At 70.6% G+C, this 55951-nt stretch carries 50 protein-coding genes and 2 pseudogenes; 27 read left to right on the top strand and 25 right to left on the bottom strand.

The genetic code is table 11. The annotated features are described in order from the left end of the window. Window positions 1-122 precede the first annotated feature (122 nt). Window positions 123-713 carry a hypothetical protein gene (locus FREUN1FDRAFT_RS03200; protein WP_035949127.1) on the top strand — a complete coding sequence of 197 codons (591 nt, stop codon included), beginning with the start codon at window positions 123-125 and terminating at the stop codon, window positions 711-713. A 266-nt stretch (window positions 714-979) separates the two neighbouring features. Next, entirely contained in the window at window positions 980-2356 is a 1377-nt protein-coding gene (locus FREUN1FDRAFT_RS03195; RefSeq protein WP_006538501.1) for an NADP-dependent succinic semialdehyde dehydrogenase, read from the top strand. A 162-nt stretch (window positions 2357-2518) separates the two neighbouring features. Here FREUN1FDRAFT_RS03195 and FREUN1FDRAFT_RS03190 read toward each other — a convergent pair whose 3' ends face one another. Both FREUN1FDRAFT_RS03190 and FREUN1FDRAFT_RS45805 read right to left on the bottom strand, forming a co-directional pair. Next, window positions 2519-4090 carry a TIR domain-containing protein gene (locus FREUN1FDRAFT_RS03190; RefSeq protein ID WP_006538500.1) on the bottom strand — a complete coding sequence of 524 codons (1572 nt, stop codon included), beginning with the start codon at window positions 4088-4090 and terminating at the stop codon, window positions 2519-2521. A 244-nt stretch (window positions 4091-4334) separates the two neighbouring features. Next, a complete protein-coding gene (locus FREUN1FDRAFT_RS45805) occupies window positions 4335-4562 on the bottom strand; it encodes a hypothetical protein (RefSeq protein ID WP_232295021.1) in 228 nt (75 codons plus the stop codon). Here FREUN1FDRAFT_RS45805 and FREUN1FDRAFT_RS03180 point away from each other — a divergent pair. The 3 genes from FREUN1FDRAFT_RS03180 to FREUN1FDRAFT_RS03170 are packed head-to-tail and all read left to right on the top strand — an operon-like array spanning window position 4533 to window position 6548. After that, window positions 4533-5600 (top strand): MFS transporter, encoded by a 1068-nt coding sequence (locus FREUN1FDRAFT_RS03180; protein WP_232295020.1) that lies wholly within the window; start codon window positions 4533-4535, stop codon window positions 5598-5600. The genes FREUN1FDRAFT_RS45805 and FREUN1FDRAFT_RS03180 overlap by 30 nt on opposite strands. 40 nt (window positions 5601-5640) lie before the next feature. Further along, on the top strand, window positions 5641-6084 hold the full coding sequence (locus tag FREUN1FDRAFT_RS03175) for a YidH family protein (RefSeq protein ID WP_006538498.1): 444 nt from the start codon (window positions 5641-5643) through the stop codon (window positions 6082-6084). Next, entirely contained in the window at window positions 6081-6548 is a 468-nt protein-coding gene (locus FREUN1FDRAFT_RS03170; protein WP_006538497.1) for a DUF202 domain-containing protein, read from the top strand. Before FREUN1FDRAFT_RS03175 ends, FREUN1FDRAFT_RS03170 begins: the two co-directional genes overlap by 4 nt. A gap of 45 nt (window positions 6549-6593) precedes the next feature. Here FREUN1FDRAFT_RS03170 and FREUN1FDRAFT_RS03165 read toward each other — a convergent pair whose 3' ends face one another. Then, the gene (locus tag FREUN1FDRAFT_RS03165; RefSeq protein ID WP_085948842.1) at window positions 6594-7277 is read right to left on the bottom strand and encodes an alpha-ketoglutarate-dependent dioxygenase AlkB; all 684 of its coding nucleotides are present in this window, start codon (window positions 7275-7277) and stop codon (window positions 6594-6596) included. Window positions 7278-7376: 99 nt separating this feature from the next. Beyond that, the gene (locus FREUN1FDRAFT_RS03160; RefSeq protein ID WP_050795725.1) at window positions 7377-8543 is read right to left on the bottom strand and encodes an IS110 family transposase; all 1167 of its coding nucleotides are present in this window, start codon (window positions 8541-8543) and stop codon (window positions 7377-7379) included. A gap of 339 nt (window positions 8544-8882) precedes the next feature. Here FREUN1FDRAFT_RS03160 and FREUN1FDRAFT_RS03155 point away from each other — a divergent pair, with 339 nt between their 5' ends. Next, window positions 8883-9320, top strand: a complete 438-nt coding sequence (locus tag FREUN1FDRAFT_RS03155; protein ID WP_006538494.1) for an NUDIX hydrolase — start codon at window positions 8883-8885, stop codon at window positions 9318-9320. A 34-nt stretch (window positions 9321-9354) separates the two neighbouring features. On the opposite strand, the gene FREUN1FDRAFT_RS03150 is transcribed toward FREUN1FDRAFT_RS03155, so the two are convergent. From FREUN1FDRAFT_RS03150 to FREUN1FDRAFT_RS43410, 4 genes are read right to left on the bottom strand one after another with little or no spacing between them, the layout of a single operon-like run. Then, window positions 9355-10323: an ABC transporter permease gene (locus FREUN1FDRAFT_RS03150; protein ID WP_232295022.1), complete on the bottom strand. Its 969-nt coding sequence runs from the start codon at window positions 10321-10323 to the stop codon at window positions 9355-9357. Between the two features lie 5 nt (window positions 10324-10328). Next, entirely contained in the window at window positions 10329-10535 is a 207-nt protein-coding gene (locus FREUN1FDRAFT_RS44915; RefSeq protein ID WP_006538492.1) for a hypothetical protein, read from the bottom strand. 21 nt (window positions 10536-10556) lie between these two features. Next, window positions 10557-11150 carry an ABC transporter ATP-binding protein gene (locus FREUN1FDRAFT_RS03145; protein ID WP_006538491.1) on the bottom strand — a complete coding sequence of 198 codons (594 nt, stop codon included), beginning with the start codon at window positions 11148-11150 and terminating at the stop codon, window positions 10557-10559. Between the two features lie 60 nt (window positions 11151-11210). Further along, window positions 11211-11567: an ABC transporter permease subunit gene (locus FREUN1FDRAFT_RS43410; protein WP_157474243.1), complete on the bottom strand. Its 357-nt coding sequence runs from the start codon at window positions 11565-11567 to the stop codon at window positions 11211-11213. On the opposite strand from FREUN1FDRAFT_RS43410, the gene FREUN1FDRAFT_RS03135 reads away from it, so the two are divergent. Next, entirely contained in the window at window positions 11457-12254 is a 798-nt protein-coding gene (locus FREUN1FDRAFT_RS03135; RefSeq protein WP_006538489.1) for a GntR family transcriptional regulator, read from the top strand. The two genes, FREUN1FDRAFT_RS43410 and FREUN1FDRAFT_RS03135, sit on opposite strands and share 111 nt — an antisense overlap. A 101-nt stretch (window positions 12255-12355) precedes the next feature. On the opposite strand, the gene FREUN1FDRAFT_RS03130 is transcribed toward FREUN1FDRAFT_RS03135, so the two are convergent. Beyond that, window positions 12356-13354 carry an intradiol ring-cleavage dioxygenase gene (locus FREUN1FDRAFT_RS03130; RefSeq protein WP_006538488.1) on the bottom strand — a complete coding sequence of 333 codons (999 nt, stop codon included), beginning with the start codon at window positions 13352-13354 and terminating at the stop codon, window positions 12356-12358. A 446-nt stretch (window positions 13355-13800) separates the two neighbouring features. Here FREUN1FDRAFT_RS03130 and FREUN1FDRAFT_RS03125 point away from each other — a divergent pair, with 446 nt between their 5' ends. Continuing rightward, on the top strand, window positions 13801-14157 hold the full coding sequence (locus FREUN1FDRAFT_RS03125) for a DUF4333 domain-containing protein (RefSeq protein ID WP_006538487.1): 357 nt from the start codon (window positions 13801-13803) through the stop codon (window positions 14155-14157). Between the two features lie 105 nt (window positions 14158-14262). On the opposite strand, the gene FREUN1FDRAFT_RS03120 is transcribed toward FREUN1FDRAFT_RS03125, so the two are convergent. Continuing rightward, entirely contained in the window at window positions 14263-15234 is a 972-nt protein-coding gene (locus FREUN1FDRAFT_RS03120; RefSeq protein WP_035949121.1) for a phospholipid scramblase-related protein, read from the bottom strand. Window positions 15235-15411: 177 nt separating this feature from the next. Between FREUN1FDRAFT_RS03120 and FREUN1FDRAFT_RS03115 the strand changes: the two genes are divergently transcribed. The 7 genes from FREUN1FDRAFT_RS03115 (at window position 15412) to FREUN1FDRAFT_RS03085 (ending at window position 24938) form a co-directional block, all read left to right on the top strand. Next, window positions 15412-16290: a carbon-nitrogen family hydrolase gene (locus tag FREUN1FDRAFT_RS03115; protein WP_006538485.1), complete on the top strand. Its 879-nt coding sequence runs from the start codon at window positions 15412-15414 to the stop codon at window positions 16288-16290. Window positions 16291-17118: 828 nt separating this feature from the next. After that, complete coding sequence (locus FREUN1FDRAFT_RS03110; protein WP_006538484.1) at window positions 17119-18513, top strand: ABC transporter substrate-binding protein; 1395 nt, start codon at window positions 17119-17121, stop codon at window positions 18511-18513. Between the two features lie 3 nt (window positions 18514-18516). Further along, window positions 18517-20640 carry an ABC transporter permease gene (locus tag FREUN1FDRAFT_RS03105; protein WP_006538483.1) on the top strand — a complete coding sequence of 708 codons (2124 nt, stop codon included), beginning with the start codon at window positions 18517-18519 and terminating at the stop codon, window positions 20638-20640. Next, entirely contained in the window at window positions 20621-21334 is a 714-nt protein-coding gene (locus FREUN1FDRAFT_RS03100; protein ID WP_006538482.1) for an ABC transporter ATP-binding protein, read from the top strand. Before FREUN1FDRAFT_RS03105 ends, FREUN1FDRAFT_RS03100 begins: the two co-directional genes overlap by 20 nt. Continuing rightward, window positions 21331-22086, top strand: coding sequence for an ABC transporter ATP-binding protein (locus FREUN1FDRAFT_RS03095; RefSeq protein ID WP_006538481.1), 756 nt, complete (start codon window positions 21331-21333; stop codon window positions 22084-22086). Before FREUN1FDRAFT_RS03100 ends, FREUN1FDRAFT_RS03095 begins: the two co-directional genes overlap by 4 nt. Then, the gene (locus FREUN1FDRAFT_RS03090) at window positions 22083-22556 is read left to right on the top strand and encodes a hypothetical protein (RefSeq protein WP_006538480.1); all 474 of its coding nucleotides are present in this window, start codon (window positions 22083-22085) and stop codon (window positions 22554-22556) included. Before FREUN1FDRAFT_RS03095 ends, FREUN1FDRAFT_RS03090 begins: the two co-directional genes overlap by 4 nt. 333 nt (window positions 22557-22889) lie before the next feature. After that, window positions 22890-24938 carry an anthranilate synthase family protein gene (locus FREUN1FDRAFT_RS03085; RefSeq protein WP_006538479.1) on the top strand — a complete coding sequence of 683 codons (2049 nt, stop codon included), beginning with the start codon at window positions 22890-22892 and terminating at the stop codon, window positions 24936-24938. Between the two features lie 7 nt (window positions 24939-24945). On the opposite strand, the gene FREUN1FDRAFT_RS03080 is transcribed toward FREUN1FDRAFT_RS03085, so the two are convergent. Beyond that, window positions 24946-26913 carry a hypothetical protein gene (locus FREUN1FDRAFT_RS03080; RefSeq protein ID WP_006538478.1) on the bottom strand — a complete coding sequence of 656 codons (1968 nt, stop codon included), beginning with the start codon at window positions 26911-26913 and terminating at the stop codon, window positions 24946-24948. A 160-nt stretch (window positions 26914-27073) separates the two neighbouring features. After that, the gene (locus FREUN1FDRAFT_RS03075; protein WP_006538477.1) at window positions 27074-27931 is read right to left on the bottom strand and encodes an ABC transporter permease; all 858 of its coding nucleotides are present in this window, start codon (window positions 27929-27931) and stop codon (window positions 27074-27076) included. Window positions 27932-28197: 266 nt separating this feature from the next. Between FREUN1FDRAFT_RS03075 and FREUN1FDRAFT_RS03070 the strand changes: the two genes are divergently transcribed. The 4 genes from FREUN1FDRAFT_RS03070 to FREUN1FDRAFT_RS03055 all read left to right on the top strand — a co-directional run bounded on the left by FREUN1FDRAFT_RS03070 (window position 28198) and on the right by FREUN1FDRAFT_RS03055 (window position 32644). After that, window positions 28198-29361 (top strand): hypothetical protein, encoded by a 1164-nt coding sequence (locus tag FREUN1FDRAFT_RS03070; protein WP_006538476.1) that lies wholly within the window; start codon window positions 28198-28200, stop codon window positions 29359-29361. A 159-nt stretch (window positions 29362-29520) separates the two neighbouring features. Then, entirely contained in the window at window positions 29521-30345 is an 825-nt protein-coding gene (locus tag FREUN1FDRAFT_RS03065) for an SAM-dependent methyltransferase (protein ID WP_006538475.1), read from the top strand. A gap of 107 nt (window positions 30346-30452) precedes the next feature. Further along, window positions 30453-31124, top strand: a complete 672-nt coding sequence (locus tag FREUN1FDRAFT_RS03060) for a TetR/AcrR family transcriptional regulator (protein WP_006538474.1) — start codon at window positions 30453-30455, stop codon at window positions 31122-31124. 281 nt (window positions 31125-31405) lie between these two features. Continuing rightward, window positions 31406-32644: an LmeA family phospholipid-binding protein gene (locus FREUN1FDRAFT_RS03055; protein ID WP_157474257.1), complete on the top strand. Its 1239-nt coding sequence runs from the start codon at window positions 31406-31408 to the stop codon at window positions 32642-32644. A 57-nt stretch (window positions 32645-32701) separates the two neighbouring features. Here FREUN1FDRAFT_RS03055 and FREUN1FDRAFT_RS03050 read toward each other — a convergent pair whose 3' ends face one another. From FREUN1FDRAFT_RS03050 to FREUN1FDRAFT_RS03030, 5 genes and pseudogenes are all read right to left on the bottom strand, one after another. Beyond that, complete coding sequence (locus tag FREUN1FDRAFT_RS03050) at window positions 32702-33244, bottom strand: DUF664 domain-containing protein (protein ID WP_006538472.1); 543 nt, start codon at window positions 33242-33244, stop codon at window positions 32702-32704. Window positions 33245-33380: 136 nt separating this feature from the next. Next, window positions 33381-35012: a GMC oxidoreductase gene (locus FREUN1FDRAFT_RS03045; protein WP_006538471.1), complete on the bottom strand. Its 1632-nt coding sequence runs from the start codon at window positions 35010-35012 to the stop codon at window positions 33381-33383. A 586-nt stretch (window positions 35013-35598) separates the two neighbouring features. Continuing rightward, complete coding sequence (locus FREUN1FDRAFT_RS03040) at window positions 35599-36090, bottom strand: carbonic anhydrase (RefSeq protein ID WP_006538470.1); 492 nt, start codon at window positions 36088-36090, stop codon at window positions 35599-35601. A gap of 289 nt (window positions 36091-36379) precedes the next feature. Beyond that, window positions 36380-36949 carry a heme-binding beta-barrel domain-containing protein gene (locus FREUN1FDRAFT_RS03035; RefSeq protein WP_006538469.1) on the bottom strand — a complete coding sequence of 190 codons (570 nt, stop codon included), beginning with the start codon at window positions 36947-36949 and terminating at the stop codon, window positions 36380-36382. 155 nt (window positions 36950-37104) lie between these two features. Continuing rightward, window positions 37105-37497 (bottom strand): annotated as a pseudogene (locus FREUN1FDRAFT_RS03030) (alpha/beta hydrolase); the annotation flags it as partial. Window positions 37498-38020: 523 nt separating this feature from the next. Between FREUN1FDRAFT_RS03030 and FREUN1FDRAFT_RS03025 the strand changes: the two are divergent. Together FREUN1FDRAFT_RS03025 and FREUN1FDRAFT_RS03020 are read left to right on the top strand one after the other, a co-directional pair. Continuing rightward, window positions 38021-38452 carry a Zn-ribbon domain-containing OB-fold protein gene (locus FREUN1FDRAFT_RS03025; RefSeq protein WP_006538467.1) on the top strand — a complete coding sequence of 144 codons (432 nt, stop codon included), beginning with the start codon at window positions 38021-38023 and terminating at the stop codon, window positions 38450-38452. Between the two features lies 1 nt (window position 38453). Beyond that, on the top strand, window positions 38454-39599 hold the full coding sequence (locus FREUN1FDRAFT_RS03020) for a thiolase family protein (protein WP_006538466.1): 1146 nt from the start codon (window positions 38454-38456) through the stop codon (window positions 39597-39599). 69 nt (window positions 39600-39668) lie between these two features. Here FREUN1FDRAFT_RS03020 and FREUN1FDRAFT_RS03015 read toward each other — a convergent pair whose 3' ends face one another. Then, complete coding sequence (locus FREUN1FDRAFT_RS03015) at window positions 39669-40298, bottom strand: cyclopropane-fatty-acyl-phospholipid synthase family protein (protein WP_006538465.1); 630 nt, start codon at window positions 40296-40298, stop codon at window positions 39669-39671. 404 nt (window positions 40299-40702) lie between these two features. Here FREUN1FDRAFT_RS03015 and FREUN1FDRAFT_RS03010 point away from each other — a divergent pair, with 404 nt between their 5' ends. Both FREUN1FDRAFT_RS03010 and FREUN1FDRAFT_RS03005 read left to right on the top strand, forming a co-directional pair. Further along, on the top strand, window positions 40703-41197 hold the full coding sequence (locus tag FREUN1FDRAFT_RS03010) for a MaoC family dehydratase (protein WP_006538464.1): 495 nt from the start codon (window positions 40703-40705) through the stop codon (window positions 41195-41197). A gap of 50 nt (window positions 41198-41247) precedes the next feature. Next, window positions 41248-42054 carry a CoA ester lyase gene (locus tag FREUN1FDRAFT_RS03005; RefSeq protein WP_006538463.1) on the top strand — a complete coding sequence of 269 codons (807 nt, stop codon included), beginning with the start codon at window positions 41248-41250 and terminating at the stop codon, window positions 42052-42054. Between the two features lie 132 nt (window positions 42055-42186). Here the strand turns inward: FREUN1FDRAFT_RS03005 and FREUN1FDRAFT_RS03000 are convergent, their stop codons facing one another. Both FREUN1FDRAFT_RS03000 and FREUN1FDRAFT_RS02995 read right to left on the bottom strand, forming a co-directional pair. Next, entirely contained in the window at window positions 42187-43677 is a 1491-nt protein-coding gene (locus tag FREUN1FDRAFT_RS03000) for a CoA-acylating methylmalonate-semialdehyde dehydrogenase (protein WP_006538462.1), read from the bottom strand. A 109-nt stretch (window positions 43678-43786) separates the two neighbouring features. Further along, window positions 43787-44962: an amidohydrolase family protein gene (locus tag FREUN1FDRAFT_RS02995; protein WP_006538461.1), complete on the bottom strand. Its 1176-nt coding sequence runs from the start codon at window positions 44960-44962 to the stop codon at window positions 43787-43789. Window positions 44963-44987: 25 nt separating this feature from the next. Here FREUN1FDRAFT_RS02995 and FREUN1FDRAFT_RS02990 point away from each other — a divergent pair, with 25 nt between their 5' ends. The 4 genes and pseudogenes from FREUN1FDRAFT_RS02990 to FREUN1FDRAFT_RS02975 all read left to right on the top strand — a co-directional run bounded on the left by FREUN1FDRAFT_RS02990 (window position 44988) and on the right by FREUN1FDRAFT_RS02975 (window position 48848). Continuing rightward, entirely contained in the window at window positions 44988-45851 is an 864-nt protein-coding gene (locus FREUN1FDRAFT_RS02990) for an alpha/beta fold hydrolase (RefSeq protein WP_006538460.1), read from the top strand. Window positions 45852-45955: 104 nt separating this feature from the next. Then, window positions 45956-46618 carry a nitroreductase family protein gene (locus FREUN1FDRAFT_RS02985; RefSeq protein ID WP_006538459.1) on the top strand — a complete coding sequence of 221 codons (663 nt, stop codon included), beginning with the start codon at window positions 45956-45958 and terminating at the stop codon, window positions 46616-46618. Between the two features lie 297 nt (window positions 46619-46915). Continuing rightward, a pseudogene (locus FREUN1FDRAFT_RS45795) lies at window positions 46916-47830 on the top strand (RNA-guided endonuclease InsQ/TnpB family protein). Window positions 47831-47849: 19 nt separating this feature from the next. Continuing rightward, a complete protein-coding gene (locus FREUN1FDRAFT_RS02975; protein ID WP_006538456.1) occupies window positions 47850-48848 on the top strand; it encodes a PaaI family thioesterase in 999 nt (332 codons plus the stop codon). 82 nt (window positions 48849-48930) lie between these two features. Here the strand turns inward: FREUN1FDRAFT_RS02975 and FREUN1FDRAFT_RS02970 are convergent, their stop codons facing one another. The 5 genes from FREUN1FDRAFT_RS02970 to FREUN1FDRAFT_RS02950 all read right to left on the bottom strand — a co-directional run bounded on the left by FREUN1FDRAFT_RS02970 (window position 48931) and on the right by FREUN1FDRAFT_RS02950 (window position 55038). Beyond that, window positions 48931-50106, bottom strand: coding sequence for an oligopeptide/dipeptide ABC transporter ATP-binding protein (locus FREUN1FDRAFT_RS02970; protein ID WP_369809768.1), 1176 nt, complete (start codon window positions 50104-50106; stop codon window positions 48931-48933). Beyond that, the gene (locus tag FREUN1FDRAFT_RS02965; RefSeq protein WP_006538454.1) at window positions 50087-51154 is read right to left on the bottom strand and encodes an ABC transporter ATP-binding protein; all 1068 of its coding nucleotides are present in this window, start codon (window positions 51152-51154) and stop codon (window positions 50087-50089) included. Before FREUN1FDRAFT_RS02965 ends, FREUN1FDRAFT_RS02970 begins: the two co-directional genes overlap by 20 nt. A gap of 38 nt (window positions 51155-51192) precedes the next feature. After that, window positions 51193-52764, bottom strand: a complete 1572-nt coding sequence (locus FREUN1FDRAFT_RS02960; RefSeq protein ID WP_006538453.1) for an ABC transporter substrate-binding protein — start codon at window positions 52762-52764, stop codon at window positions 51193-51195. Window positions 52765-53110: 346 nt separating this feature from the next. Continuing rightward, a complete protein-coding gene (locus FREUN1FDRAFT_RS02955) occupies window positions 53111-54088 on the bottom strand; it encodes an ABC transporter permease (protein WP_006538452.1) in 978 nt (325 codons plus the stop codon). Continuing rightward, on the bottom strand, window positions 54085-55038 hold the full coding sequence (locus FREUN1FDRAFT_RS02950; protein WP_006538451.1) for an ABC transporter permease: 954 nt from the start codon (window positions 55036-55038) through the stop codon (window positions 54085-54087). Before FREUN1FDRAFT_RS02950 ends, FREUN1FDRAFT_RS02955 begins: the two co-directional genes overlap by 4 nt. Window positions 55039-55951: the final 913 nt, after the last annotated feature.

The following is a 55951-nucleotide window of genomic DNA, read 5'->3' as shown; positions in this document are numbered from 1 at the left end:
CAGCATCCGAGCCGACGCCAGGGGCCGCGCTCGGCCTGGCTGGCGTCGTGCTGTATCCGACGCACTCGTTAGCATCCGGCTCGTTCACGTCCGGGTGGAACACGGCGGCGAGATCCCGGCTGGTGCGATGGTACCTGATCGCCGTGCTCGACGGCCTGATCGTGACCGGAGCCGTCGCGCTGCTCGCCTGGATCGCCGTGCTGGAGAAGGCCACGGAGGCCGGTCCACCCACCGAGGGCCCGCTGTCCTCGGCGGTCCTCGCCGCGGCCAGCCTGATCGTGTCCGTGGTGGTGATCCTGACCGGCGCGTCCCCGCGGGGGCGTGCCGAGCTCGCGCTGGGCCTGCTGGTGGCCGGTCTGCTCATGGTGACGACCAGCTTCACGTGGTATGCGTCATCGGTCGTCCGTGGTCTGGCGGACGTCCCGCGACTGTTTGACCTGTTCCTGATCCCCGAGCAGCGGGTGGACGACCCGGCGGTGGCCGGTCTCCTGCACGCCCGCGGCTGCCATCTGGCGGCCGGCAGCGCTGTCACCCGGGCCATTCCACCGGCTCCACCTGCGGGCCGGGAGCGGGCCGGCGCCCCGGTACGCAGCCCGCCGGACGCAGGCCCGCCGCCGCGGCCGGCGAGATTCATCAGCCCGCCGGCAGCTGGGACGCACCCACCGAATGGGCATTCCGACCTGCTCTCCGGACACTCGCGGGGTACTCCTTGAGACCATCCCACCGGGGCTCGGAAACCATACCGATAATCGTCGTCTCTGCTAGGGTTCGACACGTGGCAGGGCTTTGGGAGAACCAGGCCACGCATCGGCTTTCGCGGCGACGTTTCAGCGGGCGGCACCGGGTGTCTCGAGCACACAATGCGTGAAGGTGTCATCGGCATCTGAAAAGCGCCGGCGGCACGTGCGGTGCACATCACAGGCGGTGGTTGCCCGCGGACCCACAAGCAGAGCAGAAGCACAGAAACAGAAGGAGTGACATGGCGATTCGGTCGGTCAATCCGGCGACCGGTGCGGTGGTGCGCGCATTCGAGCCGCTCGACCCTGCCCAGATCGAGGAGCGTCTGTCCCGCGCCAGCGCCACCTTCGCCACCTACCGCCGGACGACGTTCGCGCAGCGGGCCGAGTGGCTGCGCCGCGCCGCGGACCTGCTCGACGCCGAGCTGCACGACATCGCCGTCACGATGACCACCGAGATGGGCAAGACCCTGCGCTCCGCCGAGGCCGAGGCGGCGAAGTGCGCGAAGGGGATGCGCTTCTACGCCGAGCACGCCGAGGGCTTCCTCGCCGACGAGCGGCTGAGCGATCCCGGCGTCGTCGGCGCGAAGCGGGCGTTCGGCCGTTACCAGCCGCTTGGCGTCGTCCTGGCTGTCATGCCGTGGAACTTCCCGCTCTGGCAGGTCGTCCGCTTCGCCGCGCCCGCGCTGATGGCCGGCAACGTCGGCCTGCTCAAGCACGCGTCGAACGTCCCGCAGTGCGCGCTCTACCTGGAGGACCTGTTCCTGCGGGCCGGCTTCCCCGCCGGTGCGTTCCAGACCCTGCTGATCGGCGCCGGCCAGGTCGAAGGCGTGCTGCGCGACCCGCGGGTCGCCGCCGCCACCGTCACCGGCAGTGAGCCCGCCGGCCAGTCCGTCGCGTCGATCTGCGGGCACGAGATCAAGAAGACGGTCCTGGAGCTCGGCGGTAGCGACGCCTTCGTCGTCATGCCGTCGGCGGACGTGGAACGCGCCGCGTCCGTCGCCGTCACCGCACGCTGCCAGAACAACGGCCAGTCCTGCATCGCGGCGAAGCGCTTCATCGTCCACGAGGACGTCTACGACCAGTTCTCGCAGCTGTTCGTCGACGGTATGCGGGCGCTGAAGGTCGGTGACCCGATGGACCCCGGCACCGACGTCGGGCCGCTCGCCACCGAAGGCGGCCGCCACGACATCGAGGAGCTTCTCGCCGACGCGGTGAAGCACGGCGCCAGCGTGCTGTGCGGGGGGACGGCCCCGGCCGGGCCGGGCTGGTTCTTCCCGCCGACCGTCGTCGGCGACATCACCCCGGACATGCGCCTGCACCTCGAGGAGGCGTTCGGGCCGCTCGCGACCATCTACCGGGTGCCCGACATCGACACCGCGGTCGAGATCGCCAACGCCACGACCTTCGGCCTCGGCTCCAACGCCTGGACGACCGACCCGGCCGAGCAGGAGCGGTTCATCACCGACCTCGACGCCGGCGCCGTCTTCATCAACGGCATGGTCACCTCCCACCCGGAGCTGCCCTTCGGCGGCGTGCGCCGCTCCGGCTACGGCCGGGAGCTCAGCGCCGTGGGCATCCGCGAGTTCTGCAACCTCAAGACCATCTGGGCCGCCTGAGCAGGCTGGCACCTGACCCGGCTGTCGCTGCTCCAGACAGCCGCCTGATTGTCCGCACCGCAGGGCGCGAACGGAAGCCGTTCGCGCCCTGCGGTCCGCCAGGGGTTCCGTGCGCGCCGAAGCCGACTCGGCAGGCGACATTGCGCCCGCCATCGCGGCTTGTCAGCCGATCGACCACAGTCGGGCCGTGCGGTCGGCGGAAACCGTGGCGAGTATCGCTCCGTCGGAGCTGAAGGTGGTACCCCAGGACACGGGCTCCTCGTGGCCTCTGAGGACCAGCCGTTCACTGCCGCTGGCGACATCCCACAGGCGCACGGTCGTGTCCTTGGACGTGGTGGCGAGCAGTGTTCCGTCCGGGGAGAATCTTCCGTGCCAGACGGTGTCGTCGTGGCCCGTGAGAACAGCCCGTTCGCTACCGGTGGCGACGTCCCACAGCCTCGCGGTCTTGTCTCTGGATGCCGTGGCGAACACCGTGCCGTCCGGTGAGAAGGATCCCCAGGGCACCGGGTCGCTGTGGCGGTCGAGAACGGCGTGCGTCCGGCCGGTGGCGACATCCCAGAGCCGAGCCGTCTTGTCCTTGGACGTGGTGGCGAAAAGACTGCCGTCCGGGGAGAACTCCCCTGCCCAGACAGGGTCGGTGTGGCCGGTGAGAACGGCCCGCTGGCGACCGGTGGTGGCGTCCCATAAGCACGCGGTCGTGTCCTTGGACGTGGTCGCAAGCAATGTCCCGTCTGGCGAGAATGATCCCCAGTACACAGTATTCTTGTGACCGGCAAGAACAGCCTGTTGTCGGCCGGTGGCCGAGTCCCACAGCCGCGCGGTTCCGTCGGCGGAGGTGCTGGCGATCCGCGTTCCGTCCGGGGAGAACGTCACGAACCAGGCAGGTCCCAGATGACCGGTGAGAACGGCCACCTGGCGGCCGGTGGTGATGTCCCACAGCCGAATGGTCCGGTCCCACGAGGCGGTGGCGAAATGCTCTCCGTTCGGGGAGATGGCGACTGACCACACAGGCTCCGTGTGGCCTTTCAGAACGGCTCGCTGCTGACCGCTGGCGACGTCCCAGAGCCGGGTGGTCCGATCTCTGGAAATGGTGACCAGAACAGAGTTGTCCCGGGAGAACGCCGCGCTGTTCAACTCATGGGTGTGCCCTCGCAGGGTCGCCAGCGGCGTGCCGAACGGACGGCGGGGTGCAGCGTCGGCCGCTTCTCCCAAGGGGGCGGTCCCTGCTCCCGGCGGGGCCTGGCGAGGCAGCTCGGGAAAGCTGGGTGGGCTGCTGGGCTTGGCCCGGCCGGCCAGGCTGTGACCAACCTGGGCGAGCAGGTGGCCCCTGGCCGATTCGGCATCCATGCCGAACAGGTCGAATCCGACGACGCCACGCAGCAGGCCTGGCCGGTCGCAGTCCTCGAATCGGATCGGTAGCAGACTGCGGGCGAACCCGTCGGGGTCGGCCGCGAGCGCGCTCTGCCACTCGGCTCCGCCGTAGACCGAGGCCAGATAGGCCTTGGAAAGTACGACAATTATTCTCCGGGCTCGGGTGACTCCATGCTGGATCCCGGAAATCCAGTTCGACCCGGGGACGAAGTCCCAGGCCTGTATGAGCACCCGGTAGCCGGCCTCTTCCAGGTGCCAGGCAACCCACTCGGCCGCCTGCTGATCGACGGCCGTGTAGGAGATGAAGAAATCGTACGCCGGTATCCCGTTCTCCGGGCTGCAGCGACCCGAGCTCCGGACCATCTCACCAGACCCTGTGAACGTTCGAGCTGTCCATGGTCGACGTAGGTTACCGGCATGCCCGGATGCCCGCGCAGGCGGTCACGTCAACGCCCCGAAACGGGCGAGACGTTCTGGGACTTCTGTGTCACCTGCGCTCGATGTCGATGTGGACTTCGACGTCACCTTTCCTTCTCAGGCGTCTGGTAGAGGCGCGCGTGGCCGGGCCAATCCGAGGGCGACCAGGCCAGGAACTGCCAACATGCGCCTACTGCATATTGCGGGTGGCGGGTCTCGACACGAGTTCGATGAAGGTGCCCCAGGGGAGCAGGACGTAGATCCATTCCCGGCCGGCGAGCGGGTGGTTCGCTCCCAGCGTCTGGGGTTCGCCGAGCACTTTGACTCCCGGTTCGGCCGCGAAGGCCGCGGCGGTGGCGGCGACGTCGGCGACCTCGAACGCCAGGTGGTGACCGCCCGGGTCGCAGACGCGGGGCACGGCGCCCGTCAGGTACCCGTCGGGGTCCTGTTCGCGCTGATGGGCCTGCAGGCGGCGCTGTCGGCGATCGACGCGCCGGCCCGCCAGACGTTCGCGGCCCGGCTGCTGCCCGCCGACCAGCTCCCCGCCGTCGGCGCGCTCGAAGGCGTGACCACGACCGTGGCGATGACCGGCGGACCACTGCTCGCCGGCGTCCTCGTCGCAGGCGCGGGCTACGGGACGTCCTGCGCGGTGGTCGTCGTCTCCTATGTCGCGATCTTCGCCGCCACCTGGCTGTTGCCCCCGATGCGGCCCGAAGGCGGTGGCACCCAGGCGGGGCCGCGCAGCGTCGTCGACGGGCTGCGCTTCCTGCGGGGACGTCCCGTGCTCGCGATGACCTTCCTGGTCGGCATCAACGCCATGCTGTTCGGAATGCCCCGAGTGCTGTTCGCGGTGCTCGCCGTCGAACAGTTCCACGGTGGCCCGCGGACCACCGGCCTGCTCTACGCGGCGATGGCCATCGGCGGCACGATCGTCGCGGTGACCGGCGGCTGGCTGTCCCGGGTGAGCCGCCAGGGCCTGGTGGTGGCCGTGTCCATCGCCGTCTGGGGTGCGGCCATCGCCCTGTCCGGCCTGGTCGGGACGCTGCCGCTGGCCCTGCTGCTGCTCGCCGTCGCGGGTGGCGCCGACACGGTCTCCGCGGTGCTGCGCACGACGATCCTGCGGGTCGCCGCCCCGGACGCCGTCCGTGGCCGGATGGCGGGCCTGTTCATGGTGACGGTAACCGCCGGGCCCAGCCTCGGTGACCTGGAGTCCGGCCTGGTCGCCGGGTTCACCTCGGCCCAGTTCAGGGTCGTCGCCGGAGGCGTGGCCTGCCTGGTCGGCCTCGCCGTGCTGCTCGCGGCGATGCCGTCCTTCCTGCGGTACCGCGGCACCGAGCCCGCCGGGGCGGCCGGGCCCGCCGAGACCACCGAGCCCGCCGGGATAACGGTCGACATGTCGGCGGACACTCCCGTGGAGGTGGTCACCGGCGCGGGAACGGCTCAGACGGGTGGGTGACCGGTCGGGCCGCTCACCTGGCGGACAGTACGGTGGGCCGGTGGGCGGCGGCGACGATGACGCGGATGCCCACCGCCAGCGAAATCGCTGGGTGTCGGCCGTGCGCGACTGGTGGCGCCGCCCGGCGGACATCGGTCAGGTCGGGCAGGATCCGGATGTGCGTTTCAGCCTCGCGAACGAGCGGACGTTCCTCGCCTGGCTGCGAACCTCGCTCGCCCTGCTGGCCGGCGGCATCGCTGTGGTGCAGGTCGTGCCCGACTTCAGCTTCTCCGGCGCCCGGCACGTTCTGGGCGTGCCGCTCATCCTGCTCAGCATCGCCGTCGCCGCAACCAGCTACCGCCGGTGGGCGCTCGTCGAGAAGGCGATGCGTGAACGGAGATCGCTGCCCGTCTCGGGGCTGCCGCGCGTGCTCGCGGCCGGCGTGGCGCTGCTCAGCCTGGTCGCGCTGATCTTCGTGCTGGTGGCCGGCAAAGGCCCCCAGTGAACGCGGATGCCGCGGATGGCCCGGGTACCGCCGGCGGTGCGGGTGCCGCGGGTGCTCCGAGCAGCGTGGATCGTTCGGGTGGCGCGGGGCCGGCGGGCACCTCGGGAGGCGGTTCCGCGGAACCGGGCCGCGGCGGCCTCCCTACGGCACCGGATCTGCTTGCGGGGGAGACCCAGCCGGAACGGACCTACCTTGCCTGGCGGCGGACCGGGCTGGCCTTCCTCGGACTGGCCGCGCTGCTCATGCACAACCCCCAGGACTACGGCGGCGGCCCGCTGGGCTGGGCAGCCGCGGCGGCGGCGACCGCCGGCGGTGTGACGGCGTGGCTGACCGCCTCACGGCGCTACCACCAGGGAATGGTCGACCCCACGGGCCGCTGGGTGCATCCGGGACGGGCTCTTCCGCTTCTCACGGTCGCCGCGGTCGTGTGCGGCCTGCTGGCCCTCGCACTCATCCTCAGCTGAGCCGGTGCGGGTGGTTGAGCCGTTGGCAACTACCGCGCCGGCGCGTCAGCGCACGTTGCGTGGGCGGAACTGGACGCTCAGCCGGGGGCCGACGGGGCGCGTGGTCTTCGGCACGGCGTGATCCCAGGTGCGCTGGCAGCTGCCGCCCATGACGAGCAGGTCGCCGTGCCCAAGTGTGAGCCGGATCGTCGCGCTCGTGGCCGTGGCCGTGGCTGTTCTCGTGGCCGCCGGCCCACCGGGGCGCGGCCGTAGCAGCAGGGCGCGGGGAGCGCCGAGAACGAGGATCGCCACCATCGTGTCGTGGCTGGAGCCGCGGCCGATCCGGTCGCCGTGCCACGCGACGCTGTCGCGACCATCCCGGTAGAGAGCCAGGCCGAGCGTCGCGAACGGCTCACCCAACTCCGGGGCGTAGTGCGCGTCGAGCGCACGTCTGGCCGCGACGAGCGCCGGGTCGGGCAGGGGCTGACCCTCCTCGTAGAAGGACAGCAGCCGGGGGATGTCGACCGTCCGGTCGTACATCGGGCGGCGTTCGGCGCGCCAGGGAACCTGGGCGCACAGGCGCTCGAACAGCGAGTCGGCGCCGGTGACCCAGCGGCGGCGCAGGTCGACCCACGCGCCGGCGGCCAGATCGTGGCGGCGCAGGCCCTCGCGCAGCGGCTCCACGACGGCATCGGCCTGCCCGTCGAGCAGCACGTCGAGCAGCGACGCCTGGAACGGAGCTGCCCTCACCCTCCCGACGATACCAAACACATGTTCGATCGCGGCCTCGGTCGCCGGCGCGGAATGCTCCCGAGCGCGCGCATGAAAGACATCCCAGGAGCTGACATGTCAAGCCGCGATCTGTTCGGCGGAGGGCCAGGCGGTCGTCTCGTCGTAGGGGCTGCCGGTCTTGATGCAGCCGTGGAGGATGCCGACGAGGCGGTTGGCGAGCTGGCGCAGGGCGGCGTTGTGGCTGGCTCCGCGGGCTCGTTGCCGGTCGTAGTAGGCGCGGGCGCCCGGGGATGCCTGGAGGCTGGAGAACGCCTGGGTCATGAGGGCGTCGACGAGCCGGTCGTTGTGGACATAGCGGGCCGCGACGGTTCTCTTCTTGCCGGAGGCGCGGGTGATCGGGCTGGTGCCGGCGTAGTTCTTGCGGGCCTTGGCGGTGGTGTAGCGGTCGGGGTCGTCGCCGAACTCCGCGAGCACCCGGGCACCGAGAACCGGTCCGAGCCCGGGCTGGGACCGGATGATCTCAGCGGCCGGGTGCCGGCCAAAATGCTCCTCCACCTGCCCTTGCAGGGCCTTGACCTGCCCGTCGAGCACGGTCAGGACCGCGACCAGGGCGCGGACCGAGACCGCGTAGGCGCCGGTCACGACGTCGGGCTGGCCGAGATGCTCCGCGCGCAGCACGGCCTGGATCGCGGCCGCCTTCGCCGGGATGTCGCGGCGGCGGGCACGGCGCAGCGCGGCACTGATCTGGCTGATCGTCAGCCGGGTGGCCTGCGCGGGGGTGGGCGCCTTGGCCAGCAGCTCCAGAGTGTCGGCGGCGTCGAGGTCGTCGAAGGCGACCAGCGCGGCGGGGAAGTAGTCCCGCAGCGCGTGCCGCAGCCGCTGGGTATGACGGGTCCGTTCCCAGATCAGCGTCTTGTGAGTGCGGGTCACGACCTTGACCGCCTCGGCGGTGGCCGTGTCCCCGGCCACCGGGCGCAGCTGGTGGGCGTCGGTGCGGACCATGTCCGCGAGCATGTGCGCGTCGGCGGCGTCGCTCTTGGCGCCCGACACCGCGTGCCGGGCCCGGAACCGGGACGCCTGCAGCGGGTTGATCGCGAACACCGTGTACCCGGCGGCGACCAGCGCCGCCACCCACGGGCCGCGGTCGGTCTCGATCCCGACCAGCACCTCGATGCCGTCGGGATCGTCCCCGGAATGCTCGCCGATCATGGCGTGCAGGCGGGCGATCCCGTCCACGCCTTCGGGCAGCCGTGCCTTGACCAGCCGACGGCCCGAGGCGTCCATCACCTCCACATCATGGTGATCTTCCGCCCAGTCGTCTCCCACGAACAGTCGCAACACGTCTCCCGCCCTCTGTGTCGATCACCGTGAGCAGCCCGCGGGAGAACAGTCAGCGACCTAATGAACACAGTGCTCACGCCGTAGGGGCGGGCACGACATCCCATCAGCGATCAACTCTCCCGGCCAACCGGCAGGGGCACGGTCTTTCAACAGGACTCGAAGTCCAGGACCCACGAGTGCTCACCTGCCAGCGGCTACCGATCGGGAGTCTGCCGGACGGCTGGCTCCCACGACATCATTAGGATCCGCGGGGGCCGGGACCGGCCGGACGAAGGAGCGATGATGGGCAACGAGCCGGAGCCGGACGAACCTCTGGTGCGCGCCGCCGGGGGAGTGGTGTGGCGCGCCGCGCCCGGCGGGGTGGAGATCGTGGTCGTCCACCGGCCGCGGCACGAGGACTGGTCGCTGCCGAAGGGGAAGCTCGACGACGGGGAGACCTGGCTCGCGGCAGCCGTCCGCGAGGTCGCGGAGGAGACCGGTCTGGCGGTGGAGGTCGGTGAGTCCCTTGGCGACGTGACTTACGAGGTCGAGCGGCACGGCACCAGGAGTCCCAAGATCGTGCGCTACTGGGCGCTACGGGCGACCGGCGGCACGTTCGTCCCCAACGAGGAGGTGGACGAGCTGCGCTGGCTACCGCTCGAGGCGGCGGTCGGGCTGCTCAGCTACGGTCTGGACCGCGAGGTGGTGGACCGGTTCCGCAGCCGACAGGCCGCCGGCTGACCGCTCGCCGGCCCGCGCTGCCCGGCGTGGTGGGTCAGCCGCGGCGGGCCCGGGACGGGTGCCAGCGCAGCAGCAGCCGGTCGGCGAGCGCGACCAGGGCGAACAGTGCGACGGCGAAGAGGAAGGCGGTCATCGCCGCGCCCCACAGGTCGGCGACCTTGGACTGCACCGCTGCCGTCTTGATGTAGGTGCCGAGCGTGTTGCGCTCGCCGCCGAAGTACTCGCCGATGATGGCGACGGAGAACGCGCTGGGCAGCGCGACCCGGACGCCGCTGATGAAGTACGGCAGCGCGGAGGGCAGGAACAGCGAGAGCACCGACCGCCAGCGCGGCATCGCGCACGCGCGGAACATCTCCGCGAGCCCGGCGTCGGTCGCCTTCAGCCCGGTCAGCGTGTATGTGAGCATGATCGGTGTGGTGCCCACGGCGACGACGAACACCCGTGACGCCGGCTGCAGCCCGAAGAAGACGTTCGACAGTGGGATCACGGCGACGACCGGCAGGGCGAGCAGGGCCGCGCTGTAGGCCCGCGCCAGCTCGGAGAGCAGCTTCGACCGGAAGGTCGCCACGGCGACGGCGACGCCGACGGCGACGCCGAAGGCCAGTCCCTGCACGGCCTCGCGCAGCGTGTTGAAGCCGTATTCGATGTAGACGTCGGGCTTCTCGGCGAATGCGTCCCAGATCGCGGACGGCTTGGCCAGCACGAACGGCCTGACGTCGAACGCCTCGATCGCGAGCTCCCACAGCACGAGCAGCACCGCGATCACAGCCGCCGGAACGGCGACGGCGACCGCCGCGCTCAGGACCCGTCGGCCCGCGGACCGCCCGCGACCGGTGCGAGCCGGGAGCGGGGCCTCGCCCGTTCCGGCGACCGTGCCGTCGGTGCCGGTCTGCGCGGTGCCGGTCTGCGCGGTGCCGGTCTGCGCGGTGCCGGTCTGCGCGGTGCCGGTCTGCGCGGTGGCGGTGGCGGCGGGGTGGGTGCCGGTGGGGTGGGGGCCGGTCACGGTGCTCAAAGGTCACGCCCCATCACGTCGAACAGTGCGTCGCGGACCTCGGTGACGGCCTCGAAGAACTCCGGTGTCCGGGAGGTCTCGGCGGTGCGCTCGTCGGGCAGCGTGATGTCGATCGTGCGGTCGATTCGTCCCGGGCGGCGGCCCATCACCACGACCTGGGTGGAGAGCAGGACGGCCTCGGGGATGCTGTGGGTGACGAACACGATCGTCTTCGCGGTGCGCCGCTACAGTTCGTGCAGGTCGAGGTTGAGCCGGTCGCGGGTGATCTCGTCGAGGGCGCCGAACGGCTCGTCCATCAGCACGATCGGTGGCTCGGTGACGAGCGAGCGGGCGATCGCGACGCGCTGCGCCATGCCGCCGGAGAGCTCGGCCGGGTACTGGTTCACCGCCGCCGCCAGGCCGACGCGGTCGAGTTCGGCCAGTGCCCGCTCACGGCGCTCGGCCCGCCCGACCTTCATCGCCTCTAGCGGCAGCTCGACGTTGCGCCGCACCGACCGCCAGGCGCACAGGTTCGCGGCCTGGAACACGAAGCCGATCTCGTGGGCCTGCCGGGCCTGCGAGACCGGATGCCCGCCGGTGAGGACCTCGCCGCGGCTGGGCTGGGCGAGGTCGCCCATCATCCGCAGCATCGTCGACTTCCCGCAGCCGGACGCACCGATCACCGAGACGAACGAGCCGGCCGGGATCCGGAACGAGATTTCCCGCAGCACGGGTGCCGACGGATCGCCGAACCACTTCCAGATTCCGCGCAGCTCGATGGCGCCGCGCTCGTCACCGGCTGTGCCCGTGGGGGCCGGGTGTGGGTGCGGGTGTGGCAAGGGCGGCGTGTCCCGGTGCGGGTGCGGGTGCGGCCGGTGCGGCGGTGGTGGTCCTCGGCATCAGTGGTCTCCGGTCGGCAGGCTGGATGTCCGCAGGGCGAGCTTCGCCAGGCGGGTGAAGATCGCCTGGGCGAGGTAGACCGTGACGAGACCGCCGATCGCGGTGGTGATCGCGGCGCACCACAGGGCGGCGGGCTCGAAGTTGTAGAACTGCGCCGAGGAGAGCACCAGGACGGCCATGCCCTCGGTGGACCCGGCGGGCAGCTCGGCGACGACGGCGCCGACCACCGCGAGCGCGGCGGCGGTATGCACGGCGGCGTTGGCCTGGGTGAGCGCGCTGGGCAGCTCCAGGCTGCGGAAGACCTGCCAGCGGCCGGCACCGAAGCTGGCGAAGACCCGGCCGCCCGGACCACGCACCGGGACGTCATCGACCGGCTGCGGCGTGCGATCCTCATCGGCGCGCTGCCGGCCGGCACCCGGCTCGTCCAGGCGGACCTGGCGAGGCGGCTGCGGGTCAGCGTGACGCCGGTACGAGAGGCGCTGCGGGACCTCGTCGGGGAGGGGCTCGTCGACTTCGACCCCTACCGGGGCGCCACGGTGCATTCACCGACGCTCGCCGAGCTCGAGGAGATCTACGAGATCCGCACCCGCCTGACCCCGCCGGCGGTTCAGGGCTCGGTCGACCGCACCACGAACAGCGATCTCGCCGAGGCCGAGGCGCTGGGCGCCGCGATGGAGGCCACCAGCGACCCGGCCGAGTGGGTGGACCTCAACCGCAGGTTCCACGCGGTGCTGATCGCGCCGTGCCGGCGCGCCCACCTGCTGGAGATCCTCACCCGGATGTCCGATCTGTCGACCCTCTACGTCGGCGTCTCGCTCGGGGGCGACAGCGGGCGGCGGGAACGTGGGGACCATGACCATCACGAGCTGGTGAGCGCCTACCGGGCGCGTGATGTGGGCCGAGCGGTGACCGTTTCGCTCAAGCATGTGGCCGACACGCTGGACGACGCTCGCGCCGCGCTGCTGCGCGGGCCCGCGCCCGCGCTCACGGGTGGCGCGCTGGACGGCGACGCCGGCGACCGGTCGTCAGGCCCCGATCTCTGACCGGCCGCCCGACCCCCTGACCCCGACCTCCCCGGCTGACCGTCCGACGTCCGACCTGCCGGTTGGGGCGATCCGGAGGACCGCCCAAGGGCCATGCGGCCTCAGACGCTCGGGGGCTGTCCGCCGGGCGCGTCCGACGGCGGCTGTCCGCCGGGCGCGCCGTAGCCACCCGGCTGGCCGCCTCCTGCTCCGCCTTCTGAGCCGCCGCCCGCGGGGGCCTGGCCTCCCCCGCCCGCGGTCGTCGTCGTGTCGACGCCGGCGGTGAGCGAGACCTGGTAGCCCGCGGTGGCGCTGCCGGTCACGGTCCCGAGCTGGCGTGCAGCGGAGTCGTCGCCGAAGACGTTGTCGTTGTCGAGGGTGACCTGGGCCAGGTTGGTCACCGACTGCTCGTACCCGGTCTCGGCGTAGGCCGCGTCGCAGATCTTCTTCGGCAGCGCGATCTGTGAGGTGGCGATCGCCTTGGTGGAGTCCGTGATGGAGGACTGGTCGGGATACACCTCGAAGTGGATGTGCGGCCAGCGCCCGGAATAGCAGGCCGGGAAGATACTCGTGAAGCGGACCACACCGTTCTCGTCCGCCACCTGGACGCCGCGCAGATAGTTCTCGCCGGTGATTCCCTCGCTGTACAGCGAATACTTTCCGTCGCGGTCACAGTGCCATACGTACACCGCCACTCCCGTGAACGGCGCGGCACTCCTGGCGAGGTCCGTGATCGTCAGCTCCAGCGTCATCGGGATTCCCTGCGCGGTCCCGCTGGCGTCACCGAAGCTGCTCCTGATGTCACTGCGGATGATGCCGTCCTGCTCCAGGACGTCGGGCCCGTTGGACCCGTCACCTGGATAGGGGCCGGCGGTCTCCTCCGGGATCTCCGCGCTGTTGGAACTCGCCGCGGCGGCGCCGCCGGTGCTGGACGAGTCGGTCGATCCTCCGCAGGCGGCGAGTCCCGCTGTCGCGGCCCCCATACCCAGGAAGGTCAGCATTCGGCGCCGGTTCACCAGAACGCCGAGGCCGGCGGTGGGATCCTGGTCGACAGCCTCCGCGGCGGGGCGCTGCGCCAGCCCCGGCAGTATCGGCCTTCTGGCGGGGTCGCGCTCGTGCATCGTCGCTCCACTTCGGATGTCGTCCGTCAGGTCGGGTCGTACGTGTCCCGTTACCGGTGTCTCCCCTCGAAGGGTGCCGGGCGCATCCGAGGTCGCGCTGTGCGCAGGCTGTGCAGTCGCTGTGAGCCTCGGTGACCGCACGGTGGCCGCGTGGCGGGCGCCGGGCGGCCCGCGCGGCTGTCCATCCGGCAGCCGACAGCGAGGATGTCGGCTGCCGGTTTCCTTTTGCTGTTGTCGCAGTAGTGACATTGTTTTACCGGCTGAACCGCTCGTATCTCCTGCTACCTTGACGACGGGGCGCCGCGTGGGGGTCGCGGTCAAAAGGCCGCCCCGTTGGCAGGGAATTCTTCGACGGTTCGGGCCGGCGCATTCCGCGCGGGTTGCGGACCCGATTATGCCGAAATGCTTCCCGGCGGGAGTTTCGGCTGACTGGGAAGGGGACTGGAATGACTGGGAACATCCGGACCACACGGCGTGGCGGGCGGTTCACGCTGATCGGTGGCGGCCTGCTGGCCGCGCTGCTGCTGGTGGGCTGTGAGGGCTCGGTCTCCCTGGGCGGGCGCGAGGTGGCCTCGGAGGACGTCGAGCAGGAGATCGCCGCGAAGTTCGGCAGCCAGTTCGACCGCACCGACCTCGCCGTCGACTGCCCCGGTGCGTTGCGGGCCGAGACGGGAGCGACCCTGCAGTGCACGCTCACCGATCCGACCGACTCCACCAGCTACCCGGTGAACGTCACGGTCGACGGCGTCGACGGTGACACCGCGAGCTTCAGCTTCGAGCTCGGCGACGCGAAGACCACCTGACGGCGGCCGGTGGTTCAGCGCGCCGTGCTGGCGCGCTGAACCACCGTGGGCGGCGAGGGCCCCCGGATCAGTTCGGGGTGAACCTGCAGATCGGGATGGACCTGCTCAGTTGAAGCCTCGGGAATCCTGCTTGAGCGCGGTGTCGATGGTCAGCGCGGAGGCTACGACCAGACTGAGCATCGGCTGGGGCAGTGGGCGGTGCAGCTGGACGACGTAGTTGTCCGCCGAGGTGAACAGGGTGCGGGCCAGGCCTTCCCAGGTCTTGGTCACCCGGGCGACCTCGGTGTCGGTCTGGTCGACGATGGAGAAGTTCCACGCCCGCCAGTTCTCGGCCTTGATCATGCCGACGCTCACGCCGTCGGCCTCCAGGCTGAACCGGATCTTGCCGAAGACGTTCTGCTGGGCGATGCGGCCGATCTCGCGGCCGTCCGGCAGCGCCACGATGACCTTTGACTTGAGCAGCTTCCTCGGCCGGGTGAGCACCAGCTGCGGAACTCCGGCGGTGTCGCGCACCTCCAGCCGGTGCGTGAAGTACTGGTCGATCGACCCGACGAGGCGCACGGCCTTCTTCAGCGCGCTCTGGCCGACCTCCACGACCGAGCCGATCTGGGTTCCCTGCTGGTTGAAGACGGCGTACTCGTTGGTCAGTTCGATGATCTTCGTCTTCTGGTTGACGACCAGGACGGGCTCACTGAACAACGTGCCGCCGCCCTGCGCGGGCACGTGCACACCGGCACGCTCATGGACCTGCCGCTGGATCCGGTCCGGTGTGGCGCTGGTCTGGACGGGCGGAGGCTGGTAGCCCTGCGGCCCACCCCAGCCACCCGGCGGCTGCTGCGCCGGAACCTGCTGGGCCGGCGGCTGCCCGTACGGCTGCTGCCCATACTGCTGCTGGTACTGCTGCTGGGCCGGCGTCTGGCCCGCCGGTGCGGTCCCCGGCCCGAGCGGTGCCGGTGCGGTGGCCTGCTGCTGCGGAGGCGACGCGGGCTGTGTGTGGCTGGTCCACGCGTTGCCGTCCCACCAGCGGGTGCCGGGTTCCCCTGATGGATCGTCGTACCAGCCGGGTGGTGTTGACATAGGCCCCACTTTGCCATCTCCGGGGTTTCCACCGGAACCGCCGGTCCTGTCCGACTGATGACCGCAGGTCTCGCCGGGCCGGTCCGGGTCGCGCGGTGCACGGCACTGGCGCGCTGCCCGTCGGCTGGGGCCTCAACATAGGGTGTCGGCCGCGGAACGTGAGCGAACGGAGCCGATGTGGTCAGCACGGATCAGGCGAGCCCGCCGCCCCTGCGGGCCGTGCTCCTGCAGGTCGCCTCGCCGGACGAGGAGAGCGCGCCAGCCAGGACGGAACGAGTGCTGGCCGCGCTGGAGGCCGTCGATCCGGACGAGACGGATCTGGTCGTGCTGCCCGAGCTGTGGGCGACCGGGTACTTCCACTTCGACCGGTACGAGGCGGACGCCCAGGGGCTGGCCGGTCCCGCCGTCTCGGCGTTGCGTGCGATGGCCGCGCGGCGCGGCTTCCATCTCGTCGCCGGCAGCCTGGTCGAACGTGGCGAGAGCGGAGCGCTGCACAACACCACCGCTGTGATCGGGCCCGACGGCGGCCTCCGTGGCCGCTACCGGAAGATCCACCTGTTCGGCTACCAGTCGGCGGAGGCGCGACTGCTCACCGCCGGCGACGAGGTACTGGTGGCGAGCACGCCCTGGGGCGGCCTGGGCGTGGCCACCTGCTACGACCTTCGGTTTCCGGAGCTGTTCCGACTGCTCGTCGACGGCGGCGCCGAACTGGTCGTGGTCGTGTCGGCCTGGCCGATGGCCCGCCTGGAGCACTGGGAGCTGCTGGTGCGGGCCAGGGCCGTCGAGAACCAGGTCTTCGTGGTCGCCTGCAACGCAGCCGGCAGCCATTCCGGTGTAGAGCTGGCCGGCACGAGCCTGGTCGTCGATCCGTGGGGTGTGGTCCTCGCCCGCGGTGACACCGCGGCGGGGATGCTGCGGGCGGAGCTCGACCCGGCACGGCTCGCGGCGGTCCGTGCAGAGTTCCCCGTCCTCACTCATCGTCGGCTTGCGGCCGTGCCCACGGGACACGCGACCGCGCCTGCGGGCCAGCAGGCCGTGCAGATATTGGAAACGTAGTTCTCGTACACGAGAGCATTGATTCGGCGGCTGGTGTGAGCTTCATCACCGCTGGTTGGTGCCACGGTTGGCCGGCATGAGTTGCGCCGACTTCGCCTTGAGTAGCCGTTGACGCCGCCGGCCTCGGGTGCATCTCCCGCGACGGGCATCCGGTCGATGGGCGCCGAGGGTGGCCGTCGGCGTAGCCTCGCGGACGATTCCCCCGGAGCTCGCGCCGTCCGTGGAGGGGTGCGGACTCGCAGGTAGGCGGCTGGAATCCCAGCGGGGGCAGTCAAGATTCCCGCGTTGTCGCCGGCAGTCGGCGAATCGGCCGGCGGCGTGGGTGATCGATGCCGCATCGGCGAGGAGTGGCTTGCCGAACGGCTAGCCCTCGGGTTGGTCGCGGCGGCCGATGTGCGGGTGTGGTGGTGTGGGCACCTGCCGGCCGACCGGCAGGTGGCTATCCGGATTCATATGCATGCATAGGGTGTCCATTGCCTGGGCGCTGCCCTGTCGGCACTACACGAATGGGGTTTGATTCTCGTGATGGGAGCCGATAGTTTCCTCACACCGAGAAGATCCCTTCCGGAAACCGCGAGTGATGCTCACGCCATGATCGAACCGCGTGGGCTGTCGTCGGACCTGCCCTGACCGACGACGCGAGACGGCGCGCTCGTGTGTCCCCGGTGCTGCTCGGCGGCTCGACCATGCCCAGCTCGACCGGACCTGACCGGACCCGACCAGACCTGACCGTCACCGCCGCCATGCCGTGCCGCGCCCTGACGCGGCCTGGCCTGGCGCGGTGCGGCGGTCTGTGGCCGTATCGGGATAGCAAGGAGGAGGAACTCCGTGAAACCGCGTAGAACTGTCGCGGCCATCGCCGCCGTTGCGGCGGTATCCGTGTTCGCTGCCGGGTGCGGCCGGAGCGGGGGCGGCGAGTTAGGCGCCGAGGACGCGCCGGCCACCGAGGCCGCCTCCACCGCGGCTGGCGACTTCGGCTCCCTGAAGGACGTCTGCGGGGCTGGCGACGCGAAGACCGCGTCCGCGCAGGGCGTCACGGCGAGCGAGATCAACGTCGGTGTCTTCAGCGACGTCGGTTTCACCAAGAACTCCGAGTTCGACGACGCCGCGAAGGTCTTCACCTCGTGGTGCAACGACGCGGGTGGCATCAACGGTCGCAAGATCGTCTACAACCTGCGTGACACGAAGATGCTCGAGGTCCGCCAGCGGATGATCGAGGCGTGTCGCGACGACTTCGCCCTTGTGGGCGGCGGCGCCGCACTCGACTCCGGCGGTGTGGAGGAGCGGCTGAAGTGCCTGCTCCCGGACATTCCGGCGCAGACCAGCATGGTCGATAACATCGGTTCGGACCTACAGATCGACGCGATCGGTGCCGGCCACTCGTATGCCCGCTACGTGGGCTACTACAAGTGGCTGATCACGGAGGCCCACCCGGACTCGGCGGGTGCCGTCGGCTTCATCTCCGGTGACTCGCCGGTCACCAAGACCATCGGGGCCCAGAACGTCGAGGGGATGAAGGCGGTGGGCGGCACGGTCGTCTACGACGACCTGTACCCGGCCGTCGGCGTCTCCGACTGGACTCCCTACGCCCAGGCGATCAAGAGCAAGGGTGTCAAGGGCCTGGTCTTCCTGGGTGACTTCCGCAGCCTGGCGAAGCTGGAGCAGGTGCTGAAGTCGATCGACTACAAGCTCGACTGGATCGACGCGAACAGCAACGCCTACGGCTCGTCGTTCCAGGAGCTCGGCGGCGACGCGATCACCTTCCAGAACAACTACGCCGACCTCAGTGGCGTGGCGCCGCTGGAGGCGGCGGACGACGTTCCCGCTCTCCAGCAGGTCGAGGATCTGTACAAGAAGTACGCGCCGAAGGCCGACATCAGCTTCCCGGCGCTGCGTGCCTTCTCCGCGTGGCTGCTGTTCGCCACGTCGGCGACGGAGTGCGGTGACGACCTCACCCGCAAGTGCCTCTACGACACCGCGCGCGAGCAGACGGACTGGACGGCCGGCGGTCTGCAGACCGTTGTCGACATCTCCGAGACGGACGCCCCGGTGAAGTGCTTCAACGTCGTGCAGGCGAAGGGCGAGGGCTGGGAGATCGCCGACTTCAAGCCCGACACCGATGACCTCTACCGATGCGACGCACCCGAGATCAAGTTCACGGGCGACTACGGGAAACCACTCACTCTGGCCAGCGTCGGCAAGAGCCTGAGCGACTTCCAGTAGATTATGGAACAGTTCCTCACCTTCGGGATTGTGGGTCTGAGCACCGCCGCCATCTATGCCGTCATCGGCAGCGGTCTGGTGCTCACCTACACCACCACCGGCGTGTTCAACTTCGCGCACGGTGCGGCCGGCATGATGGCGGCGTTCGCGTACTGGCAGCTCACCGAGGGCTGGGGGCTGCCGGTACCGCTCGCGCTGATCCTTGTCCTGGCGGTGCTCGCGCCCGGCTTCGGCCTGCTGGTCGAACGCCTGGTGCTGCGCCCGGTGCAGGGCATGGGCGACGCCGAACGGCTGGTGATGACCGTCGCGATGCTCAGCGGTCTGATCGCCATCTCACGGTGGGTCTGGGACCCGAACGAGGCCCGGTCGCTGCCGAAGTTCTTCGAGAACGCGGACTCGATCGACATCGGCCCCGCCACGATCACCTGGCATCAGGCGATCACCATGATCGTGGCGGTGGTGGTGGCCATCGGCCTGCGGGTCCTGCTCTACGGGACCCGCGTCGGTGCCGAGATGCGGGCGAGTGTCGACGACCGGGCCCTGGTCGGGCTCACCGGGGCCAATCCGGTGCGCGCGAACAAGGTCGCCTGGATCCTCGGCACCCAGCTGGCGGCCATCGGGGGCATTCTCATCGCCCCGGCGGTCACCCTGGACGCCGCCCAGCTGTCGCTGCTGATCGTCAGCGCCTACACGGCGGCGATCTTCGGCCGGCTGCGCAGCCTGCCGCTGACCTTCGTGGGCGCGATCGTGGTCGGCTGCCTGGAGAGCTACCTGACCGGCTACCTGCCGCAGAACCAGTACCTGCCCGGTCTGCGGCTGGCGGCCCCCGCGCTGCTGTTGTTCCTGGCGCTGCTGGTGTTCCCGCACCGGCGGCTGCGGGGCCGGGACACCAAGGCACGCCCGGTGCCGGTGCCGTCGGTCCGTGGGACGCTGCTGTTCGCCGGTGCGATCGTGGTGTTCGGTCTCGTGCTCGCCTCGCTGCTCGGCGAGGGTGAGCTGATCACCTATGGGCAGATCTTCTCCTTCGGTGTGATCGCGCTGTCCTACATCCCGCTCGCGGGCTATGCGGGCCAGATCTCGCTGTGCCAGCTCAGCGTGGCCGGTGTCGGCGCGGCGGTCTGGGCCCATGCCGGCGGGCACGGCGAGCTGTGGGCGCTCGCGCTGGCCGTGGTGGTCTCCGCGGTGGTCGGTGCGTTGATCGCGCTGCCCGCGCTGCGGCTGTCCGGCGTGTACCTGGCGCTCGGCACGACCGCGTTCGCGTTCATCCTCGACCGGTGGATCTTCACCCTTCCCTCGTTCGAGATCGGAGGCCTGAAGATCTCGCTGTTCGACGGCGGGGCGGTCGACGTCGCCGGGCCGTCGCTGTTCGGCTGGCACCTCGACGACGGCTCCGAGCTGATGGTGTTCGCCGCCGTCTGGCTGGCGCTGGCGTCGATCGCGGTGATGGCGCTGCGGCGCGGTCGCTTCGGACGTCAGCTGATCGCCCTGCGCGACTCCGAGGCGGCGTACGCCACCCTCGGCGGCAACCTGCTGCTGGCCAAGATGGCGGTCTTCGCGCTCTCCGCGGGCATCGCCGGTCTGGGCGGTGCGCTCTACGGCATGCAGCAGCGTTCGGTCAGCGGTGACCAGTTCAGTTTCGTCGCGGGGCTGCCGCTGTACCTGGTGGCGGTCGTCGGTGGTCTCACCGCGGTCGGCAACGGCCTGTTCACCGGTCTGGCGCTGGGCGGCTCCTTCCCGGTGATCGCCGCCGCGGGGACCTTCGCGCAGAACGTCACCTCGCTCATGCCGGCCCTTGCCGGTCTCGGGCTCGCCAAGAACCCGGACGGGGCGGTTGCCGAGGTGCGCAGTGGTTACGAGGCGGTGGGCCGCAACAAGCCCGTTCTGGGGGTGCTCGGCGTCGCGCTGGCGGCGCTGTGGGCGCTCCAGCTCCAGGACGTGCTGGACGGCTGGACGACCTTCTGGCTGGCGCTGCTCGCGCTGGTCGCGGCCCAGGCCATCGCGCAGGCCCTGGAAGGTCGGCAGGCCAGATCCGCCGCATCGGACGTCCCCGTCGAATGGTGGGGCGTGCGCCGCGGGTGGCGCCGGGAGGACGAGGAGGTGCTGGCCCGTGGCATTGCTGGAGGTTAGGGATGTGACGGTCGCCTTCGGCGGGGTGCGTGCGCTCAGCGACGTCGCCATCTCCGTCGAGGGAGGCCGCATCACGGGCCTGATCGGCCCGAACGGGGCAGGGAAGAGCACGCTGTTCGACGTGATCTCCGGCCTGCGCCGGCCGTCGTCCGGGCAGGTGTTCATCGACGGCCACGAGGTCACCCGGCTGGGTCCCACCCGGCGTAGCCGGCACGGGCTGGCCCGCACGTTCCAGCGGCTGGAGCTGTTCGGTCGCCTCAGCGTGCGGGACAACCTGCTGGTCGCCGCCGAGCTCGGTGCGCACCGGCGCCAGGCCGCGGCGCTGGTCGACGAGATCCTCGACCGGGTCGGCCTGACCCGGCTCGCGGACACCTCGGCCGACACCCTGTCGACCGGCGTCGCCCGCCTCGTCGAGGTCGCCCGGGCGCTCGCCGCGCGGCCGAAGGTGCTGCTGCTCGACGAGCCCGCCGCCGGCCAGGACCCCGACGAGACCGAGCGCTTCGCCGACCTGCTGCGCTCGCTCGCCGCGGAGGGGACCACCGTGCTGATCGTCGAGCACGACATGGACCTGGTCATGAGCGTCTGCGACGACCTGCACGTGCTCGACCTGGGCAAGGTGATCGCCTCCGGGCGTCCGGAGGAGATCCGGCGCAACGAGGTCGTGCTCGCGGCCTACCTGGGGGATGCGGCATGACCGGCATGACCAGTGCGAGTGGGGCGGGCGGGGTGACGGCGCCCCAGCCGCCCCCGCTGCTCGAGCTGCGCGACGTCCGCGCCGCCTACGGCAGGATCACCGTGCTGCACGGGGTGAACCTGAGCGTGTCGGCCGGGCAGGTGGTGGCGCTGCTCGGCCCGAACGGCGCCGGCAAGACGACGTCGCTGAACGTCGCGGCCGGAACCCATCCGGCGCTGTCCGGCCAGCTGATGCTCGGCGGGCGGGACCTGACCGGGGCCAACCCGCGTGATCTGGCGCGGGCCGGCGTGTGCCTGATCCCCGAGGGCAGGGGGGTCTTCCCCAACCTGTCCGTCCGCGACAACCTGCTGATGATGACCTTCACCGGTCACTCCCGCGACGAGATCGAGACCATCGCGTTCGAACGGTTCCCGATCCTCGCGCAGCGGGCCAACCAGCCCGCCGGCAGCATGTCCGGCGGCGAGCAGCAGATGCTGGCGCTGGCCCGGGGCCTGGCCACCGACCCCGCCGTGCTGCTGCTCGACGAGCTGTCGATGGGGCTCGCCCCACTGGTCGTGGCCCGCCTCTACGAGCAGGTCGCCGAGATCGCCAGCCACGGCGTCGGCGTCCTGGTCGTGGAGCAGTTCGCCGCCGCGGTGCTCGGCATCGCCGACCACGCGGCGGTGCTGGTGCGGGGCCGGGTCGAACGGGAGGGCGCCCCCGACGAGCTGCGCGCCGAACTATCCGCCCTCTATCTGGGGAGTTCCACATGACGACTGACTCGCGCGCGGACCGCTTCGTCCGCGAGCTCGGGGAGTTGAAGATCCCCGACCCGGCGGCCGGCCGGCCACAGCTGTGGATGCGCCTGGGCGTGGTGTTGATGGTGGCGGGTGCGGCACTGGCCGTCACCTCCTACGCGATGTCACACGGCACCCGCGACCCGCTGGTCCAGCGGGACGCGATCACCCTGGGACTGGGGGGCGTCACCGCGGCTGTCGCCGGCGCGGCGCTGTTCCTGCGGTACTCGCTGACCGGCTTCCTGCGGTTCTGGATGGCGCGGCAGTCCTTCGACCTGGCCGTGCTCGGCGACCGGATCATCGATCCTGCCGCCGCCACGCAGGCGGTGGCTCCCGCGGCCGCCCCGGCGCCGCAAGCGGCGCAGCCGGCACCCGCTGCGCCGGCCGCGCAGGAGACGACCGCCGCGCAGGAGACGACCGCCGTGAAGGAGACCGTCGCGTCCTGACGGCCCAGCCCTGACGGTCGCGTCCTACCGGACCGCCACCGTCAGTGGAGAACGCACCGCGCTCCGGGCACCCCCGAACCGCTCGTCGGGGGGTGCCCGGAGCCCTTTCCGCTGCCCGGCGGGGCGGCTGGATTCCCGCTGCGACCCGGGTACAGTGACCGGGTGCGCGCGTTGACGACCCTGACGAATCTCTGGTGGCCCGCTCCGGCGGCGGCCCACCTCCTTCGCGCGTAGCTCCCTTCACGCGGCCGCCCCCTCGGGCGGCCGCCGTCGTCTCCTCATCGCGGGCGGGCTGCCCGGTCGCGGCGGCCCCCGGCCACCGAGGACATGACGATGCCCCTGCTGCACGACCTGCTCGCGGCGCTCGCCGCTGGAACCGACCCCGGCCCCTTCGCGATGATCCGCCGCGACGGTGCCGACCATCTCGACGTGCTCACCGGCACGGTCGAGACCGTTACCCGGCTCGCCGACATCGACCTGCCACCGGGGCCGGCCGGGCCGCAGGTGCTGGCCCTCGTCCCCTACCGGCAGCTCGCCGAACGGGGCTTCACCTGCGTCGACGACGGCACCCCGCTGGAATGCCTGCGCATCGGCGGCTCCGAACAGGTCGCCCTGCCGGTTGCCCTGCAGGCCCTGAGCGGCCTGCCCGAGCGAGAGGTCGTCTGCGCGGGCGGCGGCTTCGACATCGACGACGACGAGTACGCGCGCACGGTGGCGGCGGTGCTGCGCGACGAGATCGGGCAGGGCGAGGGCTCGAACTTCGTCATCCACCGCACCTACACCGCCTCCATCGCCGGCCCGCCGCTGGCCGCGGCGCTCGCGGTGCTGCACCGGCTGCTCGTCGGCGAACGCGGCACCTACTGGACGTTCGTCGTCCACACCGGAACCCGGGTGCTGGTCGGGGCCACCCCCGAACGGCACGTCAGCGTGTCGGACGGACTCGTCATGATGAACCCGATCTCCGGAACCCACCGGCTGCCCGCCACCGGCCCCGACCGGGACGCGCTGCTGAGCTTCCTGGCCGACCGCAAGGAGATCGACGAGCTGCACATGGTCCTCGACGAGGAGCTGAAGATGATGGCCCGGGTCGCCGAGGCGGGCGGTCAGGTGCTGGGGCCGTATCTGAAGGAGATGGCGAACCTCGTCCACACCGAGTACCTGCTGGTCGGCCGGGGCCACCTCGATGTGCGCGACGTCCTGCGGGAGACGATGTTCGCGCCGACGGTCACCGGCAGTCCGCTGGAGAACGCGGCCCGGGTGATCGCCCGGCACGAGCGGCGTGGCCGCAGGTACTACGCGGGCGTGCTGGCCCTGTTCGGCCGGGACGACGCCGGCTGCCAGACCCTCGACGCGCCGATCCTGATCCGCACCGCGGAGATCTCACCCACCGGTGAGCTGCGGGTGCCGGTCGGCGCCACCCTGGTCCGTCACTCCACTCCCGCCGGCGAGACCGCGGAGACGCACACCAAGGCAGCCGGAATACTCGCGGCCCTCGGTGTACGCCCCGAGCCCCGGCCACGGCGCTCGGGGCTGCCCGGTTCCGCGGTGCCGCCGTCGCCGGCAGCGTTGTCGCCCGCGGCGCCGTCGTTCGAGGCGCCGTCGTTCCAGGACGATCCGCTGGTCGTGACCGCGCTCGCGGCCCGCACCGAGCGGCTGGCCCGCTTCTGGCTGCGTGACCGCGGCACCGGCCCGCGCACCCGGTCCGCGCTCGACGGCCGGTCGGCGCTGATCGCCGACGGCGAGGACGCGTTCAGCGGCATGCTCGCGCACCAGCTGCGTGGCCTCGGCCTGGCGGTGACGGTGCGCGGCTGGGACGAGGTCGGGGACACCACCGGCTTCGACCTGGTGGTCGCGGGCCCCGGCCCCGGTGACCCGACCGTGCGCGACGACCGGCGCATGACGACGCTGCGTTCCGTCGTCACCGCGGCGCTGGACCGCCGCCAGCCGCTGCTCGCCGTCTGCCTGGGACACCAGATCCTCGCCGACCTGCTCGGGCTGCGCCTGCGCCGGTGGGAGCAGACCTGCCAGGGGCTGAGCCGCGAGATCGACGTCTTCGGGCACCGGCGCCGGGTCGGTTTCTACTCGACGTTCACCGCGGTCGCCGCGCACAGCCAGCTCGCCACCCCGTACGGCACCGTCGAACTCGACCGGGACACCGAGGAACATCGCGGCGGCCCCGGCGCCGCGGTCCACGCGCTGCGCGGGCCGGGGTTCGCCGGCCTGCAGTTCCATCCCGAGTCGGTGCTCAGCGAGGACGGCTTCGAGCTGCTGCGGGAGCTGGTCGGCGAGCTTGTGGGCGGGCAGAACACACCGAGAACGGCCCCGCCCGCAGGCACGGGTTCGTCTCCGGTTCGAAGCACATGGTCCGGCACCCCGGCATGATCCGATGTCACCCGGAACGCCCCCTGGTGGTCTGACCCGGGCCGGTACCCGCCGCGTTTCGTGCCTGGACTGTGAAGTCCTGGCACGCGGCGCAGGTGTCCGTACCGCCGGTGTAGGCGTCGACCTCGTAGACGAATCCGGTCGTGGTGTAGGTCTCCGGCGGGTATTCACCCGGGTTACCGAAGTTCGTGATGGTGATGACGTACTCAAGGGGCCCACCGCCGTCGGCGAGCGGCGACTGCCAGGTGATTCTGCGCTTCGGGTCGTCGGTCCCCAGACCGACCGAGACCACGTCGAGGTTTCGCACCTGCCCGGGTGGGACGCAGCCCAGGGCCTGTGCCGGTGCCGAGGAGATGGATGTGCCACCCGGCCCGGTGGCGGTCGCCGTCGCGGAGACGGTCTGGCAGCCAGTCGTCGGCACGGTCAGGGTCCCTGCGCCCTGCAGCGTCTCGCTCGTACCCAGGCTCGTGCTCACGGTGAACGTGGTTGCAGGCCCGCCGGCGCCTGCGGCCACCGTGAACATGACGGCTCCGGACGCGGAGCTCGCGGTGACGGACGGCTGGCCCGGCGCGGCCGCCGGCGGTGTCGTGGGCGGCAGGGTGATGATCGGCGGCGCCGTCGCCGTGTCCGGTGGCCGAGCCGGAGCCGATGTCGTCGGTGGCTGGCCTGTGCCGGGAACCGGATTCGGGTCGGGACCGGGCTGGGCGCGTGCGGGCACGGTCGGCCTGGGGGTGCGGCTCGGGCGGGCGGTCGGCGGGACCCGCCGCCCGGGCGCTGACGGCACGACAACCGGTGGCGGCGGGACACTCGTGCTGGCGTTCGCCACCGGCACCGCCATGTCCGAGGCGTACTTGTCGACGTCGCGGCGGTGACCCTCCGGATCGACCGCGACGGCACTCGTCCCGTCGGCCTTGTTCACCCACACGGTGCCGTTGCGGACGAACAGCGTCAGCATGCCGGCGCCGCCGGCGAGCTGGATCGGTGCTTCGAACCGCCGCGCTGACCGGTCGTAGACGAGAACGCGGCCCGTGCCGTTGTCCGGCACGTACAAGCGGCCCGCCTCGATGATCGGGGCGCCGAGGTCCGGTGACGGTCGCTGCCCGGCCAGCTCGACCGGCTGCGTCGACCCGTGCCCGCCATGGGCGTCCAGGTCGATGAGCAGCACGGTGCCGGTGCCTTCGACCAGGACCGGGACGACACGGCCCTCGATTGTCGGCGCTACCAGCAGGTTCCGGTGACCGCCCGCCGGTGCGGGGAGGTTGACCGCGGGCCGGGCACCGGCGGCTGTCACCGGCACCAGCGCGGGTGAGGTCGCGTCGACGACCACGGGCCGCCCACCGGCGATGGTGAGTCCCAGCGCGGAACGTGGCGTGGCGACCGGTACCGTGGCCAGCCGCTGGCCGTCCCTGATCGCGATGGCCTCGCCGCGTTCGGCGACGACCACCCAGAGCACACGGTCCGCGTCGATGCCGGCGCCGGTGACGGGTGCCCCGACGGCGATCTGCTCACCGATGACGTCGAGAGTCCGCGGATCGATCCGGGTCACCAGGCCGGTGTCGGTCTCGATCACGAAGGCGAGGTCGTCGCGGGCCACCACCCGCACCGCACCGGCGGAGCCGTCGGGCCCCGCCGGCCCGAACCGGCGGGAGGCGAGATCCATCGTCGCCGGGTCGATGCGGCTGACGATCCCGGTCTGCAGATCGGTGACCAGGACCGACACACCGTCCTGCGCCAGCTCGACGGGATGCCCGCGGGCCGCGGCGAGACCCACGTTGAAGTCCGGTTCACCGGACGGGCCGTTCACGTGGGTGACCCAGCCCCTGGTCGCGCTCCACAGCCAGGCGCCGCCGTCGGTGACACGGACGACGGCCGCGCCGGGGCTGGTACCCAGCACACCGAGCAGGGTCAGCACGGCGAGTAGCGCGGCGAGCGTGACCGAGCCGGCACGGACAGCGTGCCCCCGCAGACTCCGCATACCTCGCACCGCCGACACCCCCGCGTTGGCTGGGCGCCGCCGCTGTCAGGCCTGCGGCGCCGCTGGGTATCAGGTTAGCGACGTTGCGTCCATCGCGGACCGCCTCGTGCCGCCCTGGGTGGGCCTGCCCTATCGCGTTACTGACAGCCGCGGACGAGGGTCAGCCGCGTGCGGACTCGTGCCAGGAGCCGACGGCGAGGCGGGCGGCCAGGCCGAAGATCCAGAACACCACCAGGCCGAGGAACGCGGCGGCGATGATCGCGGCGAACAGCCGGCCCGAGGAGAGGTCTCGGGTGTAGTTGTCGATGAGCGCGCCGATGCCGACGTCGCCCCGGCGGAAGAAGAAGTCCCCGACGATCGCGCCGATCACGGCCAGGCCGGCCGAGATGCGCAGGCCCGCGAAGATCGCGGGCAGCGCGCTGGGCAGCTCCAGGTGGATCAGCCGGCGCCACCGGCCGACCCGGCGCAGGGTGAACAGGTCGTGGTGGCCGGCGTCGACGGACTGGATGCCCAGCAGAGTGTTCGTGATCATCGGGAACATGGCGATGACGACGCAGACGACCGTGCGTGACCAGAAGCCGTAGCCGAGCCAGAACCCGATCAGTGGCACGATCGCCAGCACGGGGATCGTCTGCAGCAGGATCGCCCAGGGGTAGAACGAGTTCTCGATCCAGCGGGCCTGGGCCATCAGGATCGCCGCGGCGACACCGATCACCGCGGCGATCGCGAGGCCGGCGAGGGCGACCTCGGCGGTGCCGCCCAGCGCGGTGAGGATCTCGCCCGCGGCCCGGCGGTCGAGAAAGCCCTCCGCGACGATCTCGTGGGGCGGCGGGAGCAGGAAGCGGCGCCGCGGGGCCAGGAAGCAGTACGAGACGACGTACCAGATGGCCAGCACCACGCCGAGGACGGCGAGCGGAGGCAGGACCGTCCGCGCGGTTCGCGCCGCGAGCCCGAGCAGGCGTGGGGAACCGGCCGGGGGCGCGGCGGCGGGCGGTAGGGGGAGGTGGCCGTCTGGCACGCCGGAACCCTATCTCGGCGGTCGGTCGGTATCAGCCACTTCAGTCCGCTTCGGATGGTTGCGGTAAGTCTCCATCGGCTTCGGTATGCAATGTGATGGAGACACCTGGTTGCTGTAGGTCTGGTGGGGCGTGGGAGGCTGGCCCGGAAGTGGAGGTCACGGAATACGGACGGGGCGCTCACGCTGGCGATTCGCCGGTCCCCGAGCCGGGCCTGACCGTGCCTCCCCTTCTGCCCGTCCTTCCTGAACCGAGGAGAGCAGAGCACGTGACGAGACTTCGTTCGGTGGCGGCCTGGGTCTGCTCCGTGGGCCTGGCCGTGGGCCTGGCCGCGTGTGGGGACTCCGAGTCCGAGACCGAACCGTCCGCATCCGCCGGTGCCGGGACCGCCGCGTCGGCGAGCTACAACACGCCGCTGAAGGGGATCTGCCCCGACACCGTGGTCGTCCAGACCAGCTGGTGGCCGGAGGTCGACTACGGCGCGACCTACCAGCTGCTCGGGGCCAACCCGAAGATCGACGAGGGCAGGTTCCGGGTGTCCGGGCCGCTCGGCGCGACCGGGGTCAACCTCGAGATCCGTTCCGGTGGGCCGGCGGTGTCCTTCGACTCGACCTCCGCGCTGTTCGAGAAGGACGACGACATCCTGCTGGGCTACCTCGACCTGGACGAGGTGATCCGCAACTCCGCCGAGCACCCGTCCGTCGGGGTGCTGGCGCCGTACGCCAAGACGCCGCTGATGTTCTTCTGGGGCGATCCGTCGTCGGACTTCCGCACGCTCGCCGACATCGGCAGGTCGGGCCGGACGGTGCTGGTCGGTGACGAGGCGTACCTCAACGCGCTCGTAGGTGAAGGACTTTTCCAGCGCTCCCAGATCGACAACTCCTACGACGGTGACCTGCGGCGGTTCGTCGCCGAGGACGGCAAGCTCGTCCAGGTCGGCTTCGTCACCGACGAGCCGTACCGGCTGGAGCACGACGTCGCCGAGTGGGCGAAGCCGGTGAAGTACCTGATGGTCGGCGACGAGTACCCCGCCTACGCCAACGTGCTGGGCATCCGCAAGGACAAGCTGGCGGAGAACCGGGAGTGCCTGTCGAAGCTCGTGCCCCTGTTCCAGCGGGCGATGGTCGACTACCTGGCCGACCCGAAGCCGGCGAACGACCTGATGATCGAGGTCACGTCCCGGCTGGACACCGCCGGGTACGAGTTGTCCAGCGGTCTGCTCTCGGATGGCAACACCAGGCAGCGTGAGCTCGGGCTGGTCGCGAACGGCGCGGACGGCGTGTACGGCACCTTCGACACCGAGCGGGTCCAGCAGCTGATCACAAGGCTGACCCCTGGCCTCACCGAGGCCGGGACCCCGCCGGCGGCCGGGCTGAAGCCGGCCGATGTCGTCACCGACGAGTTCATCGACACCGACATCTCGCTCAACTAGCCGGCACACGACAGCCGGTTCACATGACCAGCCGGTTCACATGACCAGCCGGTTCACGTGACCAGCCGGCGCGGAGTCGGAAGCCACCATGGTCCGGGCTGGGCGGTACCGTCAGGAACCGCCCAGCCCGGCCGGGTCCGGAACGGGAGCCCACACCGCATGACCGACTATCCGCCCCCGACCTTCGACACCAGCCGCCCGCATTCGGCCCGGGTGTGGAACTACTACCTGGGGGGCAAGGACAACTTTCCCGTCGACCGGGAGCACGGCGATCGGACCATCGCCGTCTTCCCCCAGATCCTGGACGTGGCGCGGGCGTCACGGGCGTTTCTGGCCCGCGCCATCACCTACCTCGCGGCCGAACAGGGGGTGCGGCAGTTCCTGGACGTCGGCACCGGACTGCCGGTCGAGAACAACACGCACCAGGTCGCGCAGCGCATAGCGCCGCAGTCGCGGGTCGTCTACGTCGACAACGATCCCATGGTGCTCATTCACGCCCGTGCGCTGTTGGCCGGGACGCCCGAGGGCGTCACCACCTACCTGGAGTCCGATGCGCGCGACCCCGCGCGCATCCTCGCCTTCGCCCGCCAGACGCTGGACTTCTCCCAGCCCGTCGGCCTGATGCTCATGTCGATCATGGGTCTGATCGCGGACCTCGACGAGGCCTACTCCATCGTGCGCCACCTGCTCGGGGAACTGCCGTCGGGAAGCTTCCTCGTGCTGGAGGACGGCTCCGACGACCGGACCTCGGACCCGGCACCGGTACCGGCGACGAACAAAGACCTCAGTATGGCCGACCTCAACGAGGTCACCACGGTCGGGAACGGATATCACTACCGAACCGTCGATCAGATCACCCGTTTCTTCGACGGGCTTGAGCTCGTCGCGCCGGGAATCGTCTCGCCGCCATACTGGCGTAACAACCCGGAGCCGGACGGGCCGTTTGCGCCACTGGAATCCTGCGGTGTCGGCAGGAAGCCCTGAAGGTATCGCGGTGGCCTGTCCAGGCGTGGTGTCACCTGGGCAGGCCGCGCTGTCATCAGCTGTTGGGTCGCTTGACCGGGAGCGCCGCCTGATGCTTTCATCCGCCCATGCCGGTGGTCACCACTTCGAGTAAGAAGCAGATCGTCCTCTCCGCCGAGCGGCTGTTCGCACTTCACGGTATTGACGGGATCTCGCTGCGGCAGATCGGTGCCGCGGCGGGCAACGGAAACAACTCCGCCGTGCAGTACCACTTCGGCTCCAAGGACCGCCTGATTCGAGCGATCTTCGAATACCGGCTGCCGCGCCTGCACGAGCGCCGGGCGGATCTCGTCGCAACCCGGGTGTCACACGACCTCCGTTCCCTGCTGGAATGCCAGGTCCGCACCCTCATGGAGCACAGCGAGGAGGTGGACAGCTACTACCTGACTTTCGTCGCAATGCTGAAGCAGTACGGTCGGCGTGACGTCTTCGACTGCATGTCACCGTCGATGCGGGCATCGACACGGGCTTTTCAGGAACAGCTGGGAGCCCACCTGCCGTTCCTTTCCGAGCACATGCGCGCGCACCGGATCTCACAGGCGATGGCGCTCATCATCGACGCGACCGCCGAGCGGCAGCGCGCCCGGGCGAGCGACCGGCCGCTGCTTCCCTTCGAAGTGCATGTGATGGACCTGCTGGACGGCGTCGCTGGCTTTGTGACCGCACCGGTCTCCGCGCAGACCGTCGAAGCGCTGCGGCGCACCAGCCCGGCCGGGCTGTCCTGGCCAGCCCTGCTCTGACGCGCCTGGTCCGGGACACGCCGGTGGCGGGGGAGGTCGCCGGTCCGGTCCCGAAGGAGTCGGGATGCTGTCAACTCGTGCGGTGTCGAGGTGGCTGGATCGGGCCGGCAGCGCAGTAGGCTCAATGCCCAGAGCAACGAGGGCGGCTACCAGGTCTCCAGGACTGGAACAGGACGGGAGACGTTCCGGTGGATCACGGCGGTGACGGGGAACAGCCCGTGGATCCGTCGAGCCCGGCGGCGGCGTCAGCACCACCGTCCACCGACACTGACCATCCGACGATGCGTCTTCCGCGTCGTGCCCAGCCGCAGGCTCCGCTGACACCAGCCGATGCCGAGCACGCCGATGCCGAGCACGCCGGCCGCGAGGCGGATTCCGCTCAAGCGGCGTACCACGTGGATCCGGCGGAGCTCGCGGTGCCGACGGTGGGGGAGATTCCGCCGACCCGCCAGGCAGCAGCCACGCCGACCTGGCGGTTGGACGAGTCCGCGGAAGGCAGCGGGCCCGGGTATGGCGGGTGGCCCCACCCCGAGGAAAGCGTCTGGTCACGGCCGCCCGACGAGGGGGCCCCGTATCCCGGCGGATGGGCTCCGGCCGCTGTCACGCAAGCACCGTACCCGGGTGATGGGAGCCCTCCCGCCGACTGGGGGGCACCGCCCGCGGAGGTCGGCGGGCCGCCTGCGGGTGCCGGGATGCCTCCGGATGGTCCCCAGGCCGTCGGTGCCCAGGGGGCACCGACGCCGAGGCGTCGCCGCCGTGGGGTGCGCGCCGTGGTGGCGCTGCTGGTGGTGCTGGTCCTGCTCATCGCGGGTGACCGCGCCGCGGTCGCGGTGGCCGAGGGGCAGATGGCCAAGCAGATCAAGGTCGCGGTGCTCGAGGGCCTGGACTGTGGTGTGCCGGCGCCCACGGTGCGTGATGTCACCATCGGCGGCTTCCCGTTCCTCACCCAGATCCTGTCCGGCACGTTCAAGGACATCGGCGTGACCATCGAGGGGATCCCCACGCCGGGGCCGCGGATCTCCTGGGTGCAGGCCAGGCTCAACGGCATCCACGTGCCGCTCGGGGACATGATCTCCGGGAACGTCGGGGAGGTCCCCGTCGACGACATCCGGGCGACGGTGCGGCTGGACTACTCCGACCTGAACACCTACCTGGCCGGGCTGCCCGGTGAGATCCAGGTCAACCCGGTCGACGGCGGTCGGCGGATCGAGATCTCCGGGCGTGTCGACATCCCGCTGCTCGGGGCCCAGGAGGTCGGCGGGGTGACGACCTTCGAGGTCCGCAACAACGTCCTGACGCTGGTACCCAGCGAGGTCGCGCTGCGCGGTGCCATCAACTTCTCCATCCCGATTCCGGGCGGCTCGCTGCTGCCGGCGCTGCCGATCCCGGTGGGCCAGCTGCCGCTGGACCTGAACATCGTCGAGGCGTCCAGCGGCCCGGACGGGCTGTCCCTGACCGCGCGGGCCTACGACGTCGTGATGCCCGCGGCGGAGAAGTCCGAGCCCCGTCAGTGCCCGTAGGCGGTACTCCGGCCGACTGACGGGCCGGCCGGGGTACCGGCAGCGGGCCGGCGGTGATCAGCCTGGGTGGACCAGCCCGCGGACGAACGCCGCCTGACCGGCGTGCTGCAGGTCGTCCGACACAACGCTGACCAGGCGCACCGCGAGGGTGACCGGCGGATCCCAGGACGTGTCGACGACCCGGTCGAGGTCGGTGTCGGCGAGTCCGGCCAGGTAGCGCACGGTCTGCTCGTGGACGGCGTCGTGGTAGCCGACGAGCAGGCCCGGGTCGGTGACGCGGACGGTGTCGACGTCGGCGGAGCTGTGCCCGTACCCGATCGACCGGTAGCGGTTCGCCGGGCCGGCCGTCGCCGGGAGCCCGAACCGCTGCTCCCAGCCGCCGGAGAACCACACCTGGTCAAACCCGGCGACGTCCGCCACATGGTCGTCCTGGACCCGGCTCAGGTGCCAGACGAGCCAGCTGATGGAGTTCGCCCGGCCGCCTGGGCGGTTGTTCAGCTCGTCCGCGCTCAGCCCGTCGACGACCTCGTGCACGACCTCGCGGATCCGCCCGAACGCGTCGGTGAGCAGCCCGGCGCCGGCACCGGAGACGTTGGCCATGAGCACCTCCTGGTCGCATCGGCTCCCAGGGCAACCATGCCCGGTGCCGGGCCGCGCCACCATTCCGCGTCGGCCGCCGGGCACGGACGGCGGTGGTGGTCACGCCCGGGGCAGCCGGGCAGGGAAGGGAACGGCCTCAGAAGACGCGGCCGACGTCCTGGAGGATGATCTTCGCCATGCTGTGCTCGGCGAGGGCGGCGATGGTCATCGACGGGTTGCACGCGCCGGTCGAGCCCGGGATGCGCGCGCCGTCCAGCACGTAGAGACCGCGCTGGCCGAGCACCCGGCCGGTCAGGTCGACCGCGGAGCCCATCGGAACGCCGCCCAGGGCATGCCAGGTCGACGCCGCCTGGGCGTTGGTGTCCCTCATGATGCCGCCGCCGACCTGGGCGATCTGCTGCATCTTCGCGGCGATCAGCGCCTGCAGCGCGGCGTCGCCGCTGGAAGGCCAGGTCAGAACGGCGTCGTCCTTGGCCGCGTCGTAGGCCCAGGTTCCCGCGGCGTCGACGATGCCCAGGCCGACGACGGTCAGCACCTTGTTGCCGCCGGTCGGCACGGGTGAGCCCGCATGGATGATCGTGTAGGGGATCGTCGCGTTCGGGTCGCGGCCGCCGACGCAGGCCGGTCCGCCCTGGATGGTGCCCGGGTCGCCGTTCATGCCGATCCAGGCGTAGATGCGGTCGCCGTTGTTGCCCCACTGGGTGCCGATGGCGTCGGGCAGGCCCGGCACCAGGCCCTTTGCCTTGGACTTCACGAGCAGGCGGGTCGTGCCGGCGGAGCCGGCGTTGAGGAAGACCGCGTCGGCGACGATGCTCTTGCGTTCCTGGACGACTCCGCCGGTGTTGATGCGGTCGACCGACAGCACCCAGCGCTTGTTCGCGTCCAGCGCGATGTCCCGGACGACGTGCAGCGTCGCCACCCGCACCCGGCCGGTGGCCTCGGCCGCGGCGAGATAGGTGACGTCGATCGAACGCTTGCCGCCGTTGTTGACGCCGAACGCGAGGTCGCTGGTGGTGTAGGTGGGCGTGTAGCGGCCGTCCAGCTCACCGCGCACGTAGCTCCAGTCGATGGGCAGTGGAACCGCCACCGGCTCCAGCCCCGCCTGCGGCGCGACATCGCGGAAGAGGCGGGACGACTTGTAGGGGTCGGTGTTCAGGATGTCATTGGGAATGGTCGAGATTCCCAGCATGCGGGCGACCAGCGGGTAAGCCCACAGATTGAGCTCGTCATACAGGCCGGCCGCCACGGGCATCGATTTCGCGAAGTGCTGTTTCGTGGGCTGCAGGGTCATTCCGTGGTACATCAGCGAGCCACCGCCGTAGGCGGCGCCGCAGTTGATCGTCATCCCGTTGCCGGCCACGCTCTCGATGACGCCGACATAGGGATCCCAGGTCTTCACGACGCCGCCGATCGTGGCGTGGTCGGTCAGCCAGGACGACCGGTTGTCAATGTTCGAGAAGCGGCAGAAGGTCGTGGCGTTCGGGCCGGTGGGCCACCGGATCCCACGCTCCAGCACCAGGGTCGACACACCGGCCTGGGCCAGCCGCAGCGCGGTGACCCCGCCACCGAAGCCGCTGCCGATGACCACCGCCCGCTCCCGCGTGACGGTGGTGGGCACGGTTGCCGCCGTGGTCGCGGCCCGCGCCGGCGACGCGCCGGCGCCGACGATGCCGCCGGCGACGGCAGCCCCGACCGCGGCCGTGCCGAATAACCTCCTTCGGCTGAGGCCGTCGGTGGCCAGTGGGGAGTCGACTGTCTGCTCGGCCATGTTGGGCTCCATTTCCACGGGAAATTAGGCGCTCGGTCGAGCGCCTCTCCAGAAACGGGCACGCGTGCCACCGGGCATCGTGGCGGCGTGACGAGAAACTCCGCGGCGAAGGGCCGCGGCGCGGGACGCCGGGGAATGAATCGGCACGGAGGGAAACCGCGCGAAGAGGGTGGGAGACGGTGGCGGGAACTCCAGGACCGACACGTGGGACCGACTGCTCGGGATGCCGGTGGACGCGGTGGCCGTTTCGGTTTCGGTGCGTCACCAAGCTTCGTGAGGCGCCGGCGATCTGTCAACAGATATGCGGCTTTTCGCGGAATTTGTGCGCCCGGTAAAGGTGCCGCTTTGTGCGGCTGGCAAAGGTGGCGCTATTACCGCTGTCAGCATGAATTCCCAGCGCAGGAAGCCGTCGGCGGGCTGGGAGCGGCACCGCGGGGGGCGGGCGCGGCCTGGCACGGCTGGGCCGCGCGGCGTGGAGATACGCGGGGTTCGGATGCGCGGCGCCGGCTCCCGTGCCCCGTGCCGGGCGCCGGACATGTCGTGCCGGGCGCCCGGCATCCTGCCGTCAGGATGTCTCGAGGCAGGGTCAGCTGACCTCGGTGAGGGTGCCCTTCTCGACCGAGTACACGAAACCGCGGACCGCGTCGGTGTGCGGGATGAACGGGCTGGACCGGACCCGCGCGATCGACTGGCGGACGTCCTCGTCGAGGTCGGTGAAGGCCTCGGCCGCCCACGGCGGGCGGATACCGGTGTCGGCGGCGACCTGGGCCTTGAAGCCGTCGTCGGTGAAGGTCAGCATCCCGCAGTCGGTGTGGTGGATGAGGATGATCTCGCGGGTTCCGAGCAGGCGCTGGCTGATCGCCAGCGAGCGGATCTCGTCGTCGGTCACCGCGCCGCCGGCGTTGCGGATGACATGGGCCTGACCCTCGCTGAGCCCGAGCAGGCCGTAGACGTTCAGCCGGGCGTCCATGCAGGCCACGATGGCGACACCGAGGGCCGGGGGCAGCGGCAGGTCGCCCTTGTCGAAGTCGCGGGCGTAGGCGGCGGCGTTGGCCAGCAGGTCATCTGTTGCGCTCATATGCGGCATCCCCTGACGACATAATCCACGAAAAGCCGACCGGATAAGTCGGAAAGGCTCTCAGTCTACGTCGTCAGTGTCGGGAGCAGTCTGTGACGCCGCGAGGGGCCGTCGTGGATCAGCGGGATACCGACCGGGACGCTCCCGGCCGATGGGCGTGGGCGAGGGACGTCGCGTGGGCACCTGGGAGACGGGGCCGTGGTGAGCGCGCGGAACCGTCGTGCGTTCCCGGTCACGCTCAAAGGCACGGCCCCGATCGGCCCGGGTGCCGTCATGGGGATGCCCAGGCCTAGGCGGACAGCTTCCGCAGCACGTTGCGGTCGGTGTGGGCGACCGGGTCGGCGACCCGCGCGTGGTTGATCGTGGTGGTCTCCTCGTACTCCAGGCACCCGTCCGGGCGCACGGTGACGGTCACCTCGTAGGCGGTGGTGTTCGCCGCGCGGGCCAGGTAGGGGTTGGAGAGGATCCCGTACGTGGTGGACCCGAGGTCGGAACGCAGCGTGAAGCTGGTCGCGTCGGGCGCCACGGTGCCGGCGGCGATGAGTGCCTGGCCCCGGGGCACCATGAAGCAGCGCATGACGTGGCCGAGCACGGAGTCCCACAACCAGTAGCCGATCTCGGTGTGGAACGCCTTGTCCTCGCCGAGCGGCCACGCGATCATGTGGTAGTCCAGCCCGTAGAGCTGCTGGGCGCCGTTGTTCACCGGGCCGAACGGCTTGAACGTCATCTTCTCCCGGAACGGCGTTGTGATCATTTTGCCTTCGGTGTTGCCGAAGGCGACGTCCACGCCCTGGTCGCCCTCCCATACGCCGGCCAGAGCCGCCAACGGACCGAACTCCGGACCAATCTTCTCCGCCACCGCCGAGCCCTCCTTGGACCGGAACCGCCCGCAACTTGAACGAAGCGGATATTTCGCCATTTCGCCCGAAGATACGTGGCGAATCGGCGGAATCACTCTCTGTGGGTCACAAGCAGGAGCGCTCAGCGACTTTGGTCATGCGGCCGGGCCGTGGGTCACCGCCGGTGTGAGACACCCGCCGACCGCTGGTTCGGCCCCGCCCCGGGCTGGTGTGCCCGGTGCGCACGGTTCGCGGCCCGGAACACGTGGCGCAGCGGGCTGTTGCGGACGGCCTCGGCCGCGGTGAGGCCAAACGCCTCCCCGAGGTAGGAGTGCCGCAGTGTCTCCAGCTCGTAGACACCGCTGACCAGGCAGGCCCCCCGGATGACGCCGCGCACCCGCAACGTGATCGGCAGCCAGTCGTCCACGAGGCACATGGCCGCCAGATGCGCCCCGGCCGAGGCGCCGGCGAGAAAGATCTGGCCGGGGTCGACGCCGAGCTCGGCCGCGTGGCCGTCAGGCTGAGAGTGGCGTTCTCGGCAGGAGGAAAGCACAGAATCGGGTTGGCATGGCCTGTCATGTCGGCATGGTCACGGTGCTGCCGGGCCTGCGCGGCTCCGGCCCGGATCACGGCGGCGTGCCAGGGGTATCCGCCCTGGTCCGGCCTGGATTGCCGTCGCCTGCGGCGGAGATCCTTATCGTGCGGGTGCGGGTCGGATGCGCATATGCTCCTCCTACCCGAAGGCCGCCGGCATTCGCCGGCTGCTGATCGCCGTCGTCCGGCGAAACGATGCTGACCACGCGGAGGGTTGGAATCCGTTGCATGCCGTCCCCGCACCGGCCGTGCTGCGCCAGCCGCAACCACCAGACGGGCAGGGGTGGCCGGGCGCCTGGCAGGGGGGTCGGCGGTGCGCTTTCGCGGACGGCCGCGTTCCGGCGCGGCGCGGTTCCGCTCCCACCGGCCTTTTCCAGCTCAGGGCCCACGGTCAGGAGCGACGCAGGTTCGCGTCGACGACGGAAAAGGCTTATTCATTCACCTGGGCAAAGCCGGTGACCACGTTACGGGCTGGTCGAGATGCTAGGAGTGTTCTGATGGCCCAAGTTCCCTTTGCTCCGGACGTCTTCACCTGGCCCGCGGAGAAACCACAGCTCATCGGCGCGCGGTGCGCGAGCTGCGCGGCGGTGACCTTTCCCGCCCAGGATTCCTGCCCGCGGTGCGGAAAGCTGGAGATGGAGCAGCTCCTGCTGCCGCGGGAAGGAACCCTGTGGACGTGGACGACGCAGGACTTCCTGCCGAAGGAGCCCTACGCCAGTGGTGAGACCCCGCAGACCTTCAAGCCGTTCGGGATGGGTCTGGTGCAGCTCGGCGACGACGTGCGCGTCGAGGGCCGCCTGACCGTGAGTGATCCCAAGCAGATCCGCTTCGGAATGAAGCTGGAGCTGGTGATCTACCCGTTCCGTACCGACGGGGACGGCACCCAGGTGATGTCCTACGCGTTCGCGCCGGCAGAGGAAGGAAACTGAGATGGAGGACGTCGCGATCATCGGGGTGGGCATCCACCCCTTCGGGCGTTTCGGTGACAAGTCCGCTATCCAGATGGGCGCCGAGGCCATCCGGTCTGCGCTGGCCGACGCGGGCCTTGAGTGGAAGCAGGTGCAGTTCGCCTTCGGTGGCAGCTGCGAGGTGGACAACCCCGACGCGGTCGTCGGCCTGCTCGGGCTGACCGGCATCCCCTTCATGGACGTCTACAACGGCTGCGCCACCGCCGCGACCGCACTGGACCTCACCGCCGACGCCATCCGTTTCGGCAAGTACGACATCGGCGTGGCCGTCGGCATGGACAAGCACGCGTTCGGCGCCTTCACCGCGGACCCGGTCCACTACAGCGCTCCGCCGTGGTACGGGGATATCGGCCATTTCCTCACCACGAAGTTCTTCGGCATGAAGATCAACCGCTACATGCACGACCACGGGATCTCGCACCAGACGCTGGCGCGGGTGGCGGCGAAGAACTACCGCAACGGTGTGCTGAACCCCAACGCGTTCCGCCGCAAGGCGATCTCGGAGGAGGAGATCCTCTCCTCCGCGATGCTGAACTACCCGCTCACCAAGTACATGTTCTGCAGCCCGGACGAAGGGGCGGCCGCGGTCGTGCTCTGCCGGGCCGACATCGCGCGCCGGTACACGTCGAACCCGATCTACCTGCGGACGAGCGTGCTGCGGACCCGTACCTACGGGGCCCACGAGGTGCACAGCTCCTGGGCGGCGGTCGAGCCCGCCGAGGCGCCGACGGTCTACGCCTCCCGCGCGGCCTACGAGGCGGCCGGGATCGGCCCGGGCGATGTGGACGTCATCCAGGTCCAGGACACCGACTCCGGCGCTGAGATCATCCACATGGCGGAGAACGGCTTCTGCGCCGACGGTGAGCAGGAGAAGCTCCTCGCCGAGGGCGCGACCGAGATCGGCGGTCGGCTGCCGGTCAACACCGACGGCGGTCTGATCGCGAACGGCGAGCCGGTCGGCGCTTCCGGCCTGCGCCAGATCCACGAGCTGGTCCTGCAGCTCCGAGGCCAGGCCGGTGAGCGGCAGGTCCCCGGTAACCCCCGGGTGGGCTACGCCCAGCTCTACGGCGCGCCGGGAACGGCCGGTGTGTCGATCGTGACCACCTGACGCACCAGAACCGCTCGAACCGCCTGACCCGCCTCCTGGCGACCTGGCGATGGGCGCGGCCGCCCGGTCTCAGACCGGGCGGCCCAGCCGCAGCGCGTTCTCGACCCGGAAGCCCACCTGCCCGTTCGGGCGGGACATCGGTGCCTCGTACACCTCCCGAAGGTCCACCGACCACCCCCGCACCGTTGTGCCGAGCTCGGCGAGCACGTCGTCGGGGGTCGTGAGGCGGGTGTGCGGGCTGGTCCGGGGCTGCCACGACGGGGCACCGGAATGGCCCACCACCAGCAGGGTGCCGCCGGCGGCGACACGCTGCGCCGCGGCGCGGAGCACCTCGCCGCGTGGCATGCCGACCGGTGAGTGCAGGAACATCGCGACGACCAGCCCGAACTCACCAGGCGGCGGCCCGCAGGCGAGGTCCCGGCACAGCGGGGTCACGCGTTCGGCGACGCCGGCGGCCCGCGCGGCCTCCCGCACCCGTTCCAACGCGGTGGGCGCGATGTCGACCGCGGTGACCTGCCAGCCGCGCGCGGCCAGCCAGACCGCGTCGCCGCCCTCGCCGCAGCCCAGGTCGAGCGCCGTGGTCGGTCCGACGGAGCTGATCTCGCGGACCAGCAGCTCGTTCGGAGCGCCCGTCCACATCCGTTCCGTCTGGCGGTAGCGGTTCTCCCAGAACGCACCGCAGTCATCCGTCCGTGCCACGAGTCATTGTCGGTTTCGGTGTGGGCCCGCCGGCCGCGACCTGTTTCCCGAGCAGGGCCGGTCCTTCGACCTGTCCGGTACCGTCGCCGAACCGGTGGAACGCGGGCCCGGCGGGTCTGACGGGCCGCCTGGCCCGGCACGTGTGGGCGAGCCGGGCCACCCGGCGCGGCAGGCTCCGGACCGATCGGGAATTCGAATACGGGCTGACATCACGACCGACATCGAAAAGCGATATTGGCCACCGTGAAGGGCGGCCGGCTCGACCGGCACCGGAAAAACTGATATGAGTCGGGCCGGGTCGCGTGTGGACGGGTCGGTGTAAACGTTGACAGTCGTCTTGCTTCCTCCGTACAGTACAGGATGTTGTGCGGCTGGGAAAACTGCGGATACATTCGGGTGGAGATGTGAAGCGAATTCAGCAGCGAGGGCTATATTTCGAGGAACTGCAGACCGGCGTTGTCTACGCCCACAGTCCGGGCCGTACGGTCGGTGAGGCGGACAACACCCTCTTCTCCACGCTGACGATGAACCCGCAGAGCCTGCATCTGGACGCCGCCGCCAGTGCGTCGACGGAGTTCGGCGAGCGTCTCGTCAACAGCATGATGACCCTTTCCATCCTGGTCGGGCTCAGTGTCGCGCAGCTCACCCAGGGCACCACAGTCGCGAACCTGGGGTTCGGCGAAATCCGTTTTCCGGCCCCCGTCTTCGCCGGAGACACGCTCTACGCGGAGACCGAGGTGCTGTCGAAGAGGGATTCCCGGTCACGGCCGACGAACGGAATCGTCGTCTTCCAGCACCGGGCCCTGAACCAGAAGGGTGAGCTGGTGGCGCTCGCCGAGCGTACCGCGCTGATGCTGCGGGTTCCGGCCGGCGAGGCCGATTCGGATGCGGCGGGCTGAATCCCGGTGGGCATGAGTTCTCGCCGGTCTTTGTCGAGGTTGGAGAAAGCGTGACCGAGTGGACCCTGGGAGCATCCCTTCTGTTCTGCCCCGCCGATCGGCCGGACAGGTACGAGAAGGCGCTGGCGGCCGCCGAGACGGTGATCCTCGATCTTGAGGACGCGGTCTCCGCGGCGCGCCGGCCGCTGGCCCGTGAGGCGCTCGTCGAGCACCCGGTGGATCCGTCGCGGGTGATCGTGCGGGTCAATCCGCGCACCACCGCCGACTACGACGAGGACCTCCGCGCCCTCGGGCGGACCGACTATCGCGTGATCATGCTGGCCAAGGCGGAGAGCGTCCGCCAGGTCGAGGAAGCGGCGCCGTACCAGGTGGTCGCGCTGTGCGAGACGGCCCGCGGGGTGCTGGCCTCCCCGGAGATCGCGCAGGCGTCGAACCTGGCGGGCGTGATGTGGGGCGCCGAGGACCTGATGGCCTCGATCGGCGGCAGCGGGAGCCGGCTGGCCGACGGGAGATACCGCGACGTCGCGCGGTACGCCAAGTCCACGGTGCTGCTCAACGCCGCGGTGGCCGGTGTGCCCGCGATCGACACGGTCTTCCTCGACACCGCCGACGCGGTGGGGCTGCGGGCGGAGGCCGACGAGGCGGTCGCGTCCGGTTTCGTGGCGAAGGCCTGCATTCATCCGTCGCAGGCGGCGGTGGTGCGTGAGGCGTTCCGCCCGTCCGCGGACGAGGTCGCCTGGGCGGAGAAGGTCGTGGCGGGCAGCACCGACAGCGCGGTGTTCCTGCTCGACGGCCGGATGATCGACGCGCCGCTGGTCGCGCAGGCCCGCCAGATCCTGCGCCGCGCGCCGCGGTAGGAACGCGGGAGCGGGGAACGCGGGAGCCGGGAACATGAGCCGGCAACGCGGGGGAGCCGGCCGGCCGATCGACTCTGATCGGCCGGCCGACCGGTTTCTGGTGGGCGCGTCGGCAGGTGGGGCCAGCGGTTGTCAGCGGTTGGCGGGGAAGACCAGGTCGACGGCGCTGACGGCGGCTGTTTCGGGCCACCGTGAGGTGACAACCTTCGGGCGGGTGTAGAAGCGGATTCCCTCAGGGCCGTAGATCGGCGCGTCGCCGAAGATGGAGGCCTTCCAGCCGCCGAAGGAATGCCAGGCCACCGGGACCGGGATCGGCACGTTGATACCGATCATCCCGACGTTGACCTGCCGGGTGAACCGGCGGGCGGCGCCGCCGTCGCGGGTGAACAGCGCGACGCCGTTGCCGTACTGGTTGTCATTGATCAGGGCGATGGCGTCGTCGTAGGTGTCCACCCGCACGACGCTGAGAACGGGGCCGAAGATCTCGTCGTCGTAGACCCGCATTCCCGGCTTCACCCCGTCGACCAGCGAGCATCCGACGAAGTATCCGTCCGGGCGGCCGGCGGTCTCGCCGTCGACGACGACACGGGCACCCTCGTCGGTCGCCCGCTGCACGTACGAGCGGACCCGGTCACGGTGCTCCGCACTGATCAGCGGGCCCATCTGCGAGGACTCGTCCGTAGCCGGACCGATGACGATGTCCGGAATGCGGGCCGCGATCGCCTCGACGAGCCTGTCACCGATGTCGCCCACGGCGACGACGACCGAGATCGCCATGCACCGCTCACCCGCCGACCCGTAGCCGGCCGAGATGGCGGCGTTGGCGGCCGCGTCGAGGTCGGCGTCGGGCAGCACGACCATGTGGTTCTTCGCCCCGCCCAGAGCCTGCACCCGCTTGCCCGCCGCGGTGCCGGTCTCGTAGATGCTGCGGGCGACCGGCGTGCTGCCGACGAAGGAGATCGCGGCGACGTCCGGGTGGGCCAGCAGGCCGCGAACCGCCTCCGCGTCACCTTGGAGCACGTTGAAGACGCCGGGGGGGAAGCCGGCCCGGGTGATGAGGTCGGCCAGCAGCAGCGACGCCGACGGGTCCTTCTCCGACGGCTTGAGAACGAACGTGTTGCCGCAGGCCAGCGCGTTCGAGAGCATCCACAGCGGCACCATGACCGGGAAGTTGAACGGGGTGATCCCCGCGACGACCCCGACCGGGTGCAGCTCGGTGTGGACGTCCACCCCGCGGGAGACCTCCGAGCTGTGCGCGCCCTTCAGCAGGTGCGGGATGCCGCAGGCGAACTCGACGCATTCGATGCCTCGGGCGACCTCGCCGAGCGCGTCGGAGTGGACCTTGCCGTGCTCGGCCGCGATGGCCGCGGCGAGCTCGTCCCGGCTGCCGTCGAGCAGCTCACGCAGCCGGAACAGCAGCGTCGCCCGCTGGGAGAGCGAGGAGGCGCCCCAGGTGCGCGCCGCCTCCACCGCGGCGCGGACCGCGGTGTCGACATCCACCGGTGACGCGAGAGTGACCTCGGCGGTCTGCACCCCGCGGGCCGGGTCGAACACCCGGCCGAGGCGGCTCGGGTCCGAGGGGGCTGCGGCGGTGCCGTTGATCCAGTGGCCGATCGTCTTCACGCGGGCGTACTCCTGACTCGCAGCCAGGCGCCGGGCCTGCTGCGGTGGCGGACAGGGGATGCCGTGGTGGCCGGGAACGGGAGGAGCGGGCCACCGCGGCGGCGATGCGTCAGAGCCGGTACAGCTTGCGTGCATTCTCCCCGAGAATCTTCGCCCGGGTCTCGGGAGCGAGCGTCGCCAGCTTGGGCGCGACGGTCTCCAGCGGGCTCGGGTAGAGGCAGGTCGGATGCGGGAAGTCGGTCTCGAAAAGAATGTTGTCCTCGCCGACGGCCTCGATGAGGGCCGGTAGGTTGTTCCGGTTCTTCTCGAACCAGAAGGTGGCGTAGATGTTGCTGCGGAAGTACTCGGAAGGCGCCTTGCCGAGCGCGGCGAGTTCTTCCGGCGCGTTCTCGGCCATCTCGTAGTCAAGGGCCTCGAGAATGAAGGGGATCCAGCCGACGCCGCTTTCCACGGACACCGTCTTCAGCCCCGGGTGCCGGTCGAAGATACCGGAGAGAATGAGATTGGTGACGACCCTGGCGTTCCCGATGAACAGCAGTGTGCCGCCGATGGCGAGCTTGGTGTTGCTGCCGTGGGACTCCCACGGGTACTTGCCGTAGAAGGTCATCGTCGTGACGCTGGCCCCGATGTGGAAGTGGACCGGCAGCCGCAGCTCGGTGCAGACCTCCCAGAACGGGTCCCAGGCCCGGTTGGCCAGGTCCGGGGCGCCCAGGTCCTGCGGGTCGGAGGTCATGTTGACCCCACGGGCGCCGAGCGCGTGCACCCGCCTCGCCTCCCGCGCGCACAGGTCGACGTCCCAGGCGGGCATCAGCGGCAGCGGGAGCAGCCGGTTGTTCGAGTCGCTCTGGATCTCGGCCATCGCGTCGTTGTAGATCTCGACGGAAAGCCTGGTCAGCGCCGGGTCGCTGGCGGCGCCGAGGTCCTGGCCGCCCAGGCCGATGGTGCTCGGGAAGATGATCTGGGCGTCGATGCCGCACTCGTCGAGCACCCCGAGGCGGACCTGGGGGTCGTAGGCCCCGACATGCACCTGGTCGACCGTCCAGTGGTGCAGGGCGATGTCGGCGGCCTCCTTGCGGCCGTCGCGCCCGATGACACCGGCGGCGCTGAAGCGCCCCACCGGCTTGCCGTCGAAGATCCACATGGGAGTGCCGTCGACATCGGCTACCCGCGGAACCCGGTCGCGGTACGCCGCCGGCGCGCGCTTGGTGAACAGATCGGGCGGCTCGGACCAGTGGGAGTCCGCGTCGACGATGAACAGGCCACTCTCTTTTAGGGAACTTGACATAGACATCAATGTTAATATGTGAGCCATGGCACTAGCAACGGTTGACGGATTATCGATCTCCTACGACCTGATCGGCGCCGCCGGACAGCCCTGGGTGATTACTCCGGGTGGTCGGTACAGCAAGGACGATCCGGGAATCCGTGAGCTCGCGGCGGAGATCGCGGCCACCGGCCGGCGGGTACTGGTCTGGGACCGTCCCAACACCGGCGAGTCGGACGTCTGCTTCGACGGCGAGTCCGAGTCGCAGATGCAGGCCGACGCCCTCGCCGGGCTGATCCGCCACCTCGACCTCGGCCCGACCGTCATCGCGGGTGGCTCGGGCGGCTCCCGGGTCTCCCTGCTCACCGCGGCGCGCCACCGTGACATCGCCGCCGGCCTCGCGATCTGGTGGCTCAGCGGCGGCGTGTACGGCCTGATGAGCATCGGCGTCCACTACGCGGCGGGCTCCTTCACCGCCGCCTGGCACCGCGGGATGGGGGCCGTGGCCGCACTGCCGGAATGGCAGGAGCCCATCACCCGCAACCCTGCCAACCGCCAGCGCATCCTCGACCAGGACCGCCGGGAGTTCCTGGCGACCATGGAGCGGTGGATGGCGGTCTACAGCCCGCGCGACGGTGAGCTGGTCCCGGGCCTGCCCGACGACGACGCGCGCGGCCTGGACATCCCGGCCCTGGTGTTCCGCAGCGGCGAGAGCGATCTGCACCACCGGCGCGAGACCTCCGAGCGCATCGCGCAGCTGCTCCCGCGGGCCGTGCTCGCCGAGCCGCCGTGGGGTGACACCGAGTGGAACGACCGGCACGCCCCCGAGGCGGTCAAGGAGGGCCTGTTCGCCCGCTGGCCCCTGCTCGCCCCGCCGCTGCTCGCATGGGCGGACGAGGCCCTGGCCTGACCGCGCGGCCCCGCTGTCGTTCAGCCACGTCGTCACCGCTGTCGTTTCCCTCATGCCGCGTCGTATCCGTCCAGGGGCGCGGTGCCGAAGGAGTGTAAAGCCGAATGAGTGATTCCGAACCCGGGACCGCGCCCACCATTGACCTGCGCGAGGCCATGCGCACCGCGCGCTCGCTGCGCCGGTTCCGCCCCGACCCGGTGCCGGACGAGGTGCTCGCCCGCTGCCTGGAGGCGGCGACCTGGGCTCCGTCCGGTTCGAACGCGCAGGCCTGGCGGTTCGTGGTCCTGCGGTCGCCCGAGGCGCGGGCCGTGCTGGGCCCGGCGTTCCGCGAGGGCTGGGACTGGGTCCGCACCATCTACGGCCAGTCCGCCGAGCCGCCGGCCCCCGACGACATGTCACGCCAGGCCCGGCTCACCCGCACCATGCTGCACCTGGTCGACAACTTCGAGAAGGTGCCGGTCTACGTGCTGTTCTGCTACCGCCTGTCCGGGTTCGTGTCCGAGTTCATCGAGGCTGGCTCGATCTTCCCCGCCATGCAGAACTTCCTGCTCGCCGCCCGGGCCGAAGGGCTCGGCACGGTGCCGAGCACATGGTTCACCTTCGGGGAGGACAAGCTTCGGTCGGTCATCGGGATGCCGGACGACTGGCGGATCGCGTCGCTGGTCGCGGCCGGCTGGCCGGAGGGTAAGCACGGTCCGGTGCGACGCCGCCCGGTGGGCACCGTGACGGCTCTCGACACCTGGGACAACCCGTTCCTGCCGAGCTGACACCCTGCCCTCGACCGGTGCCCGGAATGTGTCTTTGCTGACACGCAGGCGTCCCCGGCTTGTCCGGGCGACGGAGCGGACCGCAGGATGCGGAGACTGAATCCTGCTGCCGCGGCACGAACCATGCGTCCGGACCTCGTGGCGGAGACGCCGCAGCGGACGAGCATGGAGGGCATCCGTTCGTGACCGATAAAGGTAGCGCGCAGGCCCCGTCCTTCAGGGCGGGGTCAGCGCATCAACTCCGCCGCCAGGGCGACCGCGGCGTGTTGTATTCTGCCGGCTATAGGGAATCGGGTGGTGAAGCGGGCATACAGGTACCGTTTCTACCCGAATCCGGAACAGGTAGAGAACCTCGCGCGTGCGTTGGCCGAACGGCATCGGGCCTGGGTCGAGGAGCAGCGCAGGTTCGGTCATGCCGAGACCGACAGGATACTCACCGGGTGGAAACGCGGGCCGGATACACGGTGGCTCGCCGAGCCGTCGAAGGGGCCGCTGCAGGCGACGCTACGGTATTTGCAGGCCGCGTATGTGAACTTCTGGGCGAAACGGGCGGGCTACCCGACGTTCAAAAGGAAAGGAAAGACCACCGATTCGGCGACCTAGCTGCCCGAGACCGGGGCGCGGGTGGGGATCGACGCCGGGGTCACGTCGCTGGTCACGTTGTCGACCGGGGAGAAGGTCGCCAACGCGGGGCACGAGAGGCGGGATCGGGAACGCCTCGCCCGGGTGCAGCGGGCGCTGTCCCGCAAGGCGAAGGGCTCGGCGAACCGGGCGAAAGCCCGGGCTCGGGTCGCCCGGGTCCATGGTCGGATCGCGGACCGGCGTCGGGATCATCTGCACCAGTTGTCCACGAGGATCATCCGCGAGAACCAAACGGTGGTCGTCGAGGACCTGGCGGTGCGGAACATGGTCCGGAATCGTGCGCTGGCCCGGGCGATCTCGGATGCGTCGTGGTCGGAGCTGCGGCGGATGCTGGAGTACAAGGCCGGCTGGTATGGCCGGGAGGTCATCGCTGTCGACCGCTGGTATCCGAGCTCGAAGACCTGTTCGTTCTGCGGGGCGCGGGTCGAGGTTCTGCCGTTGACTGTTCGGGAGTGGGCCTGCCGGTGTGGTGTGGTGCACGATCGGGATGTGAACGCGGCGCGGAACATTCTGGCCGTGGGGCTCACGGTGTCAGCCTGTGGAGACGGAGTCAGACCACCCCGTTCCTAGAATGGGGAGGCGTCTGTCGATGAAGCAGGAAAACCTGCCCGTGAGGGTGGGAATCACCGGCCGTCAGACCGGGGAGGATGTCAACAGTGGTTTCGGCCTGGCGACAGGTCCGTCCGTTCCGACTGCGGCGACGGTGACCGTGGCGGCCATGGCCGCCACGGCGGATGAGGAGATCGGCGGGCCACAGGCGATCTTCCGGGTCGGTGGCTACCGGCAGCGGCCCGACGGCGCCGAGCTGACCATGGGGGTCGGCCCCTGGCTCACCGGCGTCGGCGCCACCACGGCCGTCGGTTCGCTCGGCGTGCTGGTCGACGATGTTCTCGGCCGGCCCGTCTTCATGGCGCGCCCCGCCGGGAGCCACCTTGTGACGTTCGAGCTCTCGGTCGAGATCGTCACGCCGCCGCCCTGGTCCGGGCCGCTGCTGCGGGCATACGGCACGGTCGTCGACGTCGACGCGGCGCGTGGGCTGTCGCACTGTGAGATCGTCGACGGTGCGGGCCGGCTGGTCGCCACCGGGCGTGCGCACCTGCGCTTCGTCGCCGCGGGCTGGGCGCAGCCCCAACGGATCGGCGCGACGACCGTGGCCGGGGTGAGCGAGCTGTCAGCCCTCGACGTCCTCGGTCCCGCCGCGTGGAACGGTTCCCTCACCTCCTCCGCGCCTGCCCGGACGTCCGCGGTTGCCGTCGCCGCCGTGGCCGGGTCGGGTGACACCACGGGCGGCACGCGGATCGTGGTGCCGGCCCGCCCGGAGTTCGGCAACGGCAGCGGTGCCGTGCACGGCGGCATCCTGTTCTGCGGCATGGAGCAGGCCGCGGTGGCGGCTGACGACCCCGAAGGCCTCCTGCGGACGACCTCGGTCACCGTGCACTACCTGCGCAGGGCCGAGGTGGATGCCTCGGTCAGCTACGACGTCGTGCCGGAGCACCGCGGGCGCTCGGTCGCCGTGTACAAGGTGACCGCCCGCGGGCCGGCCGGCAAGCCCTACTGCGTCGCCACCGTCGCCCGCACCGCTCGTTGAAGCTGCGCTGCCGACGGTTCCGTGGGTATCGCGGGTTCCGGCAGAACCGGTCGAGGCGGTTGCCGGTGGCTCACCGGATGGCTCACTCGGTGGCGTCCGGGCCGCTGCGCACCTTGGTCGTCTTCTGCCCGGTGGCCGGCTCGGCTTCGGGCGTGGGCGTGGGTTGGGCCGTGAGCGTGGCATCGGGCGTGGGCGTGGCATCGGCGATCGGGGTGGGCTCCGGCTCGACGGCGGTGTCCGCCGGTGTGGCCGACGCGGCCAGCGTCACCGGCGTCAGCGGGAAGTGGCAGGCGGCGAACTGTCCGGGACGGATCTCGAGGACCGGCGGCTCCTCGGCCTCGCAGCGCTCCTCGGCCCGCGGGCAGCGGGTCCGGAAGCGGCAGCCGGACGGCGGCGCCAGCGGTGAGGGCAGGTCCCCCTCGAGCGCGGGGCCGGTGAAGCCGCGAGCGGCGTCGGTCAGCGGCACCGAGTCGAGCAGCGCCCGGGTGTAGGGGTGCGCGGGCTGGTCGTAGACCAGGTCGGCGTCGCCGAACTCGCATACCTTGCCGAGGTACATGACCAGGACGTCGTCGCTGACCGCCCGCACCACCCCGAGGTCGTGGGCGATGAACACGACGGTCAGGTCGAACTCGGCCTTGAGCTCCTCGATCAGGTTGAGGATCTGCGCCTGCACGGAGACGTCCAGCGCGGAGACGGGCTCGTCGCAGATCAGCAGGCGGGGCCGCAGCGCGAGCGCGCGCCCGATCGCGACCCGCTGGGCCTGCCCGCCGGAAAGCTGGCGCGGCAGCATGTCGGCGAACCGCTCGCTGCCCAGCCCGACCTGTGACAGGACCTCCGCCGAGGCGGTCGCCCGCTCGGACTTCGGCGCCCCGGCGACGGCGAGGCCCTCGACGACGATGTCCTTGACGGCGCGCCGGGGATTCAGCGACCCCACCGGGTCCTGGAAGATCATCTGGATGGAGCGGCGGAGCTCACGCATCCGGTTCTCGCTCACACCGTCGATGCGCTCGCCGGCGAAGGTGATCTCGCCGGCGGTGAGGCGGTCCAGGCGCAGCACGGCCCGACCGGTGGTGGACTTGCCGCAGCCGGACTCGCCGACGATGCCGAGTGTCTTTCCGGGCAGGACGTCGAAGCTCACCTTCGAGACGGCCTGCACGACCCCGCCGCCCGTCGGGTACTCGACGACCAGCTCCCGCACGCTGAGCAGGGCTTCCTCGCCACGCAGATGCGCGGTCCCGCTACCGGCCAACGAGCTCACCTCCGGTGAGGTTCTCGGTGCCTGTCTGCGCGGGGCGCAGACAGGCGACCTGGTGGTCAGCGCCGACGGAGGTCATCGTCGGCCCCGGGTCGGAGCACGCGGTGTCGGCGTGCGCGCATCTCGGCGCGAACCGGCAGCCCGCCGGCGGATCGGTGGGGTCGGGCAGGGAGCCGGTGATGAGACGCATCGGCGCGTGGCGTTCGTGGGTGATGGTGGGTGTCGCCTCGAGCAGCGCGTGGGTGTAGCGGTGCCGCGGCGCGCCGAAGACCTCGCCGGTGGAGCCGGCCTCGGCGAGCCGGCCGGCGTACATCACCGCGGTCCGGTCGGTGCGTCCGGCGACGATGGCCAGGTCGTGGCTGATGAGGATCATGGACATGCCGTGGCTGCGCTGCACCCGCCGCAGCAGGTCGAGGATCTGGCGCTGGACGGTGACGTCCAGCGCCGTGGTCGGCTCGTCGGCGATCAGCAGCGTCGGCTCGCAGGCCAGCGCGGTCGCGATCATGACGCGCTGGCGCATCCCGCCGGAGAGCTCGTGCGGGTAGTTGCGCAGCCGCCGTTCGGGGTCGGGCACCCCGACCTCCCGCAGGAGGTCGAGGGCCCGGGTGTGCGCCTCGCCGCGGCTGACGCCGAGATGGCGTCGCATTCCCTCGGTGAGCTGGCGCTCAACCCGGACGACCGGGTTGAGCGACCGACCGGGGTCCTGGAACACCATCGCGATCTGCTTGCCCCAGATCTCGGCGCGTTGCCGGCGGGGGAGGGAGAGCAGGTCCCGGCCCTGGAACAGCACCTCACCCGAACAGCCGGACCGTCCGGGCATCAGCCCCATGATCGCCCGGGCCATCACCGACTTGCCGGACCCGGACTCGCCGACCACGCCGAGCGCCTGGCCGTGGTCGAGGTCGAGGGAGACGTCGTCGACGGCCCGGACGACACCGCGTGGGGTGCCGATGTACGCACGCAGGTTACGCACCTGCAGAACAGGCCCAGCGCTGCCGGTGGGCTCGGCGCTCGTTGCCTGCGGAGCGCTCTTGACGGGCTCGATGCTCATGGGATGCGGGACCTCTCCTCCGCCCTGCGGACGACCGACTACTTCTTGATCCAGATTTCCTCGGGAAGGAGTGAGCCGCTGCCGTACTGGTGCAGACCGCCGACGTCGGTACCGGCGATCGCGGCGAAGTTCGGCCGGGTGTAGAACACCAGCGGCGAGAGCTCGGCCAGCCGCTTCTGCACCGTGGTGTACGCGGTCTTGCGTTCCGCGTCCGTCGTGGCGACCCGCCCGGCGGCGAGGGCGTCGGTCAGAGCCTTGTCCTCGATGCCCGAGAGGTTGGCGGCCGAGCCGCTGGCGAAGGCCGTGGTCAGCCGGGGGTCGGGGCTGGTGAAGAAGGCGGAGCTGACCAGAACGTCGAAGTCATAGGTGCTGCGCAGCTTGGGCACCTCCGCGTAGTCGACGACCTTGACCTCGACCTTGACGTTCTTGTAGCGGCTGAGCTGCGCCTGGATGTTCTCCGCCAGCGTGCGGTTCTCCGTGCTCGCGAACGAGGTGAAGGTGAAGGCGACCGGCTTGCCCTCGGCTGCCAGCTCGTCGAACAGCTTCTGGGCCTTGGCAGGGTCGGTCTTGTGCAGCGGGACGTCCGCGTAGAGCGGTGAGTCCTTGGTGAACAGCGTCTCGGGGACCTCGCCGGTGCCGTTGTAGACGGCCAGGTTGGCCGCGTCCAGATCGATCGCGGCGTTGAACGCCTGCCGGGCCCGGATGTCGTTGAACGGCGCCCGGCGGGTGTTCAACGCCATGAAGAAGCCGCCGTTGAGAACAGCCACGTTGACGTTGAGGTCCGCGGAGTTGCCTTTGTCGATGTTGACCGGGTTCGAGTCGATCTCGATGTCGGCGCCGCCGCTGGTCACCGTGTTGATGCGCTGGCCGGCGTCGGTCACCGCCCGCACGACGAGGCTGTCGAGGTAGGGCTTGGGCGCGTCGTAGTACTTCGGGTTCTTCACCAGGCGGAGCTCGGCCTGGCGGGACCAGCTCTGCAGCTTGAAGGGGCCGGCGCCGACCGGGTTCTTGTCGAACTCCGCCTTGCCCTTCTTGAGCGCATCGGGCGAGGCGATCCAGTTCAGCGAGCTGTTGATGATCGCCCCGGCGAAGGACGGTACCGGGCTCACCATCGTTGCCTTGAGAGTGACGTTGTCAACCACCTCGGTGGAGGCGATCAGTGATCCGTCCGCGAGGTACGTCGAGCGGTTGGCCGGGTCCCGGAACCGGTCCCAGTTGAACTTCACGGCCGCGGCGTCGAGCGGGGTGCCGTCGGAGAAGACCAGGCCCGGGCGCAGCTTGAGGGTGAAGCTGGCGCCCTTGTCGGTCGTCTCGAACGACTCCGCCATCCGGTAGACGACCTTGCCGTCGGCATCGTCGATCATCAGCGAGCCGTAGAGCGCGTTGCCGATGACGCCGGCGATGACCGCGTTGTTCCCGCTCACCACCGGGTCGAGACTGCTCGGTTCGCTGAGTGCGAGGATCCGCGCCTCGCCGCCGGCCACCGGTTGGCCGGTGACGCCGGATGTCGACGTGGTGTCAGCTTTGTCGCTGCTTCCGCCGCATGCCCCCAGAGCGAGGACCGTGCCGCACACGATGGCGGCCACGGCAGTTCGGGTCCTGCGTAACATTTGCTGCCTTTCGCTGTGGTGGATCGTGTCGATATCCGGGCGGGCAACGGCGTCCCGACCGTCGCCCGGATGGCGGACATCCTGGTGAGCCGAGCCGTGAACTGACCTTTCGCGGCTGTCCGCAGCCGGCGTGGGCACGGCCGGCCGGGCCGGCCGACGGGGCCGGTACGTCGAGGCGGTGGCGAACCGACGCCGTACAGCGGACAGCCAGCAGCGGAACGCGTGGGATCGGCGTCGAGCGGCCGTGGGGCCGTCCGGATGGTCATCTGTGCGGCGGTGTGACCATGCGCGCGGTCGCGGCCGACGCCGTGACCGACGCCGTGCCCCGGCAGGGTCCGGCCCGGAGCTAGTCGCGCATGGTGCGGTCGAAGCGGTGGCGAAGGTGGTCGCCTGCCTGGTTGAGGGCGAACACGGTGAGGAAGATGGCGGCGGCCGGCACGAAGACCATGTGGGGGGCGTTCTCGATGGCGTCCTTGCCGTCGGCGATCATGCCGCCCCAGCTCGGCTGGGGCGGTGGGATGCCCACGCCCAGGAAGCTCAGCGAGCCTTCCGCGACGATCAGGGCCGCCATCACGACGGGCAGGAACGCCCCCAGCGGGGGGAGCAGGTTGGGCAGGATCTCCTTGACCAGGATCCGGCCGTGGCCGGCGCCCATGTTCCGGGCGGCCGTGACGAACTCGCGCGACGACCAGGCGATGGTGTTGGCCAGCGCGAGGCGCACGAAGGTCGGAATGATCAGCAGTGTCAGACCGACCAGCAGCGTCCGTACGCTGGGGGTGAGGATCGAGGACAGGGCCAGCAGCAGGATCAGCGGCGGGAAGGCCAGCATGGCGTCGGTGATCAGGCCGATGACGGCCTTGGTCCGTCCGCCGAGGTAGCCGGCGAGCATCCCGAAGAAGGTGCCGATGGCCGCGCCGATGAGGCCGGCGGCGGTGCCGACGAGCAGGGACACCCGGGCGCCGTAGATGCAGCGGGAGAGGATGGACCGGCCCTGCTGGTCGGTGCCCAGCAGCATGTCGAACGACTCGAAGCTCGGTGGCTGGCGCGGCCGGCCGATCGGCACCGAGTAGGACGTCAGCGGTAACAGGTCCGCGATGGCGGCCAGCAGGATCATGGCGATCAGCCAGCCGAAGGACAGCGCTACCAGGATCGAGCGTCGCTCGCGCACCGCGGGCACGTCGGGAAGCGCGCCGGGCGCCGCCGCGGCCGGCGGCGGGGTGTTGTCGGGCGCGGTGCCGTCGGGCGCGGTGCCGTCGGCCGTGGTGCCTCCCGGTGCGGTCTTGGACAGGGCGGTGGTGTTCGCCACGACATCGGGGCTGGTCATGCGGTCGCCGCCTTCCTGACGCGCGGGTCCAGCCAGCCGTAGCTGAGATCCACGAGCATGTTGATGACCACGTAGACCACGGCGATGAACACGACGACGCCCTGGACGGTGATGACGTCGCGGGCGGTGATCGAGTAGATGACGAGCTGCCCGAGCCCGGGCAGGGAGAAGAAGGACTCGACGATCACCGTGCCGCCGATGAGGCGCCCGAGGTTGATGCCGACCAGTGTCACCAGGGAGAACGACGAGGGACGCAGGGCGTGGCGGGCCATCACGTAGCCGGGGCTCATGCCCTTGGCCCGGGCGGCGCCGATGAAGTCCTCGCGCAGCGTTCCGACCAGGTCGGTGCGCAGCAGCCGGTGGAACGAGGCGATCTCGGTGAGCGCGATGGCGATGACGGGCAGGATGACGCCGCGCAGGTTCTCGCCGGGGTCCTCGCTGATGCGGGTCCAGCCCGTTACGGGGAACCAGCCGGCCTGCAGGGCGAACACGTAGACCAGCACCGGCCCGGCGATGAACGCGGGGACGGAGAGGAAGACCGAGGACAGGGCGGTGATCGCCCGGTCGAGCAGGGAACCCGGCCAGGCCGCCGAGGCCACCGCCAGCGGCACGGCGACCAGGAGCGCGACGAGCAGGCCCAGCGCGGCGAGTTCCAGCGTCACCGGAAGACGTTCGGTGATCGCGTCCAGCACCGGCTGGTGGGTGATCGGCGATGTGCCGAGATCACCGGTGACGGCGTCGCCGATCCAGTGCACGTACTGTGACCACAGGGGCCGGTCGAGCCCGAGCTCGGCGTTCAGGGCGTCGACCGCTTCGGCTGTCGCGTTCTCGCCCAGGATCACTGAGGCCGCCGACCCCGGCGCCAGGCTGAGAAGTGCCACGGCCCCCATGGTCACGAGTAAGACCACGAGCAGGGCGCGGCCGATACGGCGCGCAGCGGTGAGCAGCATACAGCTCGCTTCCTTGATCGTCTGAAGGTCGCACGGACAACGACCGAACTGACCCGAGTTCCTCACTGAGGGCGAATACGGCGATATGGCGTGGGCACCGTTATAGCCGTAGATGGCGCCGTTGCCAACATTCCTCGGGGAGGTTGACGGTCGCCGACAGAGCTGTCTGTCGACCCTTCGATCAGGCGCTCGCCAAAAGGTTCGGAGCCGCCGCGGGATGGATGATCATGAAAGTTGCAGACCCGTTTAGCGACATTTCGGACATCGAATTTCCGTATGATGGAGTGCTATATCTAATTTTCGGAAATAACGTTCCCGAGTCTTTATAAGCCTTGTGAATGGTGCTGTTGTGAATTCTGGAGGGGGCTCGACCGTCGGGTCCGGCCCGGCCTCGGCGCGGGTCGCGGTGGACTCGCGGCGGTGCCCGGAATGGCGGCGGATGTGGTCGAGGCCACTGTTTTGTCGGTGGGTGGCCGACCCCGTCGTCCCGGGTGAGCGCAGGTCCCGCGTTCCCGACAGTGACGGCGGTCACCAAATAGTGGACGGATCCACGTGCGTCGGGCGGGAAAACCGGTGACGGATCATCCGGATAGCGGCCGATGTCGAGCCTGTCGGCGTCGACCGACAGGTGATGTCACGGCATCGGCGTCCATGTCTGTCGAGGCCCGCATCCGCGGGTTGGTGCTGGAGCGGTGGCCGTGTGCGGAGGTCGGCTGGGGGTTTCGCCGCCGGGGTCGGTCGCAGTGATCCGGGTCGGGCGCCAGACCGGGGCCCGAGGCGGCTGCGGCCAGCGGTCTGCACCGGTGCGGACCGGCCGGGAAGCCCGAGAAGTCATTGAGTTGACGGGGTGCCGGTATTCGGCGCGCGGCCGTTTGGTCGCCGTCGCGGGTGGGCGGCCGCGGGGGCGTCCCCC

This window comes from Parafrankia sp. EUN1f (genome assembly GCF_000177675.1).
In the GTDB taxonomy this organism is placed as follows: domain Bacteria; phylum Actinomycetota; class Actinomycetes; order Frankiales; family Frankiaceae; genus Parafrankia.
Note: the sequence above shows the minus strand (reverse complement) of the source record. Positions and strands in the feature narration are given on the sequence as shown.

Excerpts from the sequence above, each read along its gene's own strand:
- FREUN1FDRAFT_RS03155 (WP_006538494.1), top strand. The coding sequence starts at position 8,883 with ATGGGCAACGAGCCGGAGCCGGACGAACCTCTGGTGCGCGCCGCCGGG.
- FREUN1FDRAFT_RS02975 (WP_006538456.1), top strand. The coding sequence starts at position 47,850 with ATGAAGCAGGAAAACCTGCCCGTGAGGGTGGGAATCACCGGCCGTCAG.
- FREUN1FDRAFT_RS03025 (WP_006538467.1), top strand. The coding sequence starts at position 38,021 with ATGGCCCAAGTTCCCTTTGCTCCGGACGTCTTCACCTGGCCCGCGGAG.
- FREUN1FDRAFT_RS03020 (WP_006538466.1), top strand. The coding sequence starts at position 38,454 with ATGGAGGACGTCGCGATCATCGGGGTGGGCATCCACCCCTTCGGGCGT.
- FREUN1FDRAFT_RS02985 (WP_006538459.1), top strand. The coding sequence starts at position 45,956 with ATGAGTGATTCCGAACCCGGGACCGCGCCCACCATTGACCTGCGCGAG.
- FREUN1FDRAFT_RS02960 (WP_006538453.1), bottom strand. The coding sequence starts at position 52,764 with ATGTTACGCAGGACCCGAACTGCCGTGGCCGCCATCGTGTGCGGCACG.
- FREUN1FDRAFT_RS03125 (WP_006538487.1), top strand. The coding sequence starts at position 13,801 with ATGACTGGGAACATCCGGACCACACGGCGTGGCGGGCGGTTCACGCTG.
- FREUN1FDRAFT_RS03090 (WP_006538480.1), top strand. The coding sequence starts at position 22,083 with ATGACGACTGACTCGCGCGCGGACCGCTTCGTCCGCGAGCTCGGGGAG.
- FREUN1FDRAFT_RS03065 (WP_006538475.1), top strand. The coding sequence starts at position 29,521 with ATGACCGACTATCCGCCCCCGACCTTCGACACCAGCCGCCCGCATTCG.
- FREUN1FDRAFT_RS03160 (WP_050795725.1), bottom strand. The coding sequence starts at position 8,543 with ATGGACGCCTCGGGCCGTCGGCTGGTCAAGGCACGGCTGCCCGAAGGC.
- FREUN1FDRAFT_RS03080 (WP_006538478.1), bottom strand. The coding sequence starts at position 26,913 with ATGCGGAGTCTGCGGGGGCACGCTGTCCGTGCCGGCTCGGTCACGCTC.
- FREUN1FDRAFT_RS03060 (WP_006538474.1), top strand. The coding sequence starts at position 30,453 with ATGCCGGTGGTCACCACTTCGAGTAAGAAGCAGATCGTCCTCTCCGCC.
- FREUN1FDRAFT_RS03040 (WP_006538470.1), bottom strand. The coding sequence starts at position 36,090 with ATGAGCGCAACAGATGACCTGCTGGCCAACGCCGCCGCCTACGCCCGC.
- FREUN1FDRAFT_RS02995 (WP_006538461.1), bottom strand. The coding sequence starts at position 44,962 with ATGTCAAGTTCCCTAAAAGAGAGTGGCCTGTTCATCGTCGACGCGGAC.
- FREUN1FDRAFT_RS03055 (WP_157474257.1), top strand. The coding sequence starts at position 31,406 with ATGCGTCTTCCGCGTCGTGCCCAGCCGCAGGCTCCGCTGACACCAGCC.
- FREUN1FDRAFT_RS02965 (WP_006538454.1), bottom strand. The coding sequence starts at position 51,154 with ATGAGCATCGAGCCCGTCAAGAGCGCTCCGCAGGCAACGAGCGCCGAG.
- FREUN1FDRAFT_RS03190 (WP_006538500.1), bottom strand. The coding sequence starts at position 4,090 with ATGGTCCGGAGCTCGGGTCGCTGCAGCCCGGAGAACGGGATACCGGCG.
- FREUN1FDRAFT_RS03195 (WP_006538501.1), top strand. The coding sequence starts at position 980 with ATGGCGATTCGGTCGGTCAATCCGGCGACCGGTGCGGTGGTGCGCGCA.
- FREUN1FDRAFT_RS03135 (WP_006538489.1), top strand. The coding sequence starts at position 11,457 with ATGCACGGCGGCGTTGGCCTGGGTGAGCGCGCTGGGCAGCTCCAGGCT.
- FREUN1FDRAFT_RS03085 (WP_006538479.1), top strand. The coding sequence starts at position 22,890 with ATGCCCCTGCTGCACGACCTGCTCGCGGCGCTCGCCGCTGGAACCGAC.
- FREUN1FDRAFT_RS02950 (WP_006538451.1), bottom strand. The coding sequence starts at position 55,038 with ATGCTGCTCACCGCTGCGCGCCGTATCGGCCGCGCCCTGCTCGTGGTC.
- FREUN1FDRAFT_RS02955 (WP_006538452.1), bottom strand. The coding sequence starts at position 54,088 with ATGACCAGCCCCGATGTCGTGGCGAACACCACCGCCCTGTCCAAGACC.
- FREUN1FDRAFT_RS03120 (WP_035949121.1), bottom strand. The coding sequence starts at position 15,234 with ATGTCAACACCACCCGGCTGGTACGACGATCCATCAGGGGAACCCGGC.
- FREUN1FDRAFT_RS03095 (WP_006538481.1), top strand. The coding sequence starts at position 21,331 with ATGACCGGCATGACCAGTGCGAGTGGGGCGGGCGGGGTGACGGCGCCC.
- FREUN1FDRAFT_RS03050 (WP_006538472.1), bottom strand. The coding sequence starts at position 33,244 with ATGGCCAACGTCTCCGGTGCCGGCGCCGGGCTGCTCACCGACGCGTTC.
- FREUN1FDRAFT_RS02990 (WP_006538460.1), top strand. The coding sequence starts at position 44,988 with ATGGCACTAGCAACGGTTGACGGATTATCGATCTCCTACGACCTGATC.
- FREUN1FDRAFT_RS03105 (WP_006538483.1), top strand. The coding sequence starts at position 18,517 with ATGGAACAGTTCCTCACCTTCGGGATTGTGGGTCTGAGCACCGCCGCC.
- FREUN1FDRAFT_RS03130 (WP_006538488.1), bottom strand. The coding sequence starts at position 13,354 with ATGCACGAGCGCGACCCCGCCAGAAGGCCGATACTGCCGGGGCTGGCG.
- FREUN1FDRAFT_RS03045 (WP_006538471.1), bottom strand. The coding sequence starts at position 35,012 with ATGGCCGAGCAGACAGTCGACTCCCCACTGGCCACCGACGGCCTCAGC.